A 57671-nucleotide genomic window follows, 5' to 3' on the forward strand; every position below is an offset into this window, starting at 1 on the left:
ATGACTGCGCCTCGGCCAGATCTCCCGCAATGGGAAAGCTGATGACGTACACCGTGCCGGTTTGCGCCATCCCTTCCACCAGCGCAGGAGACGCGGCGTCGTCGGTGAATAAGATCGGCAATCCACAGCCGGCCGCACGGTTATCCACAAGGAATTGCCGGCTGGCTTTCAACCGCCCGCAAAACACCACGGCGTCGGCGTTATTCACATCGTCCACCAGCTCGACTGTGGATAACTGCGCGGCTTCTTGCAGTTCATGCATCTGCTGGCGCCCGTGCAGGCTCGGGTCAGCGAACACAGCGAGCCGGTGCAGGCCTTCAGATTCAGCAACTTCGATAAGGCGCGTGGCCAGGAGTCGGTCAGACGCACAGATCCGGAACGTGGTGTCACCACTTCGGGTCAACGCTGCGCAGGTAGACGCGGGCAGGATCAGCGGAATCCCGGCCTGTGCATAACGTTCCACCGCTGCGGCGGCAGAGTCGGACGCGAAGTGCCCAATCACAGCATCCACCTTCGCGTCGATGAAATGTCTTGCCGCCGCACGGCCACCCTCCGCGCTCGCGCCGTCATCAAAGTAGAAGTGGCGCGCGCGGCGCACATGGGGAAACAGATGACTGGACAGGTACACGCTGCGCAAGAAACCGCGCGCGTGCAGTGTGGTGCCGACGTCGAGTGCCGCGCAGATACCCAGGCGCATCATGACAGGGTCACCTCGGCAAACCGCGAAGGGCGGAACGCGTCCATGACCGACCTGTACGCCGCATCCATCATCACGCCGGACATCAACCCGCCCAGCTCGAGCGCCAGCAATTCGGCAACATTGGGGGCCATCTTGAAGCCGATGCCGCAAAACCCTGAGGCCAGAAACACGTGGCTTTTGGCGCTGGTGCGACCGATCAGCGGGCGACCGTCTTCGGTATACGCATCCCAGCCAACCTGTGTGACCACCGGCAAACTGTGGTGCTGGTCATAGCCGAGACGACAGACACGGTCCATGACGTCTTGCTCGTTATCCAGCGGCGCCATGTTCAGCTGATCCGCATGTTCTGCGCGCTGGCGCCGGTGGCCGCCCACTTGCACAAGATTGCGTCCCAGCGGCAGCAGGTAGGTATTCAGATGGTGAGCAATGATCGGCATGCTCGGAGCCTGGTCGCAGCCGAAGCGCGTGAACGGAATCGTCCGCGCATGCACCGCATTGTGTGGCCTGGGTAACGGGCCGCTGGCGCCACAGGCATCGACGACCCACGTCGCTTCCAGGCACAGCTTGCCAGCATGAACCTGAATATAGCCGTCCAGTTCGACGCAACGGTCAACGGCCAGGTGATCGAGGTAGGTCGCTTTTTCACTGACGTAGCGGCACAGATTCGAAACTGCGACACGGGCGTCAACCGTCCCGCCACTGCGTTCGATGAGCAGGCATTCGCCGGCGCAAAACGGCGAGAAACGCCCGTTATCCAGCGCATCGACAGAGGCGTGCAGCTCAATGCTCTCGGACCCTTCGCTGTCCACCGCTTCCAGGTATTGCCCACATACTTCAGCGCTGGCGATGTAAGCGACGCCACTGCGATTCAATGCGCTTTCGTAGAGGGCGTGGACGATGCCTGGATTGCCGAAAAGTGATCCGCGGCGAGTCAAGGGACGCAGCGCGGGATCCAGCTCCAGACCGCGAACGATGCCGCCCGTGTCCCGCGTTGCGCCCTGGGCGCCAGCGATGCCTTTCTCCATCAGCGCCACATCAAGGCCGCTTTCAACCAGCGCCGCTGCGATCGAAGCGCCCATGATGCCGGCTCCGATCACGATCACATCAAATGAAGTTTTCATCGTCGTCGCGCGCCTCTCGGTCAGATTTCGTACTCGACCGCACTGACATACACCAGCTGTTGCAGGACTTCGTTTTCAGTGAAGCGGCAGTAGCGCAGGATCTGTTTCGCCAGGTCCGGGAACACCGGCGCGCCGATGGCACCGATGAGCGCCATGTACGGCAGAATCCGCTTGCCGAGGGTCTGGCGATCACGGGCGGCGTTGATGATGTCCGACAGCAATACCGCGAGCCCCTTCATGCTGAAGTGATCCACCGAAGTGGCTTCGAACCAGCGCGCTACCAAAATCTTGAGGGCCGCTGCGTCCGCCGCACTGACTTTCAGGCTGTCGCCTTCGACCCGCTCGCGCTCGGCCTGGGCGGCCAGCTTCACCAGCACTTCGTTGAAGGTTTGCTCACGCCAGGCGGAGAACTTCTCGACATCGAAATCATCGGTGTCCTGCTCCGGCGCGATCAGTGCCAGATAGAAGCGCGCGCTGTCGGTGCAGGCCTCTGCCACCAAGTCCCGCGCCCAGATAGCATAGTTGCGGCTGGTGGAAAGGTTCTTGCCGTTCAAGGTCAGGAACTGGTTGGTGTAGAAGGTCTGGCGCATGCGATAGCCGTGCATGGTCTGCAGTAGAGACGGGTAAACCATCATGTGACTGAAGGCGCAGTCGTAACCCATGAAATGCACCAGCCGGCCTTTGCCGGAGCGGCAGTATTCGTCGTACTCCCATGGCGCAAGCTTGTGTTCGTTCAAGTATTCGCGAAAGGCCGCCAGGTAACCGGACAGCCCCATGACCCAGGTGTGTATGCGCCGGCTGCCATCCGGCTTGAGATCCAGCCCGCCGTCCTGGGGTCGGGTAATGCCCCAATCCACCGGACCGATTTCGAATTCCTCCTCCAGGAAACGGCGGATGAAAGGCCGCAGCGGCGCATGTTCGAACGTGCTTTTGAGGTGGTTGCGGAAGTTCGACAGGGCCAGAAATTCGCGCTCTATTGGCCGCCAGATCATGGGGGCCGCGCATAACTTGCAGCGGAAGTTGGTCATCTTCGAGGCATTGGGGGTATGGGCGCATTCTTCGCACTGGCTGGCATCCGAGTCCGAGCCACAGTGATCGCAGTTACCCCGCCCGAAGGCTTCGTAGCCCCACTTGTCACAGTGTTCGCAATACGGTTCCTGGCTGACCTTTTTGTAAATGGCACCCGCCTTCACCGCGTACTCATACATCTCCTCCACGGCGTTCTTGAAGTAGCTGTTGCCGTACGGGCGCATCCAGAAATCCACCTGGATGCCCATCTTCTTCAGCGTGTCGTTGATTTTGTCGGTGTTCTCCAGCGCCAGCGTTTGAGGCGCACGGTCCAGTTCGATACCTCGACGCAGCATGTAGGACTGATAGTCATCGGAGTATGAGACGAGGGTGCAATCGTGGCCGCGTTGGCGTTGAGCGCGGGTGTAGATGTCTGCGGCGAGAAAAGGGCCTGCCATATGACCAATGTGCAAATCACCATTAGGCGTCGGCGGCGTGATCGTAACGAGTAACTTACCCATCATGACGCCCTCTGATCGGACACGTCATGAACCGTCGCCCGCTGCAGAGCAAACTCATTGGCGGCCATCGCCTGCTGGGCATCTTCATCGAGAAAGCGGTTGGCGGAATCGCGATCCCACCACACGACGTAGAAATGGAAGTCTTCGTCCGTGTCGTTGAACACATAGTGATCGGTGTGTTTGGGAATGGCGGCGATGTCACCCATTGTGAACGGGTACGTCTGATCTCCCACAACCAGCTGGGCGGTGCCTTTGATGCCGATAAAGAATTCCTGGTCTATCTGCGTGTGCGACAAGGATTTGGTGTGGGGTCGCACGACGCACCAGCCACTACCAATAGGCGTCGGATAGCCGTTCCACGGCAGTAACCTCGCGCCATCCAGGTCATATTCATGAACCAGTTTGTCCCACTTCATAGGGCGAAAAATATCGAAATCAGTCATGAGGTTTTCCTTCAGCCAGAGCATCCTGCTCGCTGTTTTGTCGGCGCCAGACTGAGCTGACGGGCACGTGCCTGTTAAGGAATAAACTGAAGAAAAGTGCGCGAGGGGGCAAACTAGAAATCCGCAATCAGCGGTTAAGTTTGACTTAACAGTGCTTGGCTTAATTATCTTACTAATCAGTAAGTTGACCGGTTTTACCGGCGTGGGTGTATCACCTACGGACACTGAAGCAGGACTTAACTGCCCTGATAAATAACCAACACTTCATGGCACCGCAGAAATTGAAGGTGTACGCACCGACCTCTTCCCGGCTAAAGCCAGCCCTACTGACACGCCGCCTACTCTCTGTAGACCCGCTTTACCCGGGAAAACGTCAGTGGTCACAACGCAGAATCGAGGGTGGATGAACGCGAACTATCGCGTGGTGAATTCACGCTGACTGGCGTTGGCCTGGGACACCAGCCAGTCACGAAACTGTTTGCTGGATTTGGGAAGGATGGCCGTCTCGTCATACACCAGGTAATAGGCAATCGGCGTGTCGATCGTCGCGCGAAACGGCACGACCAGACGGCCGGACGCCAGCTCTTCCCGAATCAGCGAACGACGCACCAGCGCAATGCCCATTCCCGCCAGCGCTGCCTCAATGACCCCGTTGGAATCCACGAACACCGAGCCTTTGTGCACCGCAGCCTCGCCGTCTTCGATACCCACTGCACGGAGCCATAACGCCCAGTCTTCGCGGTGTTCGTCGTGCAAGAGGTTGTAGCTTTTCAGGTCAATGGGCGACGACAGATACCGGGAATCCGGCAGCAATGAAGGGCTGCAGACAGGCTGCAGTCGGTCGTTGATCAGCATCTCCACTTCCAGACCGGGGTAACGCCCCAGGCCATGGCGTACGGCGAAGTCGACACCGTCGCCGAGCAAATCAACCAGCCGATTGGTGGTGCTGATCAGCACCTCGATGCCGGGGCAGATGGCCTGGAAATCAGGCAAGCGGGGCAACAGCCATTGCATCGCAAAGCCGCTGGTGCAGCTGACAGTGATTGTATTGGGGCCGTTGTCGCTCATCAGACGTTGGGTGGCGTCGGATATCTGCCCGAGCGCGGGACGAATGGCCCGCAGATAGATCTTGCCCTCGGCAGTCAGCTCCAGGCGCTTGGTGTTGCGGATGAACAGCGTGACGCCAACGGCTTTTTCGAGCTTGGCGATCTGTTGACTGATGGCCGCAGGGGTTACGAACAGCTCACCGGCCGCGCCTTTCATGCTGGCGTGGCGCCCCGTCGCTTCAAAACATAACAGCGCGTGCAGGGGCGGGAATTTCATGCCTGACCTCGGTTAAGAAAATCTAATGTGCTTAAGAAAAGCTCGCTTGAGCACCACCCCAGACACTGCTCAAATCATCACACCCTGACTCGACGAGCGTCAATCAACAACTTTTCGGTCAGCGGATCGGCGATACGGATCACGAAAGGAAGCGCAATGAAAGTCTCCGACTATGTTCGACTGATAGTTCTGGCTGCCATCTGGGGAGCCAGTTTTCTGTTCATGCGGGTTGCTGCCCCGATATTGGGCGCGTTGCCGACCGCCTTCTTTCGCGTGTTGCTCGGCGCCATTGGCTTGATGGTGATTCTGGCCATTTTAAGAACCCGGCATGAGTTCAACGGCAAGTTCAAATCCACCTTGATCCTCGGCATCATCAATTCCGGCATTCCGTTTTTGATGTACAGCATGGCGGCCCTGCTATTACCCGCGGGTTATTCCGCCATCTTGAATGCGACCACTCCATTGATGGGCGTATTAATAGGTTCTGTGTTTTTCAGTGATTCACTGACGACCAAGAAAGCCATAGGCGTGTTTCTCGGCTTGCTGGGGATAACCTTGCTCACCACCACAGGCCCGGTGACGTTCACCACATCGGTGGTCATGGGCGCATTCGCTTGCCTGGTCGCGACCAGTTGCTACGGCGCCGCAGGCTTCCTGACCCGTCAGTGGATCGGCGACCGAGGCGGCCTGGATGCCAAGCTCGTGGCGTTCGGCAGCCAGATCGGGGCAACGCTGTTTCTGCTGCCCTTCTTCGCCGTCTCCGCGACCGTCAACCCGCCAGCCACCTGGGGCGACTCGACCGTGTGGCTGTCGTTGGCAGCGGTTGGTTTCGTGTGCACGGCGTGTGCTTACATTCTGTACTTCCGACTGATCGCTGATATCGGTCCGGTCCGCTCGCTGACCGTTACCTTCCTGATTCCGCCCTTTGGCGTCCTTTGGGGGGTGATGTTCCTCGGTGAAAAGGTTTCCGCCGGGCACCTTTATGGCGGCGGCCTCATCTGTCTGGCGGTCTGGTTCGTGTTGAGCCAAAGCAAGCCGAAGCCGGCACCTGTTCCTGAGGACCGCGCCGCCACAACCTGATAGCAACGTTATCCACACCTGAGTTCGGCGCCGGGTAAACACCCGGCAAGGCTCGGGTGCGCCTGAAATATCCAGCGTCGGGTGATAAGAACGCTTGGGGGATTCATCCGATGGCAACTCCAAGACGCTTTTCCGACACTTGGCGCACTGGCAGCACTCTCACGGCGAGGTATGCAGAATGAGCAGAGCGATCCCGTTGATAGCCCTCCGCACGTTCGTTGAGGTGTGCAAGGCCGGGAGCATGAAACGTGCGGCGGATCAGCTGTGCGTCTCACCGGCCGCCATCAGTCAGCAGATTAAAGGGCTGGAGGACCAGATCGGCAGGCGCCTGTTCGAGCGAGATGCCAAGGGCATCCAGCTCACCCCTTCCGGACGCAGCCTGTTCGACGAACTCGCCTGCACCTTTGACGTCATCGAAAAAGCCTGGTCGCGCGCCGCACTCAAGGCGCCACGTCAGACGCGGCTGGTGATCAGCACAACGTCCACGATTGCCAGCTCCTGGCTGATCCCGGCCCTGGGCGGGTTCAAGGAGCGCTGCCCCAATGTCGAGATCTCGATTCAGATCTGTAACGGTCTTTCGGAGCTCAAACACGGCCATGTGGATATCTGCATCCAGCGTGAAATGGCCGCCAGTTGTGAAAACCACGCCACGCATTTGTGGTCGTCCTATCTGATTCCCGTGTGCAGTCCGCATCTGCTCAGCACTCAGCGCAACATCGAGAGCCCGCAGGATTGCCTGACGTTCCCGCTGCTACAGGACACCGAGCGCAATTACTGGAAGGTCTGGATGAACGCGTTCGGCGTGAGCAATCGCAAGATGATTCAGGGCTCCAGTTATAGCGACGAGTCCCTGTTGATAAGTGCCGCCTGCGCCGGCCAGGGCATCGCACTGGTGAATAGCGTGTTCGCGTCCGAGGCCCTGCAAAGCAAGAGGCTGGTGCAAGTCACCAATGCCACGGCAGAGCTCAAGTTCGACTATTTCGTGTACTGCGCGAAAGAACGGCGCGAAGAGTGGGCGATTGCGGAGTTCATGAAGTGGGCTGTGCAGCAGGCGGGCAAGACCGCGAAGGGGCATATGCGGGAGATTGAAAGCGCGAGCCAGGTGGCTTGATTCAGATCGGGCTAGCCTTAGAAAACATCTTTCAATCAATTATGGGGCTTATGCCGATCGAGTCCTGTGATGGGACGTCAGCTACAGCATTGCCCATGCGGCGCTGGCTTCCGCTGCGAAAGCACCTTGAACGTTCGTTACGGACATCATAGAGCAGCTGTGTGGCCTGCTCGGCAGTCACAGTTCCTTCTGTTCGTGCCTGCTCGATCCGGGTGAGTAGCGCGTCGCACTCATCTTCGAGTCTGGGCCGGTCGACCTTATGCAGATCGTTTATGGATTGCTTGAGAGCATCGAGCATAAGGATCACCTGGATCGCGCTTGACCTTGGTGTCACTGAGAGTTTCAGACGTGAAGCATTGCAGCAATCATTACTGCCCGGCTTGACCTGAGAACTGCTCAACGGCGACCACAACACTCTTGGCACCTTGTTGAATGTCCTTGATCACCTCATCCGCCTCACTCGCCAAATCCAGCGCCGCCCCGGCCTGCTGCCTGCTTTTTCCGATCATGGTCACAGCGCTGGACGCCAAAACCTGATTGTTTTTCACGACCTCGAAGATTTCCGCCGTCGCTTTAGTGGTTCGAAGGGCCAGGTTTCTGACCTCGTCGGCGACCACAGCAAAACCCCGTCCCTGTTCCCCGGCTCGGGCGGCTTCGATTGCTGCGTTCAAGGCCAACAGATTGGTCTGGTCAGCGATGCTGCCGATGGTTTTGACGATGGTGCCGATTTCCTGGCTCTGGGCATCCAGTGCCTCAATGCCATGGGCAGCATCTTCCATCAACGCCGATAGCGTATTGAGGGTCGTGACAGTGTTCTGAATGACTTCGCGGCCTTGCTGTGCGCTGGCATTGGTTCGAACCGACGTGCCGTGGGCCATGCCGGCTGCTTCGGAGACAGCGCGCTCGCGGGTGACCTGGTCAGTAATAACGGTGGCTAATTTGGCGATCTTGTACAGCTTGCCATTGGCATCCACGATTGGATTGTAGGATGCCTCCAGCCATACCTCGTTGCCATGTTTATCCACTCGGCAAAACCTTCCCGCGACATAGGATGCCTGTCTAAGGGTGTGCCAGAACTGATCATATTCTTCTGACTGAGCGTCGGATGGCACGCAAAAGATTCGGTGGTGCTTGCCCAGGATTTGGGGAAGCGTATAGCCCATAGCGTCCAGAAAATTCTGATTGGCTGTCAACACCAACCCATCCAGAGAAAACTCGATAACGGCCGTGGAGCGCATCAGAGCCCCCACCAGCGCTTCATTCTCCCTTGAGGCTTCGATGGTCCTCGTCAGCACGCTTGAGTATAAAACGATGCGTTCGACCCGCCCGCTGTCACCTGCGAAGGGTATGACCATTGCCCGTAGCCAGACGTGTCGACCTTCACGGCTGCACAGGCGCAACGTGCCGCTGTAATGCTTGCCTTGGGCAACTGCATCAAGCGCCCGACGCTGATGTACGTCACCGCTCAGTTCAACGGGACTGAATTCACGCAGGGCACGACCGGACAATTCAGCCTGGGTGAATCCCAGCTCTGTTTCAAACAGAGCATTCACCTCCAGGATGACGCCTCCCGCATCCAACGTGACGGACACGGTTTCGAGATCCAGAGTCGCCTTGACCTGCTCAAGAGCCCCCAGCCGTTTTTCCAATTGCTGGATCTTATCTTTTAACCGGGTATTGAACATGGGGGGCCGCTCGCATTGACTTGAGAAGCTATCGACGCGGCGAGGGAAACCTTGAGAAGCATGGTCAGCAGTCTGATGGCTGGTGCAGGTCAGGCACTGAGTCCAATCTGTAGGCCCTCCTTTGCCTACACATTAACAACCTGCGAATGCTCTTATTCCCAAGAGCCGCCGCAGTACACTGTGGATAACTTATTCCACGGTCACGGACTTCGCCAAGTTACGAGGCTGATCCACGTCTGTCCCCTTCAGCACTGCCACGTAGTACGAAAGCAACTGCAGCGGGATGGTGTACAGAATCGGCGTCAGGGCGTCGAGGATATGGGGCATGGAAACCACATGGGTGCCCTCCCCGTTGACCAGCCCGGCCTGTTCGTCGGCGAAGACGATCAGCTCGCCGCCCCGTGCGCGCACTTCCTGCAGGTTGGATTTCAGCTTCTCCAGCAACTCGTTGTTAGGTGCGACGGTGACGACGGGCATGTCGCTGTCCACCAGTGCCAACGGGCCGTGTTTCAGTTCGCCGGCCGGATAGGCTTCGGCGTGGATGTAGGAGATCTCCTTGAGCTTCAAGGCCCCTTCCATCGCCACCGGGAATTGCGCGCCACGGCCCAGGAACAGGGTGTGATTCTTCTCGGCGAACAGTTCGGCGATTTTCTCCACCGTCGTGTCCATCGCCAGTGCTTCACCCAAGCGGGTCGGCAGGCGGCGCAGTTCTTCAACCAGTTCTGCTTCCACGCCAGCTTCCAGCGTGCCTTTGACCTGACCCAGTGAAAGCGTCAGCAACATCAGCGCGACCAACTGCGTGGTGAACGCCTTGGTCGACGCGACACCTATTTCCGGGCCGGCCTGAGTGAGCAGGGTCAGATCGGATTCACGCACCAGCGAACTGATGCCAACGTTGCAGATCGCCAGGCTGGCAAGGAAACCCAGCTCCTTGGCATTGCGCAGCGCGGCCAGGGTGTCGGCCGTCTCGCCGGACTGGGAGATCGAAACGAACAGCGTGTCCGGCTGGACCACGACTTTGCGGTAGCGGAATTCGCTGGCGACTTCGACCTGGCAGGGAATGCCAGCCAAGCCTTCAAGCCAGTAACGCGCAACCATGCCGGCGTGATAGCTGGTGCCGCAGGCGACGATCTGTACGTTGCGTACTTTCGCGAACAGCTCCGCCGCTTGCGGCCCGAATGCCTGCACCAGCACCTGCTGCTGACCAAGGCGCCCTTCCAGGGTGCGCTGCACGACTTTGGGCTGCTCGTGGATTTCCTTGAGCATGAAGTGGCGATACTCACCCTTGTCCGCCGCTTCTGCGCCCTCGTGGTACTGAACGATCTCACGCTCGACAGGCAGGCCAGATGCGTCCCAGATCTGCACGCTGTCGCGACGGATCTCGGCGATGTCACCCTCTTCCAGGTACATGAAGCGGTCCGTTACCTGACGCAATGCCAGTTGATCGGAGGCAAGGAAGTTTTCCCCAAGGCCCAGACCCACAACCAACGGGCTGCCACTGCGGGCAGCAATCAGGCGATCCGGTTGTTGTGCGCTGATGACCGCAAGCCCATAAGCGCCGTGCAATTCCTTGACCGTAGCCTTCAAGGCAGCGGCCAGATCGGGCGTGTCCTGCAGTTTGTGGTGCAGCAGATGGACGATGACTTCGGTGTCCGTGTCAGACGTGAACACGTAACCCAGCCCCTTTAAACGCTCCCGAAGCGGCTCATGGTTTTCGATAATGCCGTTGTGCACCACCGCCAATTGCTCGTTGGAGAAATGTGGATGAGCGTTACGCTCCAACGGTGCACCATGTGTTGCCCAACGGGTGTGGGCAATACCAAGGCGGCCTGTGACCGGCTCGCCCGCGAGTGCCCGCTCCAGTTCGTTCACCTTGCCGACTCGACGACGACGCTCAAGGACACCGGCGTTGTTGAATAACGCTACGCCGGCGCTGTCGTAGCCCCGGTATTCCAGGCGCTTGAGGCCCTCCAGCAGGATGGCAGTAACATTCCGTTCAGCAACAGCACCGACAATTCCACACATGGTCTTCTCCTAGGAAACAGCAGCGCAAATCAAGGTTACGCCGCGGGCCTGAATTTGTTCGCGCGCCTCTTGAGGCAGGCGGTCATCGGTAATAAGGGTATGGACGCTGCTCCACGGCAGCTCCAGATTGGGAATCTTGCGACCGACCTTATCGGCCTCGACCATCACGATCACTTCCCGGGCGACCTCGGCCATCACCCGGCTGAGGCCGAGCAGCTCGTTGAACGTGGTCGTGCCTCGGGTCAGATCAATACCGTCGGCGCCGATGAACAACTGATCGAAGTCGTAGGAACGCAGCACCTGCTCCGCCACCTGGCCCTGAAACGATTCTGAATGCGGGTCCCACGTCCCGCCCGTCATGAGCAAGACCGGTTCGTGCTCCAGTTCACCCAGCGCGTTGGCGACATGCAGGGAATTTGTCATCACCACAAGGCCCGGCTGCAAGCCCAGCTCCGGAATCATCGCAGCCGTTGTGCTGCCGCTGTCGATGATGATCCGTGCATGTTCCCGGATGCGGGCAACAGCAGCGCGGGCGATGGCCTGCTTGAACCTGGAAACGGGCTGGCCGGGCTCGCCAATCAATTCCTGAGGCATGGGGATGGCACCGCCGTAACGACGAAGCAGCAACCCATTGCTTTCGAGTGCAGCGAGATCCTTACGGACCGTCACCTCCGAGGTCTCAAAGCGCTTGGCCAACTCGTCCACGCTTACCTCGCCCTGCTCATTGAGCAAAGCAAGAATATTGTGGCGGCGTTGAGGCGTATTACGTTTCGACATGGTGATCTTAAGTTTCGATTCGAAAGTTAACGATCGCAATGAAAGCTCATCGAAAGATATACGTCAAGAGGGAGAGTGGGAATTGAGAGGATGGTCAGTAGGTTAAGCCGAAGAATTCCGACTCGTAGACAAGCATCGGCTGCTTGTCTGGCAAGCAACCGATTGAGCCTGTGGATAACTTAGTCTTTCTTGATCTTCACCGGACGCTTCCAGCCTTCGATGTTGCGTTGACGGGCGCGAGCGACCGCAAGCTGTTCAGCTGGCACATCCTGATTGATGGTGGAACCCGCACCCGTGCTAGCGCCCGACGCGATATGCACAGGGGCGACCAGCGAGTTGTTCGAGCCGATGAATACGTCTTCGCCCATTACCGTCTTGTGTTTGTTCGCGCCATCGTAGTTGCACGTAATGGTGCCTGCGCCAATGTTGGTGCGCGCGCCGATGACCGCATCACCCAGGTACGTCAGATGACCCGCCTTGGCACCCTCGCCCAGATGGGCGTTCTTCAATTCGACGAAGTTACCCACATGAGCGCGGGCTTCGAGAACACTGCCCGGGCGCAGACGAGCGAAAGGCCCCGCATCCGCGCCTTCGCCAACGATCGCGCCTTCAAGGTGACTGTTTGCCTTGATGATCGCGCCCTTGCGCAAGGTGCTGTCCTTGATCACGCAGTTCGGCCCGATCGAGACGTCGTCTTCGATGACCACTCGCCCCTCAAGGATTACGTTTACATCAATCATCACGTCGCGGCCCGTGGTGACGTCGCCACGAACGTCGAAACGCGCTGGATCGCGCAGCGTGACGCCCAACGCCATGAGTCGGTGGGCTTCGCGCTGCTGGTAATGGCGCTCGAGTTCGGCAAGCTGTTTGCGGTCATTGGCGCCCTGCACTTCCATGGCATCGTCAGGCTGGGCAGTGGCGACCACCAAGCCATCGCTGACGGCCATCTCGATAACATCCGTCAGGTAATACTCCCCCTGGGCGTTTTTATTGGAGAGGCGGCCAAGCCAGTCGGCAAGGCACTTGCCCGGTACGGCGAGGATTCCGGTATTACCTTCCTTGATAGCCTTCTGCGCCTCAGTTGCATCCTTGTGCTCGACGATGGCGGTGACGCGGTGCTGGGTGTCACGAACGATCCGACCGTAACCGGTCGGGTCTTCCAGCGTGACCGTCAGCAAACCCAACTGCTGATCATTTACCAGCGCGAGGAGTCGGTGCAGGGTCTCTACTTGTATGAGCGGGACGTCGCCATAAAGAATGAGCACGGTCTCGGCCGTCAACGCAGGTAACGCTTGAGCAACGGCATGGCCAGTGCCCAATTGTTTGTCTTGAAGCACGAAATTCAGATCATCGCCCGCCAGTTGCTCTCGGACCCGCTCTGCGCCATGGCCGATAACCACATGAATGCCTTGGGGCGAAAGCTGGCGTGCGCTGTGGATAACATGGCCGAGCATCGATTTACCGGCCACAGGGTGCAACACCTTGGGCAGAGCGGAACGCATGCGAGTGCCCTGACCCGCGGCGAGAATGACGATATCGAGAGACATGAAGGGATTCCAGACGAGCAGCCACATTAGCCAGGCTGATGATTCAGGCGAGAAAGCCGAAAAAAGAAAAAGGGTAGCCGAGGCTACCCTTTTACTCAATCGCGCAACGAGTCGCCGGGGTTAGCCGCCGAACTTCTTGCGAATTTGCTGGACGGTGCGCAGCTGAGCTGCGGCCTCCGCCAGACGTGCAGCAGCAGCTCCGTAATCGAAATCTGCGCCTTTTTCATTCAGAGCACGCTCGGCAGCCTTAACGGCTTCCTGAGCTGAGGCTTCGTCCAGATCAGCAGCACGTTGCACGGTATCGGCAAGCACTTTGACCATGTTCGGTTGAACCTCAAGGAAACCACCGGAGATGTAAAACACCTCGGCTTCGCCACCCTGCTTGATCAGGCGGATCGGACCCGGCTTCAGATCAGTGATCAACGGTGCGTGACCTGGAGCAATACCGATATCACCCAGGTTACCGTGTGCAATCACCATCTCGACCAGACCGGAGAAAATCTCTCCTTCCGCGCTGACGATATCGCAATGGACTGTCATAGCCATTTGCCTGCCTCAACCTGATTAGCGCCCGTTGCCGGGCGCCTGGATTACAGTTTCTTGGCTTTCTCGATCGCTTCTTCGATGCCGCCGACCATGTAGAACGCCTGTTCAGGCAAATGGTCGTAGTCACCGGCGAGGATGCCTTTGAAGCCAGCAATAGTGTCTTTCAGGGAAACGTATTTACCCGAGGCACCGGTGAAGACTTCAGCCACGAAGAACGGCTGCGACAGGAAGCGCTGAATCTTACGAGCGCGGGATACCAACTGCTTGTCGGTTTCCGACAGCTCGTCCATACCCAGGATCGCGATGATGTCTTTCAGCTCTTTGTAACGCTGCAGAACGTACTGAACGCCGCGAGCGGTGTCGTAGTGGTCCTGACCGATAACGTTCGGGTCCAGCTGGCGCGAAGTCGAATCCAGTGGATCGACCGCTGGGTAGATACCCAGGGAAGCGATGTCACGGGACAGAACGACGGTGGCGTCCAGGTGAGCAAACGTTGTGGCTGGCGATGGGTCGGTCAAGTCATCCGCCGGTACGTATACCGCCTGGATCGACGTGATCGAGCCTTCCTTGGTCGAAGTGATGCGCTCTTGCAGCACGCCCATCTCTTCAGCCAGCGTCGGCTGGTAACCTACTGCAGAAGGCATACGGCCCAGCAGTGCGGAAACTTCAGTACCGGCCAGTGTGTAACGGTAGATGTTGTCGACGAACAACAGAACGTCGTTACCTTCGTCACGGAACTTCTCAGCCATGGTCAGGCCAGTCAAGGCGACGCGCAGACGGTTACCCGGCGGCTCGTTCATCTGACCGTAGACCAGCGCTACTTTGTCCAGAACGTTGGAGTCCTTCATCTCGTGGTAGAAGTCGTTACCCTCACGGGTACGCTCGCCCACACCGGCGAACACGGAATAACCGCTGTGCTCGATGGCGATGTTACGGATCAGTTCCATCATGTTTACGGTCTTGCCGACACCGGCACCACCGAACAGACCGACTTTACCGCCCTTGGCAAACGGGCAAACCAGGTCGATGACCTTGATACCGGTTTCCAGGAGGTCGTTGCCGCCAGCCTGATCAGCGAACGAAGGCGCAGGACGGTGAATGCCCCAGCGCTCTTCGGTTTCGATCGGGCCCGCTTCATCGATCGGGTTGCCCAGTACGTCCATGATCCGGCCCAGTGTCGCTTTACCGACCGGTACGGAGATGGCTGCGCCGCTGTCGATAACGTCCAGACCGCGCTTCAAGCCTTCGGTGGAACCCATCGCAATGGTACGAACTACGCCGTCGCCCAGCTGCTGCTGAACTTCCAGAGTAGTTTCCGCGCCTTGTACTTTCAGCGCGTTGTAGATGCTCGGTACGCTGTCGCGTGGAAATTCCACGTCGATCACGGCGCCGATGATTTGAACGATACGTCCGCTACTCATTAGCTGGATCCTCTGAATATTTGAACCGTTAAACCGCGGCAGCGCCGCCGACGATTTCCGAGATCTCTTGGGTGATCGCTGCCTGACGCGCCTTGTTGTAGATCAGCTGCAAATCGCTGATCAAATCACCGGCGTTGTCAGTGGCGTTCTTCATCGCGATCATCCGCGCAGCCTGTTCAGCCGCGTTGTTCTCGACCACCGCCTGATAGACCTGCGACTCCACGTAACGGACCATCAAGCCGTCCAGCAGCTCTTTGGCGTCGGGTTCGTACAGGTAATCCCAGTGGTGCTTGAGTTCTTGATCCTGGGTCGCGACCAACGGAATTAACTGCTCGACCGTTGGTTGCTGAGTCATGGTGTTGATAAATTTGTTGGACACCACGGACAGGCGATCAATACGGCCCTCCAGGTAGGCATCCAGCATCACCTTGACGCTGCCGATCAAATCGTTGATCGACGGCTCTTCGCCCAAGTGGCTGATCGCAGCGACGACGTTACCGCCGAAGTTGCGGAAAAACGCCGCACCTTTGCTGCCGACCACGCACAGATCGATCTCTACGCCGTTTTCACGGTTCTTCGCCATGTCCTTGACCAAAGCCTTGAACAGGTTGGTATTCAAGCCACCACACAAACCACGGTCACTGCTCACCACGACGTAACCGACGCGCTTTACTTCGCGTTCGATCATGAAGGGATGACGGTATTCCGGGTTAGCGTTGGCGAGATGACCAATCACCTGGCGGATGCGCTCCGCGTAAGGACGGCTAGCAGCCATGCGCATTTGAGCCTTGCGCATTTTACTGACCGCCACTTTTTCCATGGCGCTGGTGATCTTTTGCGTGCTTTTGATGCTCGCAATCTTGCTGCGAATCTCTTTTGCGCCTGCCATGTAACACCTATCAGGTTAGCAAGCGGGAGCCTCGCGGCTCCCGCTGCGGCTTACCAGGTTTGGGTGGCCTTGAACTTCTCGATGCCGGCTTTCAGGCCAGAATCGATTTCGTCATTGAAGTCACCCTTCACGTTGATCTTCGCCATCAAATCGGCGTGATCTCGGTTGAAGTAAGCAATCAGCGCTTGTTCAAAGCTGCCAACCTTGGCGATTTCGACGTCAGTCAGGAACCCACGCTCAGCGGCATACAGCGACAGCGACATGTCAGCAATCGACATTGGCGCATATTGCTTCTGCTTCATCAGCTCGGTAACGCGCTGACCATGCTCAAGTTGCTTACGGGTCGCTTCGTCCAGGTCAGAGGCGAACTGGGCAAATGCTGCCAGTTCACGGTACTGAGCCAGAGCGGTACGGATACCACCGGAGAGCTTCTTGATGATCTTGGTCTGAGCAGCACCACCCACACGAGATACCGAAACACCGGCGTTCACTGCCGGGCGGATGCCGGAGTTGAACATGGCCGATTCCAGGAAGATCTGACCGTCAGTGATGGAAATCACGTTGGTCGGAACGAACGCGGAAACGTCGCCAGCCTGGGTTTCGATGATCGGCAATGCGGTCAGGGAACCGGTTTTGCCGGTCACTGCGCCATTGGTGAACTTCTCTACGTACTCTTCCGAAACGCGGGATGCGCGCTCCAGGAGACGGGAGTGGAGATAGAACACGTCGCCTGGGTAAGCTTCACGGCCTGGTGGACGACGCAGCAGCAGGGAAATCTGGCGATAAGCCACAGCCTGCTTGGACAGATCGTCATAAACGATCAGTGCATCTTCACCACGGTCGCGGAAGTATTCGCCCATGGTGCAACCGGCGTACGGAGCCAGGAATTGCAGCGCAGGAGATTCCGAAGCACTGGCCGCCACGATGATCGTGTTGGCCAGTGCGCCGTTTTCTTCCAGCTTGCGAACAACGTTGGCGATGGTCGATTGTTTCTGACCGATTGCAACGTAGACGCAGAAAATACCGCTGTTCTTCTGGTTGATGATCGCGTCGATCGCCAGAGCGGTTTTACCGATCTGACGGTCACCGATGATCAGCTCACGCTGGCCACGGCCGACAGGGATCATCGCATCGACAGCCTTGTAGCCAGTCTGTACAGGCTGGTCTACCGACTTACGCCAGATCACGCCTGGAGCAACTTTCTCGACCGCGTCGGTCTCGGTGTTGTTCAGCGGACCTTTGCCGTCGACAGGGTTGCCCAATGCGTCGACTACGCGACCCAGGAGTTCCTTACCAACCGGAACTTCCAGGATGCGGCCGGTGCACTTGGCACTCATGCCTTCAGCCAGGGAGGTGTAAGCGCCCAGTACGACAGCACCCACGGAGTCCTGCTCCAGGTTCAGTGCCATACCGTAAACGCCGCCCGGGAACTCGATCATTTCGCCGTACATAGCGTCGGCGAGACCGTGAATCCGCACGATACCGTCAGACACGCTGACGACAGTGCCTTCGTTTCGGGCTTGGGAGGCTACATCGAGGTTCTCGATGCGGCCCTTGATGATTTCACTTATTTCGGAAGGATTGAGTTGCTGCATTGCTCTGCTGCCCCTTCAAACTCAAGATTTCAATGCTTCGGCTAGTTGCGCGAGTTTGCCGCGAACTGAGCCATCGATAACCAGGTCGCCGGCGCGGATGATGACACCACCTATCAGGGCAGCATCCTCCGCAGCGTGCAGGCGCACTTCCCGGCCGAGCCGTGCACTGAGAACCTTGGCGAGTTTGTCTTGCTGTTCTTGGTTCAATGCAAAAGCACTGGTCACATCCACATCTACCGATTTTTCCTGCTCGGCCTTGTACAGCTCGAACAGTTCGGAGATCTCCGGCAGAAGCTGAAGACGGTCGTTTTCAGCAACGACGTGAATGAAATTCTGTGCCTTGGCATCGAACTTGTCGCCGCACACTTCAATAAAAGTGGCGGCCTTGTCTGCGCTCGTCAGTCGCGGGGCCTTGAGCATGCGCTGCATCGTGTCGTCTTGCGACACTGCAGCAGCCAGGCCGAGCATGACTGACCAATTGGCCAGTTGCTGGTGCGCCTGTGCATGCTCGAAGGCTGCCTTAGCGTAAGGTCGGGCCAACGTGGTCAGTTCTGCCATGATCGCCCTCGCTTAAATTTCAGCAGCCAGTTTGTTTACCAGCTCCGCGTGCGCGTTTTGATCGATTGTGGCACCCAGGATCTTCTCTGCGCCGTTGACTGCCAGGCTACCCAATTGGGCGCGCAGCGCGTCTTTGACGCCATTCAGTTCCTGTTCGATCTCGGCCTGAGCCTGAGCCTTGATGCGGTCAGCTTCAACGCGAGCCTGTTCACGGGCTTCGTCGACAATCTGGGTACCGCGTTTCTTGGCTTGCTCAATGATCTCAGCCGCCTGAGCCTTAGCTTCGCGCAGTTGCTGACCCACTTTATCTTGGGCCAGCTCCAGGTCGCGAGCTGCTCGTGTAGCAGCGTCCAGTCCATCCGCAATCTTCTTCTGACGTTCGTGCAAAGCCGCGATGACCGGAGGCCACACGAACTTCATGCAGAACAGCACAAAAATGAAGAACGCAACGGACTGGCCAATCAGGGTTGCATTAATGTTCACGCCAACACCTCGCTCGTTCGTTGTCCATCACACCAATCAACTCGAAAATTCGAGTGATCAGCCAGCGAGTTGACCAACGAAGGGGTTCGCAAAAGTGAAGAACAGAGCGATACCAACACCGATCATGGTCACGGCGTCGAGCAGACCAGCCACGATGAACATTTTAACTTGCAGCATTGGAACCATTTCCGGTTGACGCGCAGCGCCTTCCAGGAATTTACCGCCCAGCAGGCCGAAACCGATTGCAGTACCCAGTGCGCCCAGGCCGATCAGCAGTGCAACAGCGATAGCAGTTAGACCAACTACAGTTTCCATCTTTCCTCCCGACTTTTACGTCGTATTGGTTAGGTTTTCTTAGATTAAAGCGGTAAAGCAAAATCGTTTCTTACATCAAAGCCCTCGCGGGCACCCCCTCACCGAAGCGAGGGGATCATCAGACTCGCCAGGCGGGTCTCAATGGTTATCTTCGTGAGCCATCGACAGGTAGACGATGGTCAGCATCATGAAGATGAACGCTTGCAGGGTGATGATCAGGATGTGGAACACTGCCCACGCCCATTGCAGGACCACGCCCAGACCGCTGAGCCACAGCAGACCGCTGCCGAACATGACCGCGATCAGAATGAACACGAGTTCACCCGCGTACATGTTGCCGAACAGTCGCAGAGCCAGGGAGATCGGCTTGGCCACCAGAGTCACGAATTCAAGCAGGAAGTTCACCGGAATCAACAGCGCCTGCAGGAAAATGTTCTTGCTGCCGAACGGGTGCAGGGTCAATTCGCCGATGAAGCCGCCGATACCCTTGATCTTGATGCTGTAGAAAATGATCAGGGCGAATACGGACAGTGCCATGCCCAGCGTCGCGTTCGGATCGGTGGTCGATACGGCGCGGAAAGGAATGTGGTGATCACCGGTGATCATGATCGCCAACTGCGGGATCCAGTCAACAGGAATCAGGTCGACAGCGTTCATGAGGAACACCCAGGCGAAAATGGTCAGTGCCAGAGGTGCGATCACGGCGCTACGGCCATGGAAGCTGTCCCGGACGCTGCCGTCAACGAACTCGACGAGCACTTCAACGAAGTTCTGCAGCGCGCCCGGCTGACCGGAAGTCGCCTTTTTTGCGGCCATGCGGAAGATGAGGACGAAAATCAGACCCAGTGCGACCGACCAGCCGAGGGTATCGACGTGGAAAGCCCAAAAGCCCATTTCTTTTGCTTCTGCTGCGGAATGCGCGAAGCCCCAACTGCCGTCAGGCAAATGACCGAAGGTCAAGTTCTGCAAGTGGTGCTGGATATAGCCCGAAGCTGTTTGCTCTGCCATGGTTGCCTCAAACGCCCTAAGGTCTCGAAAGTCTTGTTCTCAATAGCAGGGGCGCAAACCAACTGACCAGCTGGGTCAGTATGAACACGCCAAAAACCGCCAGCGGAGCCAGCGGCTTTACTCCTGCAAACGTCAGTGCAAAGAGCACTGCCGTAAAAATCAACTTGCCTGCCTCGCCGGCGTAGAACGACCGAACGATGGCCTGCGCTGCTCTGGCCCCGGAGTACCGGAATGCCTTATGAGCAAAATACACATTCGGCAGCCAGGCTATCAGGCCACCGCAAAGCCCCGAATACCCGGCTACGACGCCGTGCCACTGCCAAAGCACCAGCGCTGCCCCCAGGAGGACAATCAACTGAGCCAGCAAGATCGGGAAAACAGCCAGGCGATGGAATGGCAAGCGGTTTGGCGTGCGTGTCTCCATCACATGGGCTCCTCGTGAGCCGGCCGCCAAAATCAACAACTTGGCATAAATTGTGCCGACAAAATGCGCGCAGAGTATAGGGGCGGTTCAGCCCCTATTCAACTGCCAGGTAGTGATTTCCGACTACGCGCTACTCATGATTTGTTTCAGCGAATGTGAGCGAGCACACCCTGTAGCTCATCCAGCGAGTTATAACGGATAACCAACTGACCTTTGCCCTTCTGTCCGTGGCGGATTTGCACTGCGGAGCCCAGCCGCTCGGCCAGGCGCTGTTCGAGACGTGTGATGTCAGGATCGGCCTTAACTGGCTCTGCAGCCTCCTGTTTCCCGCTGAGCCACTGGCGAACCAGTGCTTCAGTCTGGCGCACGGTCAGACCGCGTGCGACAACATGTCGCGCCCCCTCAACCTGCTGGTCTTCAGGAAGTCCCAGCAACGCACGGGCATGGCCCATCTCCAGATCTCCATGGGAGAGCATGGTCTTGATCACTTCCGGCAATGCGATCAGTCGCAGCAGGTTCGCGACGCTGACTCGCGATTTGCCGACCGCTTCAGCCACTTGCTGTTGGGTCAGCTGAAATTCCTGCTGCAGACGCTGCAGGGCAATCGCTTCCTCGATCGGATTCAAATCTTCGCGCTGGATGTTCTCGATCAGTGCCATGGCAATGGCCGCTTCATCCGGCACATCACGCACCATGGCAGGAATCGTTTCGATTCCTGCCTGCTGGCTGGCGCGCCAGCGGCGTTCACCGGCAATGATTTCGAACCGGTTGTCGGCAATCGGGCGTACCACGATCGGTTGCATTACCCCTTGGGCCTTGATCGAGTTCGCAAGCTCTTCCAGTGCCAAGGGATCCATATCACGACGCGGCTGATATTTGCCTCGTTGAATCAGGTCAAGCGGGATGTGCTGAAGCTCGCGCTCGCTGGCCTTCACTGCCTGTTCTTCCAGTGCGGTGACGGTTGGGCTGCTCAGCAGTGCGTCCAGCCCACGTCCGAGCCCACGTTTCTTGACGGCCATGGAATTTCCTTAAGTGGGCTGAGCCGCGGTGCGACTGCCGCGACGTTGGCGACGGACCATCTCGCCCGCGAGCGCCAGGTAAGCCAGCGCGCCGCGAGACGTCTTGTCGTAGGCCAATGCTGGCATACCGAAGCTAGGCGCCTCGGCGAGACGAATATTGCGCGGAATAACGGTGTCGTACAGCTGCTCGCCGAAGTGCTCTTTGAGCTGTGCCGAAACGTCGTTGATCAAGCTGAGGCGCGGGTCGTACATGGTCCGCAGTAAACCCTCGATCTTGAGCTGAGGATTGAGCAACTCACCGATACGTTTGATGTTATCCACAAGATCGCTCAGACCTTCGAGCGCAAAGTACTCGCACTGCATGGGGATAATCACGCCATCGGCCGCAACCAGAGCGTTGAGCGTCAGCATTGAAAGCGACGGAGGGCAATCGATGAGGATGTAATCGTAATTTTCGCGGATGGGCGCCAGTGCTGAGCGCAGACGCGACTCCTTCATCTGCATTTCCAGCAGGACCACCTCGGCAGCCGTCAGATCGCGGTTTGCCGGCAGTAATTGATATCCGCCGTGCTCGGAAAAGTGCATGGCCTGATTCAGATCGCACTCGCCAATCAGCAAATCGTAGACCGAATGCTCAAGTGCGTGCTTATCCACACCGCTGCCCATGGTGGCATTGCCTTGCGGATCGAGATCGATCAACAACACCCGACGCTTGGTAGCCACCAGCGAGGCCGCGAGGTTGATGCAGGTTGTGGTTTTACCCACACCCCCTTTTTGGTTCGCTATCGCGAATACCTTAGCCATTATTGCGTGTGTTCCCTGTCATGCCGTGCGGCGCAGTATCAGCAGATGCCGTTGACCTTGGCAACCGGGTACGGCCAAGGCTTGCGCGCTTTCCAGATGAAAATCTGCGGGCAATGCTACCAGTTCATCCGCTGGATGCAGACCCTTCATTGCCAGCCAGCGCGTTTCGCCGTCGCCCAAGTGTCGAGTCCACTGGGTAAAGTCTTCCAGACTGCTGAAGGCGCGAGAGATGATGCCGTTGAACGGCAGCGCGGGCTGGAATGCTTCGGCACGGCTGTGGATAACTTCCAGGTTGGCGAGTGCGAGCTCCAGTTTCACCTGGGTCAGAAACCGGGTCTTCTTGCCGTTGCTGTCGAGCACAGTGACTTTCATGTCCGGAAACAGTATCGCCAGCGGGATGCCGGGCATGCCGCCGCCGCTGCCGACATCCAGCTGACGCTCACCTTCGATGAAACGCACCACGCTCAAGCTGTCCAGGAGATGGCGAGACACCATCTCATCCGGATCACGAACAGCGGTCAGGTTGTAGGCCCTGTTCCACTTGATCAGCAAAGCCAGGTACGCCAGCAACTGGCTATGTTGGCTCTCGCTCAACTCGACGCCTAGCTCTTGAGCGCCAAGGGTCAGTTCTTCTGCATGCTGCGGGGTAACCATCGAACTCAAGCGCTTTGCTCCAACTGACGGCCCGCGCCGCGTTTTTTCAAATGAATCATCAACAGAGAAATCGCCGCGGGTGTGACGCCTGGGATCCGTGAGGCCTGGCCCAGCGTCTCCGGACGACTTATCCCCAGCTTGCTCTGGATTTCTTTGGACAGACCGGAGATCCCGGTGTAATCGATGTCAGCAGGGAGTCGCGTGTTTTCGCTGGCACGCAGACGAGAGATTTCATCCTGCTGACGGTCGATGTAGCCAGCGTACTTGGTCTTGATTTCGACCTGTTCAGCAACCTGCGGGTCAGGCGAGCCGTGGCCGGTCAGCGCAACCAGACTGGCATAGTCCACTTCCGGACGGCTCAGCAGATTCAGCAGATTGTATTCGTGGGTCAACGGGGTGCCGAAGTGAGCCGAGACCGCATCGCCCTGCTCGGTACCCGGACGAATCCAGGTGGATTTCAGGCGCTGTTCCTCCAGCTCGATGCCTTCACGCTTGGCACAGAACGCCGCCCAGCGGGCGTCGTCAACCAATCCGAGGGCCCGACCCTGTTCGGTCAAACGCAAGTCCGCGTTGTCTTCGCGCAAAATCAAACGGTACTCGGCGCGTGAGGTGAACATCCGGTACGGCTCTTGAGTACCCAGGGTAATCAGGTCATCCACCAGCACGCCGATGTATGCCTCATCGCGACGCGGACACCAGCTGTCCTTTCCTTGAGCCCGAAGCGCCGCGTTGGTCCCGGCAAGTAAACCTTGGGCACCGGCCTCTTCGTAACCGGTCGTGCCGTTGATCTGTCCTGCGAAAAACAACCCACCAATGACCTTGGTTTCCAGGCTGTACTTCAGGTCGCGTGGATCGAAATAGTCATACTCGATGGCATAACCAGGCCGGACAATGTGGGCATTTTCCATCCCGCGAATGGACCGAACGATCTGCAGCTGTACGTCGAACGGCAGCGAGGTCGATATACCGTTTGGATAAAGCTCATGGGTCGTCAAACCTTCCGGTTCGATAAAAACCTGATGGCTTTCCTTGTCGGCAAAACGATGGATCTTGTCCTCGATCGATGGGCAATAACGCGGGCCTACCCCTTCGATTTCTCCGGCAGCAGAGTACATCGGTGACCGATCAAGGTTCGCTGCAATGATTTCATGGGTCCGGGCGTTGGTGTGGGTAATCCAGCAACTGACCTGGCTCGGGTGCTGAGCCTTGGAGCCCATGAACGACATCACCGGGATCGGCGTATCGCCCGGCTGTTCTGTCATCACCGAGAAATCCACAGATCGGCCATCGATGCGCGGAGGAGTGCCCGTTTTCAGGCGACCCACTCTCAGCGGTAGTTCACGGAGCCTGCGTGCGAGCGCAATGGACGGCGGATCACCGGCGCGACCGCCCGAATAGTTCTGAAGGCCGATGTGGATAAGTCCGCCCAGAAAGGTACCTGTGGTGAGAACCACGGAGTCGGCCAGAAAACGCAGGCCCATCTGAGTCACTACGCCGCGCACCTGGTCCTGCTCGACGATCAGGTCGTCGCATGCCTGCTGGAATACCCACAGGTTGGGCTGGTTTTCAATGATCTCTCTGACAGCCGCCTTGTAAAGCACTCGATCTGCCTGGGCACGCGTCGCCCGGACGGCCGGGCCTTTGCGGCTGTTCAACACGCGAAACTGGATACCGCTTTTGTCAGTGGCCGTTGCCATCGCACCGCCAAGTGCATCGATCTCTTTGACCAGATGACTTTTGCCGATGCCACCAATGGCCGGGTTGCAACTCATTTGGCCGAGGGTTTCCACGTTGTGCGTAAGCAGCAGGGTGGTGACACCCATACGTGCAGACGCCAGTGCTGCCTCGGTACCGGCATGACCGCCGCCGATGACGATCACTTGAAAACGGGAAGGGAAATCCACCACGCACCTCGTGCCTGTTGATTGGGGGGAATAGGAATGGCGGCAAGTATAGGGACTTACCCCCCCTTAAGAAACCCGTTGCGCAAAATCTAACCAGCTGTGGATGAATGAGGGTTATAGAAATTAAAAAGAAAGATATTTATAAGATCTTTGTTTTTATGTTTATTTTTACTGAGCCCGCTTTCTGTGGATAAATCTCTGAAAGCCTTTCAGTACGTGATGTACAGAGAATCAAAAGCCTGTGGCCATGTGGTCAAGAGGCCTTTGGATAACCTGTCTAAGCCTGTGGATCAAATGGACAGTTGTCCACAGGTGTGATTATCCTCAGATAAGAAGCGTGTTTATCAACCGAGCTCAGTCGCGGTTATGCACAGGGCTTATTCGAAAATTCGGGTGCTGAACGGTCAAATTCGAGGCGCACTTATCCGCCAATACGTTGATCGGAAGTCAGAAAAAGTCGGATGAGTGAATCGAGATGGGGCAGATCCGGAGAGATTGACCTGCCTGGGGATAGATCGCGGTGTTATTTGCCGATGCAAAAGCTGGAGAAAATTCGTCCTAACAGATCGTCCGAGCTGAATGCTCCGGTAATTTCGCCCAAGGACTGCTGCGCTTGGCGCAGGTCTTCTGCAAGTAGCTCTCCGGCGCCGGCCAAGGTCAGCTGCGAGCGTCCATGCTCGAGAGAGGTGCTTGCCTTGTGCAACGCTTCAAGGTGGCGCCGTCGTGCACTGAAGCTTCCTTCAGCTGTTTGCTGATACCCCATGCACGCTTTCAGATGCTCGCGCAGAAGCTCCACACCCTCACCACCGGCCTTGGCGCTGAGGCTGATGGTCACGTGGCCATCGACGCTGGTCACCAGTTCCACCGGCTCCTCACTCAGGTCCACCTTGTTACGAATCAGCGTGACATGGGATGGGTCAGGTCTTTGATCGAGAAACTCTGGCCACAACGCGAAGGGATCGCCCGCCTCTGGAGCTGTCGCATCCACCACCAGCAAAATGCGGTCTGCCTGGCCTATCGCCTGAAGCGCGCGTTGAACCCCTATTTTTTCCACTTGATCGTCCGTGTCGCGCAGACCAGCGGTGTCCACTACATGGAGGGGCATCCCATCAATGTGGATATGTTCGCGCAGGACATCCCGGGTTGTGCCGGCGATCTCAGTCACGATCGCCGCTTCTTTGCCCGCGAGGGCATTCAGCAAGCTGGATTTGCCGGCATTGGGCCTGCCCGCAATCACCACATTCATGCCATCCCTGAGCAACGCGCCCTGATTGGCTTCGTGTAGCACTGTGGATAACTGGTTGCGTACGTTATCCAGCATGGTCAGGACGTGGCCATCCGCGAGAAAGTCGATTTCTTCCTCAGGAAAGTCGATTGCCGCTTCAACGTAAATGCGCAGGCTGATCAGTTTCTCCGTGAGCTCATGCACTCGCCGGGAAAATGCACCCTGCAGCGACCTCAGGGCGTTACGCGCGGCCTGAGCAGAACTCGCCTCAATGAGGTCGGCGATCGCCTCGGCCTGGGCAAGGTCAAGCTTGTCATTGAGAAAAGCGCGTTCGCTGAATTCACCCGGCCGTGCCAGGCGGCATCCCAGTTGCACACAACGTTGAAGCAACATGTCCAGAACCACAGGCCCACCATGTCCTTGAAGCTCGAGCACGTCTTCCCCGGTGAACGAATGAGGGCCGGAAAAGTAGAGCCCGATCCCTTCGTCGATCACTGCGCCGTTTTCTTCTTTGAAAGCGCCGTAGTGCGCATAACGAGGTTGTGGCAGTTTGCCGAGAATCGCCTCGGCACACTTGCCGGCCTGGGGGCCGGAAATACGAACGATGCCGACGCCTCCACGTCCGGGAGCCGTAGCAATGGCCGCAATGGTTTCAAAAAGCACGTTCATGGGCCGACTCCTGGGCAACCGACGGATAGCAAAACGCCCCACGAGGGGGCGTTTTGAGTGACTTGTTAACAGGGTAGATCAGGCTTCAGCTTTCTTGGCTTTCGCTTCGATGCTGCGGGTGATGTACCACTGTTGAGTGATGGACAGGGTGTTGTTCACAACCCAGTACAGCACCAGACCAGCCGGGAACCACAGGAAGAAGAACGTGAAGATGATTGGCATCAGCTTCATGACCTTGGCCTGCATCGGATCCGGAGGTGTCGGGTTCAAACGCTGCTGGATAAACATGGTTGCGCCCATGATGATCGGCAGAATAAAGAACGGATCTTTGATCGACAGGTCAGTTATCCACAGCAGCCACGGTGCCTGACGCATTTCGACGCTTTCAAGCAGTACCCAGTACAGCGACAGGAACACCGGCATCTGGACCAGAATCGGCAAGCACCCACCCAACGGGTTGATCTTCTCTTTCTTGTACAGCTCCATCATCGATTGAGACAGCTTCTGACGATCGTCGCCATGCTGTTCTTTCAACGCGGCGAGGCGCGGAGCGACTGCACGCATGCGTGCCATGGATTTGTAACTGGCGGCCGACAGAGGGAAGAAAAGCCCTTTGATCAACATGGTCAGGAAGATGATTGACCAGCCCCAGTTACCGACGATGCTGTGGATATGTTGCAGCAGCCAGAAAATAGGCTGAGCAATGAACCACAGAATCCCGTAATCCACCGTCAGTTCAAGACCTGGGGACAACTCTTTCAGGACTGCCTGACTCTTTGGACCGGCGTAAAGCGTCGCAGTCGTCTCGGCTTTCGCGCCAGGTGCGACTGTCAATGCCGGGCCAGTGAAACCAATAATGTAATTGCCGGCACTGTCTTTACGGGTGGTGACGGTATTGCTGTCAGCCTTGTTCGGGATCCAGGCGGTCACAAAGTAATGCTGCAACCAGGCGACCCATCCGCCCTGAACAGTATCCTTTACCGATCCTTTGTCGATGTCCTTCATGGAAACCTTTTTGTAGGGTTCCGAAGGTGTCCACATGGCAGCGCCCAGATAAGTGGCGGTGCCCGTAGCGGTAGTCGAGGATGGATCGGCGCTCGCATCACGTTTCAGCTGGGCGAACAGGTTACCGTTCCACGGCTGCGCGCTTTGGTTGTCGATCACGTAAGAAACGGTGAGGTCATACAGACCGCGTTTGAACGTGAAGCGCTTGATGTAATTAACACCGGCATCGCTGAATTTCAGGTCGACGACCAGATCGTTCTGGCCATCAGTCAGCTGATAACTTTTTTGCGTGGCCGAGTAAACCGGCCGACCCGCTGCACGGGCATCAGGACCGTTCGCGCCAGTCAGACCGCTCTGAGCAAGGAAAATCCTCTCGCCGCCGTTATCGAACAGTTGGAAAGGAATCTCCGGGTGATCCTGACGGCGTGGATAAAGTGGCAAACGAAGCTGCACCACATCGCCGCCCACTGGATCAATGTCCAGGTTGAGGACGTCTGTCTTCACCTGGATCAGGTCTTTGCTGGTGGCCACCGGCATTTCCGCCGGCGCAGCTACTTCGCCGGTAGCGCTAGGAACGTCTGCATTGGCAGTCGCTGAACCTTGCGGAGCATCAGGAATAGCGGATGTATTGGTGTTGGCAGCAACATTCTGAGTCGGCAAGGCAGCCTGACCGTAGTCCTGGTTCCATTTCAGGACACCGACATAGGTCACGATTGCCAGGGCGACGATCAGGATCGTGCGTTTAATATCCATGATTACTCGGCCATCGAAGAGGAACGGGAGGTGGGAGCAGGTGGAACCGGGTCATAACCACCGGGATTCCACGGATGACACCGACCTAAGCGACGTAAGGTCAGCCAGCCACCGCGCACCAGACCATAATTTTCAATGGCCTCGTACGCGTAGCAGGAGCAACTGGGGTAGAAACGACAGTGACTGGCCATCAGAGGACTGATGGCATAGCGGTAAAACTGGATCGGAACGAGCGCCAGTTTACGCATCAGGACTGTCTACCCCCGCAGTTTCGGTTTTAAGTTCGGGATCGGGCCGGCTGCGCGCCAGACGTTTCCAGAGCTTGCCGAAATGCTGAATCAATTCGGGGTTTTCAATGTCACCCAAGCCTTTGCGTGCGACGACGACGATATCCCATCCGACCAGGTTGTCCTGGTGAAGGCGAAACGACTCACGCATCAGGCGTTTCAAGCGGTTGCGCTCGACGGAGAGCTTCACGCTCTTCTTCCCGATCACCAACCCGAGACGGGGATGATCAAGGTCGTTGTTGCGCACAAGGAGCAGGAGATTTTTTCCCGGAACCTTACCGGTGGGGGAGTCAAAGACTGCCTTGAAATGCCGGGGTGTCAGCAAACGCTTTTCCCGACTGAAGTCCTGACTCACCACCTGTGCCGATTAATCAAACTGCCAGACGCTTACGGCCTTTGGCGCGACGACGCGACAGAACTGCGCGACCGTTTTTAGTGGCCATACGAGCACGGAAACCGTGGGTGCGAGCGCGCTTGATAGTGCTGGGTTGGAAAGTACGTTTCATGGCGTGTTACCTGGTTCGTCCACAACGGGCCGGAATGGCCCCCGTTTTAAGAGACCGGGGATTCTAGAGAAAGCGGGCTCGCAGGTCAATTTCCAACCAACGTTTCTTGCATTTAGTTCCTGAGTGGACTTCATCGACAGCGCTCCATCAGTCGGTGCATCCTTGTCTCGTAGATATAGAAATAAAGAAGGAAGGTATTTAAAGCTTTTTTGTAAAGCTTATAAAAGCTTAAGGAGAAGATTTCTGTGGATAAAGTGCTGTAGGCCACGCACTGCATGATGTACAGACGAACGAAAGTCTGTCCACAAGCGGTGCTGCGGCTGTGCTGCAGCTGACGACAAGCTGTGTATAAATGCGTTACTTATCAACAGGCGCCTTATCCACAGGTTTCAGACCTGTGTTATGCAAAGGGCTGAAGCGCGGTTATCCACAGACCTTAACTATCCACCGGCTGTCGTCTTTTTCAGCGCTGTAGTGTCGGTTTGATGCGCTGGCGCCCTACCTTCATGTGGATAAGTCGGCTTCGGGTGGTTACAATGGCCGCTTGTTTTTGCCGCGCCGGCTTCAGAATCTAGGGGATATTTGTGTCAGTGGAACTTTGGCAGCAATGCGTTGAGCTTTTGCGCGATGAGCTGCCTGCCCAGCAATTCAACACCTGGATCCGTCCGTTACAGGTTGAAGCCGAAGGCGACGAATTGCGCGTGTATGCGCCCAACCGGTTTGTGCTGGACTGGGTCAATGAGAAGTACCTGGGTCGATTGCTCGAGCTGCTGGGCGAGCACGGTCAGGGAATTGCCCCGTCGCTGTCCTTATTAATAGGCAGCAAGCGTAGCTCTGCCCCACGTGCGGCACCGAATGCACCGCTCGCCGCAGCGACGGCCGCATCTCAGGCTGCAGAGATGGCTGCCTCCAGTGAAGCGCCGGTCGTAGCCCGCGCGCCGCAGTCAGTAGCGACGCCAGCCCCCATGATTCAGAATTCATTGAATGTCGAGGACGAGCCTTCCCGGGCGAGCTTTGACCCAATGGCTGGCGCCAGTTCCCAGCAAGCCCCTGCGCGTGCCGAGCAGCGTAATGTTCAGGTTGAGGGTGCGCTGAAACACACCAGCTACCTGAACAGGACCTTCACATTCGAAAACTTTGTCGAAGGTAAATCCAACCAACTGGCGCGCGCGGCCGCCTGGCAGGTAGCGGATAATCCCAAGCATGGCTACAACCCTCTCTTCCTTTATGGCGGTGTGGGTCTGGGTAAAACTCACCTCATGCACGCTGTAGGTAACCACCTGCTCAAGAAGAACCCGAACGCCAAGGTCGTGTATTTACACTCCGAGCGGTTCGTGGCGGACATGGTCAAGGCGCTGCAGCTCAACGCTATCAACGAGTTCAAGCGCTTCTATCGCTCCGTTGATGCACTGCTGATCGATGACATTCAATTCTTTGCCCGCAAAGAGCGTTCTCAGGAAGAGTTTTTCCACACCTTCAACGCCCTTCTCGAAGGGGGTCAGCAGGTTATTCTTACGAGCGACCGCTATCCTAAAGAAATTGAAGGCCTCGAAGAGCGCCTGAAGTCACGTTTCGGTTGGGGCTTGACCGTCGCCGTGGAGCCCCCGGAGCTGGAAACACGGGTGGCGATTTTGATGAAGAAGGCAGATCAGGCGAAAGTCGATCTCCCTCACGACGCCGCTTTTTTTATCGCGCAACGTATCCGTTCCAATGTGCGTGAGCTTGAGGGTGCGCTCAAGCGCGTCATCGCTCACTCGCACTTCATGGGCCGGGACATCACGATCGAGCTGATCCGTGAATCCTTGAAGGACTTGCTAGCGTTGCAGGACAAGCTGGTGAGTGTGGATAACATCCAGCGGACCGTCGCTGAGTACTACAAGATAAAAATCTCCGACCTGCTGTCCAAACGCCGTTCCAGGTCCGTCGCGCGTCCGCGGCAAGTAGCGATGGCGCTGTCCAAGGAACTGACCAATCACAGCCTTCCCGAAATCGGTGATGTGTTTGGCGGTCGCGATCACACAACTGTGTTGCATGCGTGCCGGAAGATCAACGAATTGAAAGAATCCGATGCGGACATCCGCGAGGACTACAAGAACCTGCTGCGGACTTTGACAACGTGATGCCGACGCAGCTTATCAAGGCAAGGGACTAGACCATGCATTTCACCATTCAACGCGAAGCCCTGTTGAAACCCCTGCAACTGGTCGCGGGCGTTGTCGAACGCCGTCAGACCTTGCCGGTTCTCTCGAACGTGCTCCTGGTCGTTGAGGGCCAGCAGTTGTCTCTGACCGGTACAGACCTGGAAGTCGAGCTGGTCGGCCGCGTGCAGCTGGAAGAGCCCGCAGAGCCGGGCGAAATTACCGTTCCTGCGCGCAAGCTGATGGACATCTGCAAAAGCATTCCCAACGATGCGCTCATCGACATCAAACTGGACGAGCAGAAGCTGATCGTCAAAGCGGGTCGTAGCCGTTTCACGCTTTCCACCCTGCCTGCCAACGATTTCCCAACCGTCGAAGAGGGCCCGGGTTCGCTTACGTTCAGCCTTGTACAAAGCAAGCTGCGCCGCTTGATCGAGCGCACCAGTTTTGCAATGGCCCAACAGGACGTTCGCTACTACCTTAACGGCATGCTACTTGAGGTTCAGTCGGGGATTCTGCGCGCGGTCGCAACCGATGGGCATCGTCTTGCGATGTGCTCGATGGCTGCAGAGATCGAGCAGGCTGACCGTCACCAAGTGATCGTGCCGCGTAAGGGCATTCTGGAGCTCGCCCGACTACTGACCGAACAAGATGGTCTGGTCAGCGTCGTGTTGGGTCAGCATCACATTCGTGCGACCACGGGTGAGTTCACATTCACATCCAAACTGGTCGACGGGAAATTCCCGGACTATGAGCGAGTGCTACCTAAGGGCGGCGACAAGTTGGTCGTGGGTGATCGTCAGGCACTGCGTGAGGCTTTCAGCCGCACGGCGATTCTCTCGAATGAGAAGTATCGAGGTATCCGCCTTCAGTTGGCCAACGGCCAGTTGAAGATTCAAGCGAATAACCCGGAGCAAGAGGAAGCCGAAGAGGAAATCAGCGTCGACTACAACGGCAGTTCACTCGAGATCGGATTCAACGTGAGCTACCTGCTCGACGTATTGGGTGTCATGACTACGGAGCAAGTCCGTCTGATTCTCTCCGATTCCAACAGCAGTGCGTTGGTGCAGGAATCCGGCAATGACGACTCGGCCTATGTCGTTATGCCGATGCGCCTGTAACAGCAGTTGATCAATGTCTCTTAGCCGTGTCTCGGTCACCGGGGTGCGCAATCTGCACCCGGTGACCTTCTCTCCTTCTCCCCGCATTAACATCCTCTATGGCGCCAACGGCAGTGGGAAAACCAGTGTCCTTGAGGCCATCTACCTCCTCGGCTTGGCGCGCTCTTTCCGCAGCGCCCGGCTGCAGCCTGTCATTCAATACGAGCAACCTGCGTGCACGGTGTTTGGCCAAGTCGAACTTGCCGAAGGTGGCCATAGCAGTCTTGGCGTTTCCCGTGACCGTCAGGGCGACTTTCAGATTCGTATAGATGGCCAGAACGCGAAAAGCGCCGCGCAACTGGCGGAGACGTTGCCGCTGCAGCTGATTAATCCCGATAGCTTTCGGCTCCTCGAAGGTGCTCCCAAGATCAGACGTCAATTTCTGGATTGGGGAGTGTTCCACGTGGAACCTCGTTTTATGTCCACCTGGCAGCGGCTCCAGAAGGCCCTGAGGCAGCGGAACTCGTGGCTTCGGCATGGTACACTTGACGCCGCTTCGCAGGCCGCATGGGACCGTGAGTTGTGTCTGGCGAGCGATGAAATTGACGAGTTTCGGCGCGCTTATATCAAAGCGCTGAAACCTGTGTTCGAGCAAACGCTGAGTGAGCTTGTCCAGATCGATGGGTTGACGCTTAGTTACTATCGAGGATGGGACAAGGAAAAAAACCTGAGCGACGTTCTGGCATCTTCGCTCTACCGTGATCAGCAGATGGGTCATACGCAGGCGGGGCCGCAACGCGCAGATTTACGTCTACGACTTGGCGGACACAATGCGGCAGATATCCTCTCCCGCGGGCAGCAGAAACTCGTGGTCTGCGCCCTCCGTATTGCTCAGGGACACTTAGTCAGCACGGCCCGTCGTGGCCAATGTATTTACCTCGTCGACGATCTGCCATCGGAGCTCGATGAGAATCACCGCGGTGCGCTTTGTCGCCTGCTGGAAGAATTACGCTGCCAGGTATTTATCACCTGTGTAGATCATGAATTGTTGAGGGAAGGCTGGCAGACGGAAACGCCAGTTGCCTTGTTCCACGTGGAACAAGGCAATATCACCCAGACCCACGACCACCGGGAGTGAAGGCATGAGCGAAAACCAAACGTACGACTCGACCAGCATCAAAGTGCTGAAAGGGCTCGATGCCGTACGCAAGCGTCCTGGTATGTATATCGGCGACACAGATGATGGCAGCGGCCTCCACCACATGGTATTTGAGGTTGTGGACAACTCGATTGACGAGGCATTGGCTGGTCACTGTGACGACATCAGTATCATCATCCACCCGGATGAATCGATCACTGTTCGTGACAACGGTCGCGGCATTCCGGTCGATGTGCATAAAGAAGAAGGTGTTTCCGCCGCCGAAGTCATCATGACGGTGTTGCACGCTGGCGGTAAGTTTGACGATAACTCCTACAAAGTATCCGGCGGGCTGCACGGTGTGGGCGTTTCAGTCGTCAACGCGCTGTCCGAGGTTCTGAACCTCACTGTTCGCCGCAGTGGAAAAGTCTGGGAGCAAACCTACGTCCATGGTGTTCCACAAGAACCGATGCAAATCGTTGGTGAAAGTGATACCACGGGCACAGAGATCCACTTCAAGCCCTCCTCCGAAACCTTCAAGAACATTCACTTCAGCTGGGACATCCTCGCCAAGCGTATTCGTGAGCTGTCGTTCCTTAACTCCGGTGTGGGTATCGTTCTCAAGGACGAGCGCAGCGGCAAGGAAGAGCTGTTCAAATACGAAGGCGGTCTGCGCGCATTCGTTGAATACCTCAACACCAACAAGACGCCGGTGAATCAGGTCTTCCATTTCAACATCCAGCGTGAAGATGGCATCGGCGTCGAAATTGCCCTGCAGTGGAATGACAGCTTCAACGAGAACTTGTTGTGCTTCACCAACAACATTCCACAGCGCGACGGTGGCACCCACCTGGTCGGCTTCCGTTCTGCCCTGACCCGTAACCTGAACAACTACATTGAGCAGGAAGGTTTGGCGAAGAAGCACAAGGTCGCTACCACCGGTGATGATGCGCGTGAAGGCCTGACAGCGATTATTTCCGTGAAGGTACCTGATCCGAAGTTCAGCTCCCAAACGAAAGACAAGCTGGTGTCTTCAGAAGTGAAGACGGCAGTTGAGCAGGAGATGGGCAAGTACTTCTCTGACTTCCTGCTGGAGAACCCGAACGAAGCGAAAGCCGTTGTCGGCAAGATGATCGATGCAGCGCGTGCTCGTGAAGCTGCGCGTAAAGCACGTGAGATGACTCGTCGCAAAGGTGCGCTGGATATCGCAGGCCTGCCCGGCAAACTGGCCGATTGCCAAGAGAAAGACCCTGCCCTTTCCGAACTGTATCTAGTGGAAGGTGACTCTGCTGGTGGTTCCGCCAAGCAGGGACGTAACCGTAAAACTCAGGCCATCCTGCCACTCAAGGGCAAGATCCTGAACGTGGAAAAGGCGCGCTTCGACAAGATGATTTCGTCCCAGGAAGTGGGCACGTTGATCACTGCACTGGGCTGCGGTATTGGCCGCGACGAATACAACATCGAAAAGCTGCGCTACCACAACATCATCATCATGACTGATGCTGACGTTGACGGTTCGCACATCCGTACCCTGTTGCTCACCTTCTTCTTCCGCCAGTTGCCGGAGTTGGTTGAGCGTGGCTACATCTACATTGCTCAACCGCCCTTGTACAAGGTGAAGAAAGGCAAGCAAGAGCAGTACATCAAAGATGACGACGCCATGGAAGAGTACATGACCCAGTCGGCCCTTGAAGATGCGAGCCTGCACCTCAATGAATCGGCGCCTGGTATTTCCGGTGCAGCGCTGGAGAAACTGGTCCACGATTTCCGCATGGTGATGAAGACGCTGAAACGTCTGTCCCGTTTGTACCCACAAGAGCTGACCGAGCACTTCGTTTATCTGCCGGCCGTGCCAATGGAGCAACTGTCGGATCATGCGGCCATGCAAGAGTGGCTGGCGAAGTTCGATGAACGCCTGCGCGTGGGTGAGAAGTCCGGGTTGGTCTACAAGGCCAGCCTGCGTGAAGACCGCGAGCGTAACGTGTGGCTGCCAGAGGTCGAGCTGATCTCACATGGTCTGTCCAACTACGTCACGTTCAACCGCGATTTCTTCGGCAGCAACGATTACAAGACAGTCACTGCACTGGGTGCGCAGATCAGCACCCTGCTGGAAGAAGGCGCTTACGTTCAACGTGGCGAACGCAAGAAAGCCGTCACCGAGTTCAAAGAAGCATTGGCCTGGTTGATGGCAGAGAGCACCAAGCGTCATACCATCCAGCGCTATAAAGGTCTCGGCGAGATGAACCCGGATCAGCTGTGGGAAACCACGATGGACCCAAGTGTGCGACGCATGCTCAAGGTGACGATCGAAGACGCTATCGGCGCTGATCAGATCTTCAACACCCTGATGGGTGACGCAGTAGAGCCGCGCCGCGACTTTATCGAAGCCAACGCACTGGCAGTGTCGAACCTGGACTTCTAAGGTTTCAACCGCCAACAAAACAGCCCCAACGATGCGAATCGATTGGGGCTGTTTTCGTTTAGGCACTCAGCTCACTGTTTTAATCGGGCTGGTCGGCGATGTGGTCCGCCCTCTCCTGCTTAACTGTTTTCCCCATTCGATACCGCGCAATTCAATGAATCGATGGCTGACCGTAGATATACCGATAATGATGATTAACAGAGCGATGAGTAGAGCATTGTCAGCCACTCCGTTGTGGAAGGACAGCATCGGACCGGGCGCCGCGGTAGCGTAGGTGACGATGGTGTATCCGGTGACTTTTCCTACAAGAAGCAAGGCAAGGGTGGAGGCGAATAGAACCATCGCATGGGTCATGTAGATCGAGTAGGACAGCACGCCCAGCTTCTCGAACGGGCGAGCCTTGAGCAAGGTCGAAATCACTCCTCCCTCAAAGGAGAAAATCAACATAAGCGCGCAGAAGACCAACATCAGAATGATCTGCTTGTGATCGATGTCACTCACCAGCAAGCTCGCTGTGAGACAGATCCCAACAGTTTCCAAAACAGTGTGCACCCAGCGCGGAATGCTCTTGTTGTGGATAACCTGATAGAGGTGATAGGTGATCACTCCGGCAAAGAAGCAGGACAGTCCCTGCAATGCGGGCTCCATCAGATAGCCATATCCCAAGGACAAGCACGCCGTAGCCATCAACGAAATCATCAAAAATATTGGAGTGGAGATGCGTGGTGTACACAAAAGTATCCCCGCGAAGATCATGTAGACGTAGTACTCGACACTGATGCTCCATGCCGGAAAGTTGAACGACTGGGGATTGAATCCCGGCCACCAGGATTGCAGCAGCAGAAGGTTGGGGAGGATTTCCTGGGGCGCTCGCTGTCCGGTGAAGCTCGGCTGATTGAACGCTATGCCGGCACGCTCCGCGGCCAGCTTTACCACCTCCAATGCGATAGCGAACAGGAGCACAACGACGTGCAAGGGGTACAGCCGGAAGGTGCGTGTGATGAAGAACTGCTTGAACTGGTCTGTCGTGGCCAGGCGCTGGCGGTAGGTGTGGACCATGACAAAGCCGCTAAGCACGAAGAAAAAACTCACCAGGTAATGAGCGTTTCTGAAGAATGCCCATTCGCCGAAGCTCTGGGAAATATGGACATGATAGACCGCAACACTTAGTGCGCAGATACCCCTGAAGCCGTCCAGCACTTGAAATCTCTTCATCGCGAACTCCCTGTTGAATCCATGCCGGATGCGTTTAGAGCCTCCCTCGGTGCGCAAGTCATCATGCGGCACCTTTCCCGGTTCTGGTCCAATGGGTCTTCTTGTTGTCCAGGCGACTGCTTAATAATCCGGCCAGCCCGCGGCGCCAGGCCATGGCGGGCCTCTCGATAACATGCCAGGAGAATATGGCTGCCAGTAACACGAGCGGGAAGGCGATCAGCATCATGCTGAGAGGGCCGATACCTTTGAACAGATGGGCCAGGATTTCCTGAATCGGGAAGGCGTAGATATAAACGCCATATGAGTAATCGCCCAGCTGGTTGTAAGGGGCGATTACCGGGTGGGTTGCGAACCCCAGGTAGAAAATCAGATACGTCCAGGCCAGAACAAAACACTCAAAGAAATACGGCGTGCGCCATGTGCAGGCGGCTAGCACCGCGAAAGGCAGGAAGCCGATAAATCGATGCTCGATGTGCTGACGATAGCGGTAGAAGGACATGCCCAGAACAAACGGCAAGCTCCACGTGAAGAAAGATTCGGTGCCGTAGAAGTCATCGACCAAAGTGCTGTTCAGCATCAAGGCTTTGAACGAGACGTACAGCGCGGCATAAAACATGACAAAGCCGGCGAATTTCCGGCCTTCACTGAAAAAGCAGAATGTTCCAAGCGCGCCCACCAGGATGTAGAGGGAAACTTCATAAAAGAGCGTCCACAGCGACCCGTTAATGCCGGGCCAAGGGTTATTTTCGAACACGCCAGGCAACTGGAACCTCATGCTGAACAGGGTCAAGTTGTGGGTTAAATAATCGTATGTCTCATCCGAACGGAAATATTCCGGCGCACTCAGTGTCGTAAAAAAGGGCCCGACCAGAAACACGCTGAGCAACAGTACAAGGGTCAACCCAGGGTAAATGCGCAGAAAACGAGCGGTAAAAAAATCGGTTGTGTTGCCTGCGCGATCACGGCTAAGGGAGATAAAAAAACCGGAGACGCAGAAGAACGTGATCACTGCCAGTTCACCGAGTGACAAGCCAATCCATTTCGAGAGTGGTTCTACCGCATCATGGCCAAGTGCGAGAGGGTAACTGTGGGAAATCAGGACCGCCGTGGCAGCGAGCATTCTGATCAGGTTAAAGTTATTGCTTGTTCTGGACGTCAGGTCACCCAACGTATTCATGTTGCCTCCGCGAGAGATCAGGGTGATATCGGTTCGATCCATTCACCGCTGTGACGCTCACGCCGTCGGAGACGCGCGATATCGAGAGGGTTGAAAGTGGTTCTGAGCTTGAACGATACACTGGGGATGCTCCGCGTCTAATTGGCATCCCTAATCGCGACGCGGATTACCTGCACGCCCTGTCAGCCAATAATTTGGCCCTGAAACTCGAACGATAGTTTTTGTTAGGGGACTGTATCGCTGCGCCTTGTCTGTGCAATGACAGCGTGCAGAACCTACAAACCCGCCGATGGAACCGCTGCATCAGGACAGGTTTAAGACCAAGGAGCCTCAGTCATATGTCGATTCGCAAATACCAGAAAGTGCTGGCTATCCCTCGAGTGCTGCCTGCCACGTTGTTCATGTTCGTTGCGGGTCTGCCGCTGACCATCATGGGCCTCACGCTGAGCTTGCATGTGCTCAATGAAATGGGCGGCAGTTATTTTGATGCAGGCGTGGTGGGGACAGCGACCGCCCTTGGTTTCGCGGTGGGCTCTCCCCTGCTCGGCCGAATGATTGATCGTCACGGCCTGCGCCCAGTGGTGGCCGTGTGCGGGACACTGTCGACCCTCGCTTGGGTGTTGCTGCCGATGGTGAGCTACTGGCTCTATGTCTTTCTGGCTTTTGTTGCCGGTCTCTTTACCGTGCCAACGGGCTCGCTTGCCAGGCAGTTCATCGCCAGTCTGGTGCCGGAGGATCAGCGCCGGCCTGCGTACTCGCTCAACATGATGCTGATGGAGCTCTCATTCGTCATCGGGCCCGCCAGCGGCATTCTGCTCATCACCACGTATTCGGCGACGGCCACGCTGGCGGGCATCGGCCTGTGGCGCGCGCTCTCCTATGTCGTGCTCTATGTGTTGAACTGGCCGACGCGCAACGTCGACGAAGTCGCTGCAAATCCTGATCGCGTACGCCCCAAAATCCGTACCTGGATGAGCGGCCGTTTACTGGCCGTCATGTGTGTGAGTGCGGGGGCTTTGTTCGTGTTGTACGGCACCGAGCTGGCACTGATCGCCGTGCTGCGCGCCAGCGATCAACTTGCCTTCACCGGGTATGTCATCGCCGCGATGTCCATTGCGTCCATCGTGGGCGGGTATGTCCACGGTGTTGTCCACAGGTCGTGGTCACAGATGAAACTCGCTTTGGCAATGAGCCTGCTGCTGCTACCTGTGGTGTTCTTCGATGACGTCTGGTGGTGGCTGATGCTCGCGCTGTTGCCGACCAATCTGCTATGCACGCCGACGCTGGCTGCAGGTTCGGAAGCGGTTGCCAAGCTGGCGCCTTCCAGCGTAAGAGGTGAGGTGATGGGGTTGCACGATTCGGCTTACCGGATAGGTCAGACGCTGTCGGCGCCCATTGTGGGATTCGCTATCGACAGCGTTTCCCCCGCCATGGGGTTTGTCGCAGCAGCGTGTGGCGGGATTGTACTGGTCGGTATGGGGGCGCTATGCAATCTACAGATAACCGCGCCGGGGAGGACTGCCTGATCCACGCATCGGTCTTGGCTGCCAAGGCTCAAGACCGGTCTTTGCAGGGGATCGGAAGATGCTGGGGAAAAACTTATGCACGCTTTGGATGTTGTAAGCGTCGTAAGAAATAAGTATTTAAATTAACGAGTTAGCAGCGAATTTTCCGATTTTGGATTTATTCGTGCACAGGTTATCCACAATTCACGCCGGTGATTTCTCGGGTGCAGGCGCAGGCATTGCAGGCGATCCCAAATTACGCTGGGTTTGCTCATTCCAGGCCGAGACGCGATCGTTCAGCGCTGCGATTGCGCGTGGGCCGGTGCCCTCTGCGTACATCGGTTTGCCAATCACGACTTCGATGGTCCCCGGCTTTTTACCCCATCCCTCTTTAGGCCAATACCGGCCGGCATTGTGGGAAATGGGCAGGACAGGCAAGTCCGCATTAACGGCCAGCGCCGAACCGCTGCGCGAGAATTTTCCGATCTGGCCGTAGGGTACGCGCGTGCCTTCAGGGAAGATCAGCACCCAGACCCGGTCTTTGAGCAACTCATCGCCTTTCTTTGCCACGACCTTGAGCGCCGCTTTGGGGTTGTTGCGATCGATGGCGATGGGACGCAGCATCGCCATGGCCCACCCAAAGAACGGCACGTAGAGCAACTCACGCTTGAGCACTTGGCTTAAAGGCTGAAAGTGGGCCGAGAGAAAAAACGTTTCCCACGTGCTCTGGTGATTGGAGACGATCACGCACGGTGTCTCCGGAATATTCTCCTCGCCGGTGACGTTGACCTTGATGTTGAGGAACACGCGGGTCAGCCATAAAGCACAGCGGCACCAGTAGACATTGATGAAGCGATAGCGAAGACGGAACGGCAGGAAAGGTGCAATAAAGAAGCTCAGCGAACACCACAGCAGGGCAGTAGTGCCCAGCAGCAGGTAAAAGAAGAAAATCCTGATGGCCTGCACAATCGACATAGCTGCTTTTACCGTTACGGGGCAATTGCCCGAATTGAGCGAGCCGTTGAATAGCCGTTAGCGATTCAACGGGGCGCTGTTGTGAATAAGTTCTGCGGCAACCGCCGCCAGATCATCGAAAACCAACGTGCTTGCGGGTAATGCACCGCTGCGCGTCTTCTGACCTTTGCCGGTCAGGACCAGAACAGGTTGTGAGTCGACGGCCACCGCCGCCTCCAGGTCACCCTTGCTGTCGCCCACAAACCACACGCCGGCTAAATCGACGGCGTAATGGCTGGCAATTGTCTTCAGCATGCCCGGTCTTGGCTTGCGGCAATCGCAGCCGGCGTCCGGACCATGGGGACAATAAACGACCAGTCCGACCTCGCCGCCCTCCTCCGCCACGAGTTCACGCAAGCGTGCGTGCATGGCATCAAGGGTGACCAGATCGTAGTAACCGCGAGCGATGCCGGACTGATTGGTGGCCACAGCCACCGTCCAGCCGGCTTTACTCAGTTGCGCAATGGCCTCGATGGAGCCTGGAATCGGAACCCACTCGTCCACCGACTTGATGTAGGCGTCGGAGTCCTGGTTGATCACCCCGTCCCTATCGAGAATCAGCAACTTCACTGGCATGCGCTCCGCTGTCAGCTCAACAAAGAGATGTCGGCAACGCCGAGGAACAGATTGCGCAGACGGGCAAGCAAGGCGTAACGGTTGGCTCGCACACTGGCGTCTTCCGCGTTGACCATCACTGCTTCGAAAAACGCATCCACAGGCTCGCGAAGTGCCGCGAGACGCGTCAGCGCTTCGTTGTACTGACGGCTGGCGGACATCGGCGCTACGGCCTGATCTGCCTGCTGAATTGCCGAGTACAGCGAGAACTCGTTGGCGTTGTCGAAGTACTTCGGCTCGACGGTCTGGGCGATGCTGCCATCCGCCTTGCTCAGCAGATTGGAAACCCGCTTGTTCACGGCGGCCAGTGCTGCAGCCTCAGGCAATTTGCGGAAGGCCTGGACCGCCTGAACACGTTGATCGAAGTCCAGTGCCGAAGCGGGCTGCAAGGCGCGCACCGACAGGTAGACAGAAACGTCTACGCCTTCGTCTTCATAGCGCGCACGCAGACGATCGAAGATGAATTCGAGCACCTGCTCTGGCAGGCCAGCAGGTTTGATCTTCACACCAAACTGAGCAACGGCGAACTGCACGGTTTTGACCAGATCCAGGTCCAGCTTCTTCTCGATCAGGATGCGCAGGATGCCGAGCGCAGCCCGGCGCAAAGCGTACGGGTCTTTGCTCCCGGTCGGCAGCATGCCGATACCGAAGATACCCACGAGTGTGTCGAGCTTGTCGGCGATGGCGACAGCGGCGCCGGTCAACGTGCCTGGCAATTCAGCCCCAGCGCCGCGCGGCATGTATTGTTCGTTCAACGCCAGTGCGACGTCTTCGGGTTCGCCGTCGGCCAAGGCGTAGTAGTAGCCTGCAACGCCCTGCATCTCCGGGAACTCGCCAACCATCTCGGTCGCCAGGTCGCACTTGGACAGCAGGCCTGCCCGTGCGGCGCGCTGAGCATCGCCGCCAATGCGTGGCGCGATGAACGCAGCGAGCTTGGAAACGCGCTCGGCCTTGTCGAACACCGTGCCCAACTGGGCCTGGAACACCACGTTCTGCAGACGCTGGTTGAACGTCTCCAGCTTTTGCTTCTTGTCCTGCTTGAAGAAGAACTCGGCGTCGGTGAGACGCGGGCGAACCACTTTCTCGTTGCCGTGGACGATCTGGGAAGGGTCCTTGCTGTCGATGTTCGCGACAGTAATGAAGCGCGGCAGCAACTTGCCTTCGGCATCCAGCAGGCAGAAGTACTTCTGGTTGTCCTGCATCGTGGTGATGAGGGCTTCCTGCGGCACTTCAAGGAAACGCTCCTCGAACGAGCACACCAGCGGCACTGGCCATTCGACCAGCGCAGTCACTTCATCAAGCAATGCCGGCGGTACGATGGCGGTGCCTTCGTGTTGCGTGGCGAGCTCTTCGACGCGCTTGCTGATCAACTGACGACGCTCGTTGAAATCCGCAAGCACATGGGCCGCGCGCAAGTCGCTGGCGTAATTGGCCGGCGACGAGATGCGCACGCTGTCCGGATGATGGAAGCGATGGCCGCGGGACTCACGGCCGGACGTCTGGGCGAGAATGGTGCAGTCGACGACTTGATCGCCAAACAGCATCACCAGCCACTGGGTCGGACGCACGAACTCTTCCTTGCGCGCGCCCCAGCGCATGCGCTTCGGAATCGGCAGGTCGTTGAGCGAATCTTCGATGATGGTCGGCAGCAGACTCAACGTTGGCTTGCCAGGGATGCTCTGGCTGTAGCGCAGCTTCGGGCCGCTCTGATCGATTTCACTCAGGTCCACGCCGCACTTCTTGGCGAAGCCCAAGGCAGCCTGGGTCGGATTGCCCTCGGCATCGAACGCCGCCTGACGTGGCGGGCCATCCAAGTTGACGCTGCGATCCGGCTGCTCGGTGGCGAGCTGAGTAATGAGCACGGCCAGGCGACGTGGCGCGGCATAGACCTGTTTGGCGGTATAGGTCAAACCGGCAGCCTGCAGGCCTTTTTCGATACCGGCCATGAACGCATCGGCCAGAGTATTCAATGCTTTGGGTGGCAGTTCTTCGGTGCCCAGTTCGACCAGAAAATCTTGAGCACTCATTGCGCAGCCTCCAGCTTGGCCAACACTTCATCGCGGATATCGGGCGCGGCCATCGGGAAGCCGAGCTTGGCCCGGGCCATCAGGTACGCCTGGGCCACGGAGCGAGCCAGGGTGCGGACGCGCAGAATGTACTGCTGACGTGCCGTCACGGAAATCGCGCGACGGGCATCCAGCAAGTTAAAGGTGTGAGAGGCCTTGAGGACCATTTCATAGCTCGGCAGTGGCAGCTCGACTTCGATCAGGCGCACGGCTTCGCTTTCATAGAAATCGAACAGCTCGAACAGTTTGTCGACGTTGGCGTGCTCGAAGTTGTAGGTCGATTGCTCCACCTCGTTCTGATGGAACACGTCGCCGTAGGTGACTTTGCCAAACGGGCCGTCAGTCCAGACCAGGTCGTAGACCGACTCGACGCCCTGCAGGTACATCGCCAGACGCTCGAGGCCGTAGGTGATTTCGCCCGTGACCGGGTAGCATTCGATACCGCCGACTTGTTGGAAATAGGTGAACTGCGACACTTCCATGCCGTTCAGCCAGATCTCCCAACCCAGGCCCCAGGCGCCGAGGGTGGGTGACTCCCAGTTGTCTTCGACAAAGCGGACGTCGTGTACGAGCGGGTCAAGACCCACGTGCTTCAGCGAGCCAAGGTACAGCTCCTGAAAGTTGTCCGGGTTGGGCTTGAGGACAACCTGGAATTGATAGTAGTGCTGCAGGCGATTCGGGTTCTCGCCATAACGGCCATCGGTAGGACGACGGCTCGGTTGCACGTAGGCGGCGTTCCAGGTTTCCGGGCCGATGGCGCGCAGAAACGTAGCAGTGTGGAAAGTGCCGGCGCCCACTTCCATATCGTAGGGCTGAAGTACCACACAACCTTGCTCAGCCCAGTATTGCTGGAGGGCGAGGATCAAGTCTTGGAAGGTACGCACGGCTGGCGTAGGCTGGCTCACGAAATTCACCTGTACTGGGGGGCTGCGATTTAAAGAGCGGGAGTATACCCGATTCGGCCGCGCCTCCACCCTTGGGAGCCCTATGCCACGCTGCTTTTGGTGCAACGAAGATCCGCTTTACATGGACTACCACGATCAAGAGTGGGGTATGCCGTTGCGCGATGCGCAGATGCTGTTCGAGTTCCTGTTGCTCGAAGGGTTCCAGGCCGGACTGTCGTGGATCACCATCCTGAAAAAGCGTGAGCGCTACCGTCAAGTGATGTTCGGCTTCGACGTCCAGCGCATTGCAGTGATCACCGATGCTGAAATCGAAGCGCTGATGCTGGAGCCCGGCATTGTGCGCAACCGTCTCAAGCTCAATGCCGCGCGCAGGAACGCTCTGGCCTGGTTGCGGCTTGAGGATCCGGTCGCGTTTGTCTGGTCCTTTGTCGGCGGCAAGCCGAAGGTCAATCACTTCAAGGACCGCAGCGAAGTCCCGGCCATTACGCCAGAGGCCGAAGCGATGAGCAAAGCGTTGAAGAAATCCGGTTTCACCTTCGTCGGCCCTACTATCTGTTACGCCTACATGCAGGCCACCGGAATGGTGATGGACCATACGATTGACTGCGATCGATACGCTGAGCTGGTGGGTGATGTGAGTGAACGGCTCGCATGAATGGTTACAATGGCCGCCTCATGTATTCGGGAGTGATCTGTGGATAAGTTCAAAGGCGCCTTGATGGTTGGGGCATTGCGCCTGTTTGCCCTGTTGCCGTGGCGCGCAGTGCAATGGGTCGGCACCTGCATTGGCTGGCTGATGTGGAAATTGCCTAACCGTTCTCGCGACGTCGCGCGCATCAACCTGTCCAAGTGCTTCCCCGAACTGAGCCCTGAAGAACTCGAAGCACTGGTCGGCCGCAGCCTGATGGACATCGGCAAGACCCTGACCGAAAGCGCCTGCGCGTGGATCTGGCCGGCGCAGAAGTCGATCAATCTGGTTCGCGAGGTCGAAGGGCTTCAGGTCTTGAAAGACGCCCTGGCGTCGGGCAAGGGCGTCGTCGGCATCACCAGCCATCTGGGCAACTGGGAAGTGCTCAACCACTTCTATTGCAGTCAGTGCAAACCGATCATTTTCTACCGACCACCCAAGCTCAAGGCCGTGGACGATCTGCTGCGCAAGCAGCGCGTGCAGTTGGGTAACCGCGTTGCCGCGTCCACCAAGGAAGGCATTCTCAGCGTCATCAAGGAAGTGCGCAAAGGTGGCTCGGTCGGCATTCCCGCAGACCCGGAGCCGGCAGAATCAGCAGGCATATTCGTGCCCTTCTGCGGGACAATGGCGCTGACCAGCAAGTTCGTGCCGAACATGCTGGCGGGCGGCAAAGCGGTAGGCGTGTTCCTCCACGCGATGCGTCTGGAGGATGGCTCTGGCTACAAAGTGATTCTCGAAGCCGCGCCGGAGGACATGTACAGCGCTGATACGGCAACGTCGGCAGCGGCCATGAGCAAGGTGGTTGAAAAGTACGTGCGGGCCTATCCAAGCCAATACATGTGGACCATGAAGCGCTTCAAGAAACGCCCCGAAGGTGAGAAGCGCTGGTATTGATCAAACGCTGAGCCCCGCAGGCCCGCGATCAACTGTAGGAGCGCGCTTGCCCGCGATAAGTCGGTACATCCGACAGCGCTATGTCAGGCCTAGCATTTTTCGCGGGCAAGCGCGCTCCTACGTTAAAGGCGTCTGCCCAGAGTCAGAAAAAGCTCAAACCCACTTGGAACAGTCGCTCCACGTCGCGGATGTATTTTTTATCCACAAGGAACATGACCACGTGATCGCCTGATTCGATCACCGTGTTGTCATGGGCGATGATCACCTGGTCGGCGCGGGTGATGGCGCCGATGGTCGTGCCGGGCGGCAAGTTGATGTGCATGATGGCTTTGCCAATCACCTTGCTGGATCTGGCATCGCCATGGGCGACAATCTCGATGGCTTCCGCCGCGCCCCGACGCAATGAATGCACGCTGACGATATCGCCGCGCCGCACGTGGGCCAGCAACGTACCGATGGTGGCGAGCTGAGGGCTGACCGCGACATCAATCTCTCCCCCTTGCACCAAGTCGACATACGCCGGGTTGTTGATGATCGTCATCACCTTCTTCGCGCCGAGACGCTTGGCCAGCAACGACGACATGATGTTCGCCTCGTCGTCGTTGGTCAGTGCCAGGAACAGGTCGGCGTTGTCGATGTTCTCTTCCACAAGCAGGTCGCGATCGGAAGAGCTGCCTTGCAGGATCACCGTGTTGTTGAGCGTGTCAGAGAGGTGACGGCATCGGGCGGGATTCATTTCGATGATCTTGACCTGATAGCGGTTCTCGATGGCTTCCGCCAGCCGCTCGCCAATCTGACCGCCGCCAGCAATCACGATGCGCTTGTAGCTCTCATCCAGGCGACGCATCTCGCCCATCACGGCGCGAATATCCGCCTTGGCAGCGATGAAAAAGACCTCGTCGTCCGCCTCGATAACCGTATCGCCCTGAGGAATGATCGGACGGTCGCGACGGAAGATAGCTGCAACGCGGGTATCCACATTCGGCATGTGCGTGCGCAGTTGACGCAGTTGCTGTCCCACCAGAGGCCCGCCGTAGTACGCCTTGACCGCCACCATCTGGACCTTGCCGCCCGCGAAGTCGATGACTTGCAGCGCGCTGGGGTATTCGATGAGCCGCTTGATGTAATGCGTGACCACTTGCTCAGGGCTGATCAGCACGTCCACGGGAATGGCGCCGTTGGCGAACAGGCCTGAGCGGGTCAGGTACGCCGACTCGCGAACACGGGCAATCTTGGTCGGGGTCTGGAACAGCGTGTACGTGACCTGACAGGCGACCATGTTGGTCTCGTCGCTGCTGGTCACCGCGACCAGCATGTCGGCGTCGTCGGCACCGGCCTGACGCAGCACGGTGGGGAATGAACCGCGACCATGGACGGTGCGGATATCAAGGCGATCACCCAGGGCCCGCAAACGATCCTGATCGGTGTCCACGACGGTGATGTCATTGGCTTCGCTGGCCAAGTGCTCGGCCAGCGTACCGCCGACCTGCCCTGCGCCGAGAATGATGATCTTCAATCAGTCTCTCCTTGAAATGATGATCGGGTCAGATGCGTGGGCTGAAGACCTGCGGCGTTTTCGGACCGTAGGAGCCGGCTTGCTGGCGAACCTGCCAGATCAATCAGTAGCGAGATGACTGATCTGACCCATTCGCCAGCAAGCTGGCTCCCACAGGAGACAGGCATCAGACCGACGCCGCAATCTTGATCAGTTTGGCGTAGTAAAAGCCGTCATGCCCGCCTTCCTGGGCCAGCAACTGACGGCCGTGGGGCTGTTTCAGACCAGGCGGTGGATTGCCTTGCTGCCCGGCGATGTCCAGCTCCCGTGCGCCCGACGTACGCGCCAGAAATGCAGCGATGACTTCGGTGTTTTCAGTCGGCAGGGTCGAACACGTGGCGTACAGCAAGATGCCGCCGACCTGCAGCGTCGGCCACAGCGCGTCGAGCAATTCGCCCTGCAGCGCGGCGAGGGCGGGAATGTCATCCGCCTGGCGGGTCAGCTTGATGTCGGGGTGGCGACGAATCACGCCAGTCGCCGAGCAAGGCGCGTCGAGCAGGATGCGCTGGAACGGTTTGCCGTCCCACCATAGATCGGTGGCGCGGGCGTCGGCGGCGATAAGTTCGGCACTCAGGCCCAGGCGATCCAGGTTCTCCTTGACCCGCACCATGCGCTTGGCTTCAAGATCCACTGCAACCACGCCCGCCAGGCCCGGTTGTACTTCCAGCAGATGGCAGGTCTTGCCGCCCGGCGCGCAACAGGCGTCCAGCACACGCTGACCCGGCGCCAACTCCAGCAAGTCGGCGGCCAGTTGTGCTGCCTCATCCTGAACGCTGATCCAGCCCTCGGCGAACCCCGGCAATGAGCGAACATCGCCCGGTTCGGTGAGCACGATGCCGTCTTGGCTGAACGTGCTCGACGTTGCGGCGATGCCTGCGTCCAGCAACAGTTGGAGGTACTGCTCGCGGGTTTTGTGCCGACGATTGACCCGCAAAATCATCGGCGGGTGGGCGTTGTTCGCCGCACAAATCGCCTCCCAATGCTCAGGCCACGCAGCTTTCAGCGCTTTTTGCAGCCAGCGTGGATGAGCGGTGCGCACCACCGGATCGTGTTCCAGCTCCGTCAGCAATGCCTCGCCTTCCCGTTGGGCTCGACGCAGAACGGCATTGAGCAACGCCTTTGCCCACGGCTTTTTCAGCTTGTCGGCGCAGCCCACGGTTTCGCCGATAGCGGCGTGGGCAGGGATGCGTGAATAGAACAGCTGATACAGGCCCACCAGCAATAAAGCCTGCACGTCGTTATCGGCGGTTTTGAATGGTTTCTGGAGCAATTTGGTCGCCAGTGCGGACAACCTCGGCTCCCAGCGCGCAGTGCCAAAAGCCAAATCCTGGGTCAGGCCGCGGTCGCGGTCTTCAACCTTGTCCAGTTGGGTGGGCAAAGAGCTGTTCAGCGACGCCTTGCCACTCAGTACGGCAGCCAAGGCCTTGGCTGCGGCCAGACGCGGGTTCATTGCGTATCCACCGCTTGGCCGAGAACGGTGCCGACGGCGAACTTCTCGCGGCGGCTATTGAACAGGTCAGCGAAGCCCAGAGGTTTGCCGCCCGGGAGTTGCAGACGGGTCAGACGCAGTGCGCCACTCCCGCACGCGACCAGCAGGCCTTCTTTGCTCGCGTCGATGATGCTGCCGGGCGTGCCCTCCCCGTCGGCGATCTGCGCGGCCAGCACTTTCAGCGCTTCGCCGTTGAGCGTGGTGTGGCAAATCGGCCATGGGTTAAAGGCGCGTACCAGCCGCTCCAGCTCAACCGCCGGGCGGGTCCAGTCGATGCGCGCCTCATCTTTGTTCAGTTTGTGCGCATACGTGGCGAGGCTGTCGTTCTGCACTTCGCCCACCAGCGTGCCGTCAGCCAGCCCGGCGATGGCTTGAGTCACCGCAGTCGGGCCGAGCTCGGCAAGACGATCGTGCAGCGTGCCGCCAGTGTCGTCGGCCGTGATCGGGGTCGTCACCTTGAGCAGCATCGGGCCGGTGTCCAGGCCCGCTTCCATGCGCATCACCGTCACGCCGCTTTCGGCATCGCCCGCTTGCACGGCGCGCTGAATCGGCGCAGCACCGCGCCAGCGTGGCAGCAACGAGGCGTGACTGTTGATGCAGCCCAGACGCGGAATATCCAGCACGGTCTGCGGCAGGATCAGGCCATAGGCGACCACGACCAGCAGGTCCGGCTGCAACGCAGCCAGCTCGGCCTGGGCTTCGGGTGCGCGCAAGGTCGGCGGCTGCATGACAGGAATGTTGTGCTGGAGGGCCAGCTGCTTGACCGGGCTGGGCATCAGCTTCTGACCACGACCGGCCGGGCGATCTGGCTGGGTGTACACCGCAATGACGTCGTGGGGACTGTCGAGCAGGGCTTTCAAATGCTCGGCGGCGAATTCCGGGGTGCCGGCAAACACGATGCGCAGTGGCTCAGTCATGGGCTTCTCTTGAAGTAAGACTGTAGAAACGCGCTTGCCCGCGATGGCGTGGTGTCAGCCGGCAAATGCGGCAGAGGACAGGTCGCTATCGCGGGCACGCGGGCTCCTACGGTAGAAAGGAGGATGGCTGGATCAGGCGTTTTGCTTGTGAAGTTTTTCCAGCTTCTTCTTGATCCTGTCGCGCTTGAGATTGGACAGGTAATCAACGAAGAGCTTGCCATTCAGGTGGTCGCATTCGTGCTGGATGCACACGGCGAGCAGGCCCTCTGCGATGAATTCGTAGGGCTGGCCATCACGATCCAGCGCCTTGACCTTGACCCGTTGCGGGCGATCCACGTTCTCGTAGAAACCCGGAACAGACAGGCAGCCTTCCTGGTACTGATCCATCTCGTCGGTCAGCGGCTCGATCTCGGGGTTGATGAACACCCGCGGCTCGCTGCGATCTTCAGAGAGATCCATCACCACCACGCGCTTGTGTACGTTAACCTGCGACGCGGCCAGACCGATGCCAGGTGCTTCGTACATGGTTTCAAACATGTCGTCGACCAACTGGCGAATGCTGTCGTCCACTTCAGCCACCGGCTTGGCGATGGTGCGCAGGCGCGAATCGGGAAATTCGAGGATGTTTAGAATGGCCATATACGTAAGGGATGCACTGTAGGGTAAAGTCAAAATCGGCTGCTAGGCTTGGGACGTCACAAGCTGCAGCCCTAGTAAAACCGGAAGTCTCGCAAGACTCAGCGTTTCACGCGAAGCCAACATGATAAAGGGATTCACCGCATGAGGAAATCACTACTCGCCCTGCTGCTGTTGGCCGCGACCGGCCTTGTCCAGGCGCAAGTACAGCTCAGGGATGGCCATCCACAGAGTTACACCGTCGTCGCCGGTGACACACTCTGGGACATTTCCGGAAAATTTCTTAACCAGCCCTGGAAGTGGCCGCAGCTCTGGCGCGCCAATCCACAGGTTCACGACCCTGATCTGATCTACCCCGGTGACACGCTCAACCTGATTTACGTCGATGGTCAGCCACGCATCGTGGTCAATCGCGGCGAGTCCCGGGGCACCATCAAACTGTCCCCGCGTGTGCGCAGCACGCCGATTGCCGAGGCGATCCCGACCATTCCGCTGGGCGCAATCAATGCCTTTCTACTGAATAACCGAATCATCGATAACGCCAGCCAGTTTGAAGCCGCGCCCCATGTCGTGGCCGGCCCCGGCGAGCGGGTGCTCAGTGGGGCGGGTGATCGAATCTATGCGCGCGGACAGTTCGAGCCGAGCCATGTGTCGTACGGCATCTACCGCAAGGGCAAGACGTACGTCGATCCGGTCACTGGCGTGGTGCTGGGCATCAACGCCGATGACATCGGCAGCGGCGAAATCGTCGCCTCGGAAGGTGACGTGGCGACGTTGCAAATGCAGCGCTCCACCCAGGAAGTGCGCCTTGGCGACCGTCTGTTTGTCAGCGAAGAGCGCCGAATCAATTCCACCTTTGTCCCCAGCGAACCTCAGCAGCCGATTGACGGCAACATCATCGACGTACCGCGGGGCGTGACGCAGATCGGCGAATTCGACGTGGTCACCATCGATCGTGGCCGCCTTGATGGCTTGGCCGAAGGCAACGTGCTGGCCATCTACAAGACCGGTGAGACAGTGCGCGACCGGGTCAACGGTGATCAAGTGAAAATTCCCGACGAGCGTTCAGGGCTGTTGATGGTCTTCCGCACGTACGAGCGACTGAGCTACGGCATGGTGCTGCACGCAACCCGATCTCTGGCGGTGCAGGACAAAGTCCGCAATCCGTAATGCTATGTATCAGCTCTAAATCACTTTTCTCCACCGGCATGCTTCACTTATCAAATTGTTGTTAACAGACTTATCCACAGCTTGGTTCATTGATTAAGGTGGACCACGGATCAAGGAAGATCACATGCCGTTGTTCGAAAAGGCCGGGCAGTCGCCGGCCGAGCTGGAAGCACGCTTGCGTTTGCATCGGCTGCCGGAAGTCGGCCCGAAACGTTTTCGTACCCTCATCGATGCGTTCGGCAGCGCCTCTGCCGCGCTAAGTGCGCCGGCTTCAGCATGGCGATCTCTACGGCTGCCGGCGGCCAGTGCCGAGGCCCGTCGCAGTACAGACGTACGCGACGGCGCCAGTGCTGCACTGGCTTGGTTAGACCGTCCGGGCCAGCATTTGCTGATGTGGGACGACCCTGACTACCCTGCGCTACTGGCAGAAATTCCTGATCCGCCGCCACTGCTTTTCATCGCGGGAAACCGCGCGTTGCTCGATCGTCCGCAGTTGGGAATGGTGGGCAGTCGTCGCGCTTCAAAGCCTGGGCTCGACACCGCTGCGGCATTCGCTCGAAGCCTGGCAGGTGCCGGTTTTGTCATCACCAGCGGGTTGGCGCTGGGTATCGATGGCGCGGCACATCAAGGTGCGCTGGACGTAAAAGGCGGGACAATTGGCGTGCTGGGCACCGGCATCGAAAAACTTTATCCACAGCGGCATCGCCAACTTGCAGCGCGCATGATAGGCGACGGCGGCGCAGTGATTTCAGAGCTGCCCCTGGACGCAGGACCTCACGCCAGCAACTTTCCCCGGCGCAATCGAATCATCAGCGGTTTGTCCCTGGGCGTGCTGGTGGTCGAGGCCAGCGTCGCCAGCGGATCGCTGATTACGGCACGGCTTGCTGCCGAGCAGGGCCGTGAGGTCTACGCGATTCCCGGCTCGATCCATCATCCGGGAGCCAGGGGTTGTCACCAGCTGATCCGGGAAGGGGCGGTGCTGGTGGAAACCATCGACCATATTCTTGAAGCGCTACAGGGCTGGAAAAACATCGCGCCGAGCCATGACGTCGTTGACAAGCCGTCGACGCCGCTCCATCCGCTGCTAGCCCTCTTGCACGCAGCGCCGCAAACCGGCGAGGCGCTGGCCCATAACAGCGGTTGGCCGTTGCCGAAGGTTCTTGCGGCGCTGACTGAGCTCGAACTCGACAGCAGCGTGGCTTGTGAAGCCGGGCGATGGTTTGCCCGGGCACGCTGAGGTTAAACTGCCCGCCTGCTTAATTGGGGAGAACGGACGATGGTCAGCAGTTGGCGAGTGCAGCAAGCCGCACGAGAAATTCGGGCCGGGGCGGTAATTGCCTATCCAACCGAAGCGGTGTGGGGGTTGGGCTGTGACCCTTGGGATGCAGAGGCGGTGTATCGCTTGCTGGCAATCAAGGCGCGGCCTGTTGATAAGGGCTTGATCCTGATCGCAGACAACATCCGTCAGTTTGATTTCCTCTTCGAGGACTTCCCTGAGCTGTGGATTGATCGCATGGCCAGCACCTGGCCGGGACCGAATACCTGGCTGGTGCCCCATCAAGGCCTGTTGCCGGACTGGATCACCGGAAAGCACGACACCGTCGCCCTCCGGGTCAGCGATCACCCGACCGTACGGGAGCTGTGCGCCTTGACCGGCCCGCTGGTGTCGACTTCTGCCAACCCTACCGGTCGCCCTGCCGCCCGCTCGCGGTTGCGCGTTGAACAATATTTCCACGAGCAACTGGACATGGTGCTGAGTGGCAGTCTCGGTGGGCGCCGCAATCCGAGTGTGATCCGGGACCTGGTGACGGCTGAGGTGGTAAGGGCGGGCTAAGCATTCTCCTGCCTGCTTTTGAATGGTTTTGGTCTGACCGCGACTTGCCTAAGCGGTGGAACCTGTAGGAGCGCGCTTGCCCGCGAATCAGATATACCTGTTACGCATTGAGCGACTGACACAACGCATTCGCGGGCAAGCGCGCTCCTACAACATCAAATGCGGGATCAAGGCACCAGGATGATCGACCCGACTGTTCTGCGGCCTGACAGTTCGGTGTGCGCCTTTGCGGCATCCTTGAGGGCGAACTTCTGGATGTCGTCGACCTTCACTTTGCCGGTGGCAACCATTTCAAACACTTCATCCGCCATTGCCTGCAAGGCTTGCGGGGTGTTCGCGTAGGAGCCCAATGTCGGCCGCGTGACGTAGAGCGAGCCTTTTTGAGCGAGAACACCAAGGTTCACGCCGGTCACCGCGCCTGATGCATTGCCGAAGCTGACCAGCAGGCCTCGCAATTCCAGACAATTCAGAGACGTTTCCCACGTGTCTTTGCCCACGCCGTCGTAGACCACCGGGACCTTCTTGCCGTTGGTCAATTCCAGTACACGCTGAACGACGTCTTCCTTGCTGTAATCGATGACTTCCCACGCGCCGAGCGCCTTGGCGTGCGCAGCCTTCTCCGCCGAGCTGACCGTGCCGATGAGCTTGACGCCCAAGGCGTTGGCCCACTGGCAGGCGATCGATCCCACGCCGCCGGCAGCGGCATGGAACAGAATGGTTTCTTCAGGGCGGATTTCGTAGGTCTGGCGGAACAGGTACTGCACGGTCAGGCCCTTGAGCATAACGGCGGCGCCCTGCTCGAAGCTGATGCCGTCAGGCAGCTTGGCAATGTTCGCGGCCGGCGTTAGGTGGACGTCCCCGTATGCACCTAATGGGCCTGTGCCGTATACCACCCGATCGCCGACTTTGACGTGGGTGACTTCACTGCCAATCGCTTCAACCAGGCCCGCGCCTTCGTTACCCAACCCTGACGGTAACGACGGCGCCGGGTACAGGCCGCTGCGAAAGTAGGTCTCGATGAAGTTGACGCCAATCGCCTTGTTACGCACGAGCACGTCTTTCGGGCCTGGCGCCGGGGGTTCGAAGTCCACGTACTCGAGCACTTCCGGACCGCCATAAGCCTTGAACTGGATACGTTTTGCCATTTGCTTTCTCCGTCATGGATCGGACTTGCAGGGGATGACTGTCGATGCGAAAGGGCTCTATCGGACTCCTTCGTCGTCGCTTCGTCAACTGCGGCATCCGCCGAGCCGGTGATATGCTACGGGCCGAATTTCGCCGACGGGATTTGCTCAGCGAGGCGTGCTATCAATGCCAAGGCCGGTCGAATCCCGCTCCCGACGCACGTTTCAGTTTATGCAGGTACCGCCATGTCCTTTCGCACCGATGCCGTCAAAGCCTACTTGCTCGACCTTCAGGATCGCATTTGCGCCGCGCTGGAAACCGAAGATGGCAACACCCGTTTCGTCGAAGACGCCTGGGAACGGCCGGCTGGCGGTGGCGGACGCACCCGGGTCATCGAGAACGGCCACATCCTCGAAAAGGGCGGGGTCAATTTTTCCCACGTGTTCGGCGCAGGCCTCCCGCCCTCAGCCAGCGCCCACCGTCCAGAACTGGCAGGGCGTGGTTTCGAAGCCCTCGGCGTGTCGCTGGTGATGCACCCGCACAACCCTCACGTGCCAACTGCCCACGCCAATGTGCGGTTCTTTATCGCAGAGAAAGAAGGCGAAGAGCCGGTGTGGTGGTTCGGCGGCGGCTTTGACCTGACGCCCTATTACGGCGTCGAGGAAGACTGCGTTCATTGGCACCGCGTTGCCGAGCAGGCTTGCGCGCCTTTCGGCGCCGACGTTTATCCCCGCTACAAGGCGTGGTGCGATCGCTACTTCCATATCAAGCACCGCAATGAGCCCCGCGGCGTCGGTGGATTGTTTTTCGACGACCTCAACGAGTGGGATTTCGACACCAGCTTCGCGTTCATCCGCGCCATCGGCGATGCATTCGTCGAGGCTTATCTGCCCATCGTTCAGCGCCGCAAAGACACGCCGTACACGCCGCAGCAACGTGAGTTTCAGGAATTCCGCCGCGGGCGTTACGTGGAATTCAATCTGGTGTACGACCGCGGCACCTTGTTCGGGCTGCAATCGGGTGGCCGCACTGAATCGATCCTCATGTCGCTGCCGCCGCAAGTGCGCTGGGGCTATGACTGGAAAGCCGAGCCGGGCAGCGAGGAAGCCCGCCTGACCGAGTATTTTCTGCAGGATCGCGACTGGCTGGCTGAGGCGGCACAGTGATGACCGACCAGTACGTTGTTTTCGGCAACCCTATCGGCCACAGCAAATCCCCGCTGATCCATCGCCTGTTCGCCGAGCAAACCGGTCAGGCGCTGGACTACCAGACCTCGCTGGCGCCACTGGACGGCTTCACCGCTTACGCCAAGGCGTTTTTTGAGACAGGCCGGGGCGCCAACGTCACCGTCCCGTTCAAGGAAGAAGCGTACCGGATGGCCGATCAGCTGACGGAGCGCGGTCGTCGTGCCGGGGCGGTCAATACGCTGGCACTTCGAGCGGATGGCAGCCTGTTGGGTGACAACACGGACGGCGCAGGCCTGGTTCGGGACCTTAAGGTCAATCATGGCGTCACCCTCAAGGACAAACGCATCCTTGTGCTCGGCGCTGGCGGCGCAGTGCGTGGCGCGCTGGAACCCTTGCTGGCGGAAGATCCCTACGTGCTGGTGGTCGCCAATCGCACGGTGGGAAAGGCTGAACAACTGGCCCAGGAATTCGCCGACATTGGCCCGGTGCTGCCTGCAGGCTATGACTGGCTGGAGGAACCGGTGGACATCATCATCAACGCCACGTCGGCCAGTCTGTCAGGCGAGGTGCCACCGATTGCGCCCAGCCTCATTCAGCCGGGCGTGACCTTCTGCTACGACATGATGTACGCCAAAGAACCGACCGCGTTCTGTCGCTGGGCGTCTGAACACAGCGCCGGGCAATCCGTGGATGGTTTGGGAATGTTGGTCGAGCAGGCCGCCGAGGCGTTTTACCTGTGGCGTGGCGTGCGACCGGAATCAGCACCGGTACTGGCGGAACTGCGGCGGTTGATGGCGCAGACCTAGCGAATGTACCGACCTCATCGCGAGCAAGCTCACTCCTACAGACTGATATTGGCCCTGTAGGAGTGAGCTTGCTCGCGATGCTTCTTGTCGGCGCTTACAACTTGGCCTTCACCGCTGGCAGCGCATCCTTGTCGTCAACGGTTTTCACGCCGTCGAGCCATTTGTCCAGCACCGCCGGATTGGCTTTCAACCATGCTTTCACCGCCTCCGTGTTGCTGACCTTCTTGTCCACCACGGTCTGCATGATCGAGTTTTCCATGTCCTGGGTGAACACCAGGTTGGAAAGCAGCTTGGCCACATTCGGGCAGGCGTCGGCGTAACCTTTGCGGGTTACGGTGTAGACGCTGCCGGTCTCACCGAAGTACTTCTCGCCGCCTTTGAGGTAGTGCATGCCTTTGATCTGCACGTTCATCGGGTGCGGCGTCCAGCCGAGGAACACCACGAATTCCTTTTTCTTCACGTTGCGCTGCACTTCGGCCAGCATCGCCTGCTCGCTGGACTCCACCAACTTCCAGTCACCCAGTTCGAACTCGTTCTTTTTGATGATCTCCTGAATCGAGGCGTTGGCCGGAGCCCCCGAACCGATGCCGTAAATCTTCTTGTGGAATTTGTCGGCAAATTTGTTCAGGTCGGCGAAGTCGTGAATGCCCGCATCGTAGACATAATCCG

Annotated in this window: 54 protein-coding genes and 1 pseudogene (2 of these 55 only partly in view); 14 read left to right on the plus strand and 41 right to left on the minus strand. The window is 58.0% G+C overall.

Annotated elements, in window-relative coordinates; all coding sequences use genetic code 11:
- The 5 genes from EC919_RS11495 to gcvA all read right to left on the minus strand — a co-directional run.
- Positions 1–700, minus strand: partial view of an ABC transporter substrate-binding protein gene (locus EC919_RS11495; RefSeq protein WP_133773984.1) — the 5' portion only. 248 nt of this gene lie to the left of the window's left edge; only the first 700 of its 948 coding nucleotides appear in the window; its start codon is at positions 698–700; its stop codon lies off the left edge, out of view.
- Entirely contained in the window at positions 697–1821 is a 1125-nt protein-coding gene (locus EC919_RS11500; RefSeq protein ID WP_133773986.1) for an NAD(P)/FAD-dependent oxidoreductase, read from the minus strand. The genes EC919_RS11495 and EC919_RS11500 overlap by 4 nt, the downstream gene beginning before the upstream one ends.
- 20 nt (positions 1822–1841) lie before the next feature.
- Positions 1842–3350: a methionine--tRNA ligase gene (locus EC919_RS11505; RefSeq protein WP_166650528.1), complete on the minus strand. Its 1509-nt coding sequence runs from the start codon at positions 3348–3350 to the stop codon at positions 1842–1844.
- Positions 3350–3793, minus strand: coding sequence for a cupin domain-containing protein (locus EC919_RS11510; protein WP_133773990.1), 444 nt, complete (start codon positions 3791–3793; stop codon positions 3350–3352). The genes EC919_RS11505 and EC919_RS11510 overlap by 1 nt, the downstream gene beginning before the upstream one ends.
- A gap of 414 nt (positions 3794–4207) precedes the next feature.
- Positions 4208–5116 carry a transcriptional regulator GcvA gene (gene gcvA, locus EC919_RS11515; protein WP_133773992.1) on the minus strand — a complete coding sequence of 303 codons (909 nt, stop codon included), beginning with the start codon at positions 5114–5116 and terminating at the stop codon, positions 4208–4210.
- A 156-nt stretch (positions 5117–5272) separates the two neighbouring features.
- On the opposite strand from gcvA, the gene EC919_RS11520 reads away from it, so the two are divergent.
- Both EC919_RS11520 and EC919_RS11525 read left to right on the plus strand, forming a co-directional pair.
- Complete coding sequence (locus EC919_RS11520; RefSeq protein WP_133774221.1) at positions 5273–6196, plus strand: DMT family transporter; 924 nt, start codon at positions 5273–5275, stop codon at positions 6194–6196.
- A gap of 178 nt (positions 6197–6374) precedes the next feature.
- The gene (locus EC919_RS11525; protein WP_133773993.1) at positions 6375–7307 is read left to right on the plus strand and encodes a LysR substrate-binding domain-containing protein; all 933 of its coding nucleotides are present in this window, start codon (positions 6375–6377) and stop codon (positions 7305–7307) included.
- A gap of 31 nt (positions 7308–7338) precedes the next feature.
- Here EC919_RS11525 and EC919_RS11530 read toward each other — a convergent pair whose 3' ends face one another.
- The 24 genes and pseudogenes from EC919_RS11530 to rpmH form a co-directional block, all read right to left on the minus strand.
- Entirely contained in the window at positions 7339–7605 is a 267-nt protein-coding gene (locus EC919_RS11530; protein ID WP_133773995.1) for a hypothetical protein, read from the minus strand.
- Between the two features lie 70 nt (positions 7606–7675).
- Positions 7676–8185, minus strand: coding sequence for a methyl-accepting chemotaxis protein (locus tag EC919_RS27830; protein ID WP_432213810.1), 510 nt, complete (start codon positions 8183–8185; stop codon positions 7676–7678).
- A gap of 30 nt (positions 8186–8215) precedes the next feature.
- A pseudogene (locus tag EC919_RS27835) lies at positions 8216–8992 on the minus strand (PAS domain-containing protein); the annotation flags it as partial.
- Between the two features lie 189 nt (positions 8993–9181).
- Complete coding sequence (gene glmS, locus EC919_RS11540; RefSeq protein ID WP_133774000.1) at positions 9182–11017, minus strand: glutamine--fructose-6-phosphate transaminase (isomerizing); 1836 nt, start codon at positions 11015–11017, stop codon at positions 9182–9184.
- Between the two features lie 9 nt (positions 11018–11026).
- The gene (locus EC919_RS11545; RefSeq protein WP_122534377.1) at positions 11027–11794 is read right to left on the minus strand and encodes a DeoR/GlpR family DNA-binding transcription regulator; all 768 of its coding nucleotides are present in this window, start codon (positions 11792–11794) and stop codon (positions 11027–11029) included.
- Between the two features lie 179 nt (positions 11795–11973).
- Positions 11974–13341: a bifunctional UDP-N-acetylglucosamine diphosphorylase/glucosamine-1-phosphate N-acetyltransferase GlmU gene (gene glmU, locus EC919_RS11550; RefSeq protein ID WP_133774002.1), complete on the minus strand. Its 1368-nt coding sequence runs from the start codon at positions 13339–13341 to the stop codon at positions 11974–11976.
- Positions 13342–13461: 120 nt separating this feature from the next.
- Positions 13462–13887, minus strand: coding sequence for a F0F1 ATP synthase subunit epsilon (locus EC919_RS11555; RefSeq protein WP_133774003.1), 426 nt, complete (start codon positions 13885–13887; stop codon positions 13462–13464).
- A gap of 44 nt (positions 13888–13931) precedes the next feature.
- Positions 13932–15308 carry a F0F1 ATP synthase subunit beta gene (atpD, locus tag EC919_RS11560; protein ID WP_037016914.1) on the minus strand — a complete coding sequence of 459 codons (1377 nt, stop codon included), beginning with the start codon at positions 15306–15308 and terminating at the stop codon, positions 13932–13934.
- Between the two features lie 28 nt (positions 15309–15336).
- Positions 15337–16197 (minus strand): F0F1 ATP synthase subunit gamma, encoded by an 861-nt coding sequence (gene atpG, locus EC919_RS11565; RefSeq protein WP_037016916.1) that lies wholly within the window; start codon positions 16195–16197, stop codon positions 15337–15339.
- Between the two features lie 50 nt (positions 16198–16247).
- The gene (atpA, locus tag EC919_RS11570) at positions 16248–17792 is read right to left on the minus strand and encodes a F0F1 ATP synthase subunit alpha (RefSeq protein ID WP_065988057.1); all 1545 of its coding nucleotides are present in this window, start codon (positions 17790–17792) and stop codon (positions 16248–16250) included.
- 21 nt (positions 17793–17813) lie between these two features.
- Positions 17814–18350, minus strand: coding sequence for a F0F1 ATP synthase subunit delta (locus tag EC919_RS11575; RefSeq protein ID WP_133774005.1), 537 nt, complete (start codon positions 18348–18350; stop codon positions 17814–17816).
- Positions 18351–18362: 12 nt separating this feature from the next.
- A complete protein-coding gene (locus EC919_RS11580) occupies positions 18363–18833 on the minus strand; it encodes a F0F1 ATP synthase subunit B (RefSeq protein ID WP_065988056.1) in 471 nt (156 codons plus the stop codon).
- A gap of 57 nt (positions 18834–18890) precedes the next feature.
- Entirely contained in the window at positions 18891–19148 is a 258-nt protein-coding gene (gene atpE, locus EC919_RS11585) for a F0F1 ATP synthase subunit C (RefSeq protein WP_002555987.1), read from the minus strand.
- Between the two features lie 138 nt (positions 19149–19286).
- Positions 19287–20156, minus strand: coding sequence for a F0F1 ATP synthase subunit A (gene atpB / locus EC919_RS11590; RefSeq protein WP_133774007.1), 870 nt, complete (start codon positions 20154–20156; stop codon positions 19287–19289).
- 16 nt (positions 20157–20172) lie between these two features.
- Positions 20173–20580 (minus strand): F0F1 ATP synthase subunit I, encoded by a 408-nt coding sequence (locus EC919_RS11595; protein ID WP_133774009.1) that lies wholly within the window; start codon positions 20578–20580, stop codon positions 20173–20175.
- Between the two features lie 146 nt (positions 20581–20726).
- On the minus strand, positions 20727–21599 hold the full coding sequence (locus tag EC919_RS11600; protein WP_133774011.1) for a ParB/RepB/Spo0J family partition protein: 873 nt from the start codon (positions 21597–21599) through the stop codon (positions 20727–20729).
- A 9-nt stretch (positions 21600–21608) separates the two neighbouring features.
- Entirely contained in the window at positions 21609–22403 is a 795-nt protein-coding gene (locus tag EC919_RS11605; protein ID WP_133774014.1) for a ParA family protein, read from the minus strand.
- 18 nt (positions 22404–22421) lie between these two features.
- Positions 22422–23057 (minus strand): 16S rRNA (guanine(527)-N(7))-methyltransferase RsmG, encoded by a 636-nt coding sequence (gene rsmG, locus EC919_RS11610; protein ID WP_208294975.1) that lies wholly within the window; start codon positions 23055–23057, stop codon positions 22422–22424.
- A gap of 5 nt (positions 23058–23062) precedes the next feature.
- Positions 23063–24961: a tRNA uridine-5-carboxymethylaminomethyl(34) synthesis enzyme MnmG gene (mnmG, locus tag EC919_RS11615; protein WP_133774018.1), complete on the minus strand. Its 1899-nt coding sequence runs from the start codon at positions 24959–24961 to the stop codon at positions 23063–23065.
- Positions 24962–25484: 523 nt separating this feature from the next.
- The gene (gene mnmE / locus EC919_RS11620; protein ID WP_133774020.1) at positions 25485–26855 is read right to left on the minus strand and encodes a tRNA uridine-5-carboxymethylaminomethyl(34) synthesis GTPase MnmE; all 1371 of its coding nucleotides are present in this window, start codon (positions 26853–26855) and stop codon (positions 25485–25487) included.
- Between the two features lie 78 nt (positions 26856–26933).
- The gene (yidC, locus tag EC919_RS11625) at positions 26934–28613 is read right to left on the minus strand and encodes a membrane protein insertase YidC (RefSeq protein WP_133774022.1); all 1680 of its coding nucleotides are present in this window, start codon (positions 28611–28613) and stop codon (positions 26934–26936) included.
- Positions 28614–28615: 2 nt separating this feature from the next.
- A complete protein-coding gene (gene yidD / locus EC919_RS11630) occupies positions 28616–28861 on the minus strand; it encodes a membrane protein insertion efficiency factor YidD (protein ID WP_074886126.1) in 246 nt (81 codons plus the stop codon).
- A complete protein-coding gene (rnpA, locus tag EC919_RS11635) occupies positions 28854–29255 on the minus strand; it encodes a ribonuclease P protein component (RefSeq protein ID WP_122534378.1) in 402 nt (133 codons plus the stop codon). Before rnpA ends, yidD begins: the two co-directional genes overlap by 8 nt.
- 16 nt (positions 29256–29271) lie before the next feature.
- Positions 29272–29406: a 50S ribosomal protein L34 gene (rpmH, locus tag EC919_RS11640; protein WP_002551315.1), complete on the minus strand. Its 135-nt coding sequence runs from the start codon at positions 29404–29406 to the stop codon at positions 29272–29274.
- 584 nt (positions 29407–29990) lie between these two features.
- On the opposite strand from rpmH, the gene dnaA reads away from it, so the two are divergent.
- Genes dnaA through gyrB form a run of 4 tightly spaced genes read left to right on the plus strand, consistent with a single transcriptional unit; the run spans position 29991 to position 36204 of the window.
- Positions 29991–31526 (plus strand): chromosomal replication initiator protein DnaA, encoded by a 1536-nt coding sequence (gene dnaA, locus EC919_RS11645; protein ID WP_133774023.1) that lies wholly within the window; start codon positions 29991–29993, stop codon positions 31524–31526.
- Between the two features lie 35 nt (positions 31527–31561).
- The gene (dnaN, locus tag EC919_RS11650) at positions 31562–32665 is read left to right on the plus strand and encodes a DNA polymerase III subunit beta (RefSeq protein ID WP_133774025.1); all 1104 of its coding nucleotides are present in this window, start codon (positions 31562–31564) and stop codon (positions 32663–32665) included.
- A gap of 13 nt (positions 32666–32678) precedes the next feature.
- Positions 32679–33782, plus strand: coding sequence for a DNA replication/repair protein RecF (recF, locus tag EC919_RS11655; protein WP_133774027.1), 1104 nt, complete (start codon positions 32679–32681; stop codon positions 33780–33782).
- A 4-nt stretch (positions 33783–33786) separates the two neighbouring features.
- Complete coding sequence (gene gyrB / locus EC919_RS11660; protein WP_065988041.1) at positions 33787–36204, plus strand: DNA topoisomerase (ATP-hydrolyzing) subunit B; 2418 nt, start codon at positions 33787–33789, stop codon at positions 36202–36204.
- 66 nt (positions 36205–36270) lie between these two features.
- Here gyrB and EC919_RS11665 read toward each other — a convergent pair whose 3' ends face one another.
- Both EC919_RS11665 and EC919_RS11670 read right to left on the minus strand, forming a co-directional pair.
- Entirely contained in the window at positions 36271–37419 is a 1149-nt protein-coding gene (locus EC919_RS11665) for an acyltransferase family protein (RefSeq protein WP_133774029.1), read from the minus strand.
- Positions 37420–37480: 61 nt separating this feature from the next.
- A complete protein-coding gene (locus EC919_RS11670) occupies positions 37481–38596 on the minus strand; it encodes an acyltransferase family protein (RefSeq protein WP_166650529.1) in 1116 nt (371 codons plus the stop codon).
- 338 nt (positions 38597–38934) lie between these two features.
- On the opposite strand from EC919_RS11670, the gene EC919_RS11675 reads away from it, so the two are divergent.
- Entirely contained in the window at positions 38935–40122 is a 1188-nt protein-coding gene (locus EC919_RS11675) for an MFS transporter (protein ID WP_208294970.1), read from the plus strand.
- 183 nt (positions 40123–40305) lie between these two features.
- Here the strand turns inward: EC919_RS11675 and EC919_RS11680 are convergent, their stop codons facing one another.
- Genes EC919_RS11680 through glyQ form a run of 4 tightly spaced genes read right to left on the minus strand, consistent with a single transcriptional unit; the run spans position 40306 to position 44701 of the window.
- Positions 40306–41076 carry a lysophospholipid acyltransferase family protein gene (locus tag EC919_RS11680; protein ID WP_133774033.1) on the minus strand — a complete coding sequence of 257 codons (771 nt, stop codon included), beginning with the start codon at positions 41074–41076 and terminating at the stop codon, positions 40306–40308.
- A gap of 57 nt (positions 41077–41133) precedes the next feature.
- A complete protein-coding gene (gene gmhB, locus EC919_RS11685) occupies positions 41134–41691 on the minus strand; it encodes a D-glycero-beta-D-manno-heptose 1,7-bisphosphate 7-phosphatase (RefSeq protein WP_166650530.1) in 558 nt (185 codons plus the stop codon).
- An 11-nt stretch (positions 41692–41702) separates the two neighbouring features.
- Positions 41703–43757, minus strand: a complete 2055-nt coding sequence (gene glyS, locus EC919_RS11690; protein ID WP_133774035.1) for a glycine--tRNA ligase subunit beta — start codon at positions 43755–43757, stop codon at positions 41703–41705.
- Positions 43754–44701 (minus strand): glycine--tRNA ligase subunit alpha, encoded by a 948-nt coding sequence (gene glyQ / locus EC919_RS11695; protein WP_065988033.1) that lies wholly within the window; start codon positions 44699–44701, stop codon positions 43754–43756. Before glyQ ends, glyS begins: the two co-directional genes overlap by 4 nt.
- Before the next feature lie 82 nt (positions 44702–44783).
- On the opposite strand from glyQ, the gene EC919_RS11700 reads away from it, so the two are divergent.
- Together EC919_RS11700 and EC919_RS11705 are read left to right on the plus strand one after the other, a co-directional pair.
- Positions 44784–45356, plus strand: coding sequence for a DNA-3-methyladenine glycosylase I (locus EC919_RS11700; protein WP_133774037.1), 573 nt, complete (start codon positions 44784–44786; stop codon positions 45354–45356).
- Between the two features lie 39 nt (positions 45357–45395).
- Positions 45396–46283 (plus strand): lysophospholipid acyltransferase, encoded by an 888-nt coding sequence (locus tag EC919_RS11705; protein WP_133774039.1) that lies wholly within the window; start codon positions 45396–45398, stop codon positions 46281–46283.
- A 142-nt stretch (positions 46284–46425) separates the two neighbouring features.
- Here EC919_RS11705 and trkA read toward each other — a convergent pair whose 3' ends face one another.
- The 4 genes from trkA to def all read right to left on the minus strand — a co-directional run bounded on the left by trkA (position 46426) and on the right by def (position 50883).
- Positions 46426–47799, minus strand: coding sequence for a Trk system potassium transporter TrkA (gene trkA, locus EC919_RS11710; protein WP_133774041.1), 1374 nt, complete (start codon positions 47797–47799; stop codon positions 46426–46428).
- 166 nt (positions 47800–47965) lie between these two features.
- Positions 47966–49288, minus strand: a complete 1323-nt coding sequence (rsmB, locus tag EC919_RS11715; RefSeq protein WP_133774043.1) for a 16S rRNA (cytosine(967)-C(5))-methyltransferase RsmB — start codon at positions 49286–49288, stop codon at positions 47966–47968.
- Entirely contained in the window at positions 49285–50244 is a 960-nt protein-coding gene (gene fmt, locus EC919_RS11720) for a methionyl-tRNA formyltransferase (protein ID WP_133774045.1), read from the minus strand. The genes rsmB and fmt overlap by 4 nt, the downstream gene beginning before the upstream one ends.
- A 132-nt stretch (positions 50245–50376) precedes the next feature.
- Positions 50377–50883 carry a peptide deformylase gene (gene def, locus EC919_RS11725; protein ID WP_074886160.1) on the minus strand — a complete coding sequence of 169 codons (507 nt, stop codon included), beginning with the start codon at positions 50881–50883 and terminating at the stop codon, positions 50377–50379.
- A gap of 141 nt (positions 50884–51024) precedes the next feature.
- Between def and EC919_RS11730 the strand changes: the two genes are divergently transcribed.
- The 3 genes from EC919_RS11730 (at position 51025) to EC919_RS11740 (ending at position 53884) form a co-directional block, all read left to right on the plus strand.
- Positions 51025–52050 carry a LysM peptidoglycan-binding domain-containing protein gene (locus EC919_RS11730; protein WP_133774047.1) on the plus strand — a complete coding sequence of 342 codons (1026 nt, stop codon included), beginning with the start codon at positions 51025–51027 and terminating at the stop codon, positions 52048–52050.
- 124 nt (positions 52051–52174) lie between these two features.
- Entirely contained in the window at positions 52175–53287 is a 1113-nt protein-coding gene (dprA, locus tag EC919_RS11735; protein ID WP_133774049.1) for a DNA-processing protein DprA, read from the plus strand.
- Between the two features lie 39 nt (positions 53288–53326).
- Complete coding sequence (locus EC919_RS11740; protein ID WP_133774050.1) at positions 53327–53884, plus strand: L-threonylcarbamoyladenylate synthase; 558 nt, start codon at positions 53327–53329, stop codon at positions 53882–53884.
- A 167-nt stretch (positions 53885–54051) separates the two neighbouring features.
- Here EC919_RS11740 and EC919_RS11745 read toward each other — a convergent pair whose 3' ends face one another.
- Positions 54052–55029 carry an NADPH:quinone reductase gene (locus EC919_RS11745; protein ID WP_133774052.1) on the minus strand — a complete coding sequence of 326 codons (978 nt, stop codon included), beginning with the start codon at positions 55027–55029 and terminating at the stop codon, positions 54052–54054.
- Between the two features lie 225 nt (positions 55030–55254).
- Between EC919_RS11745 and hemF the strand changes: the two genes are divergently transcribed.
- A complete protein-coding gene (gene hemF, locus EC919_RS11750; RefSeq protein WP_133774054.1) occupies positions 55255–56175 on the plus strand; it encodes an oxygen-dependent coproporphyrinogen oxidase in 921 nt (306 codons plus the stop codon).
- Complete coding sequence (gene aroE, locus EC919_RS11755; RefSeq protein WP_133774056.1) at positions 56175–57002, plus strand: shikimate dehydrogenase; 828 nt, start codon at positions 56175–56177, stop codon at positions 57000–57002. The genes hemF and aroE overlap by 1 nt, the downstream gene beginning before the upstream one ends.
- A 94-nt stretch (positions 57003–57096) precedes the next feature.
- Here aroE and choX read toward each other — a convergent pair whose 3' ends face one another.
- A protein-coding gene (gene choX, locus EC919_RS11760) for a choline ABC transporter substrate-binding protein (RefSeq protein WP_133774058.1) crosses the window boundary here: on the minus strand, positions 57097–57671 show its 3' portion. 352 nt of this gene lie beyond the right edge of the window; 575 of the gene's 927 nt are visible here — the last part of the coding sequence; its start codon lies beyond the right edge, outside the window; it ends in the stop codon at positions 57097–57099.

Origin of the sequence: Pseudomonas graminis (assembly GCF_004364335.1) — a bacterium.
GTDB classification, from domain to species: Bacteria; Pseudomonadota; Gammaproteobacteria; order Pseudomonadales; family Pseudomonadaceae; genus Aquipseudomonas; species Aquipseudomonas graminis_D.

Excerpts from the sequence above, each read along its gene's own strand:
- EC919_RS11555 (WP_133774003.1), bottom strand. The coding sequence starts at position 13,887 with ATGGCTATGACAGTCCATTGCGATATCGTCAGCGCGGAAGGAGAGATT.
- gyrB (WP_065988041.1), top strand. The coding sequence starts at position 33,787 with ATGAGCGAAAACCAAACGTACGACTCGACCAGCATCAAAGTGCTGAAA.
- EC919_RS11745 (WP_133774052.1), bottom strand. The coding sequence starts at position 55,029 with ATGGCAAAACGTATCCAGTTCAAGGCTTATGGCGGTCCGGAAGTGCTC.
- hemF (WP_133774054.1), top strand. The coding sequence starts at position 55,255 with ATGTCCTTTCGCACCGATGCCGTCAAAGCCTACTTGCTCGACCTTCAG.
- yidC (WP_133774022.1), bottom strand. The coding sequence starts at position 28,613 with ATGGATATTAAACGCACGATCCTGATCGTCGCCCTGGCAATCGTGACC.
- atpB (WP_133774007.1), bottom strand. The coding sequence starts at position 20,156 with ATGGCAGAGCAAACAGCTTCGGGCTATATCCAGCACCACTTGCAGAAC.
- EC919_RS11605 (WP_133774014.1), bottom strand. The coding sequence starts at position 22,403 with ATGGCTAAGGTATTCGCGATAGCGAACCAAAAAGGGGGTGTGGGTAAA.
- EC919_RS11665 (WP_133774029.1), bottom strand. The coding sequence starts at position 37,419 with ATGAAGAGATTTCAAGTGCTGGACGGCTTCAGGGGTATCTGCGCACTA.
- EC919_RS11520 (WP_133774221.1), top strand. The coding sequence starts at position 5,273 with ATGAAAGTCTCCGACTATGTTCGACTGATAGTTCTGGCTGCCATCTGG.
- rpmH (WP_002551315.1), bottom strand. The coding sequence starts at position 29,406 with ATGAAACGTACTTTCCAACCCAGCACTATCAAGCGCGCTCGCACCCAC.
- gmhB (WP_166650530.1), bottom strand. The coding sequence starts at position 41,691 with ATGCCAGTGAAGTTGCTGATTCTCGATAGGGACGGGGTGATCAACCAG.
- EC919_RS11680 (WP_133774033.1), bottom strand. The coding sequence starts at position 41,076 with ATGTCGATTGTGCAGGCCATCAGGATTTTCTTCTTTTACCTGCTGCTG.
- glyS (WP_133774035.1), bottom strand. The coding sequence starts at position 43,757 with ATGAGTGCTCAAGATTTTCTGGTCGAACTGGGCACCGAAGAACTGCCA.
- mnmE (WP_133774020.1), bottom strand. The coding sequence starts at position 26,855 with ATGAACGTGCTTTTTGAAACCATTGCGGCCATTGCTACGGCTCCCGGA.
- EC919_RS11525 (WP_133773993.1), top strand. The coding sequence starts at position 6,375 with ATGAGCAGAGCGATCCCGTTGATAGCCCTCCGCACGTTCGTTGAGGTG.
- EC919_RS11575 (WP_133774005.1), bottom strand. The coding sequence starts at position 18,350 with ATGGCAGAACTGACCACGTTGGCCCGACCTTACGCTAAGGCAGCCTTC.
- glmS (WP_133774000.1), bottom strand. The coding sequence starts at position 11,017 with ATGTGTGGAATTGTCGGTGCTGTTGCTGAACGGAATGTTACTGCCATC.
- EC919_RS11730 (WP_133774047.1), top strand. The coding sequence starts at position 51,025 with ATGAGGAAATCACTACTCGCCCTGCTGCTGTTGGCCGCGACCGGCCTT.
- glmU (WP_133774002.1), bottom strand. The coding sequence starts at position 13,341 with ATGTCTCTCGATATCGTCATTCTCGCCGCGGGTCAGGGCACTCGCATG.
- EC919_RS27830 (WP_432213810.1), bottom strand. The coding sequence starts at position 8,185 with ATGGCCCACGGCACGTCGGTTCGAACCAATGCCAGCGCACAGCAAGGC.
- EC919_RS11740 (WP_133774050.1), top strand. The coding sequence starts at position 53,327 with ATGGTCAGCAGTTGGCGAGTGCAGCAAGCCGCACGAGAAATTCGGGCC.
- rsmB (WP_133774043.1), bottom strand. The coding sequence starts at position 49,288 with ATGAACCCGCGTCTGGCCGCAGCCAAGGCCTTGGCTGCCGTACTGAGT.
- yidD (WP_074886126.1), bottom strand. The coding sequence starts at position 28,861 with ATGCGTAAACTGGCGCTCGTTCCGATCCAGTTTTACCGCTATGCCATC.
- dprA (WP_133774049.1), top strand. The coding sequence starts at position 52,175 with ATGCCGTTGTTCGAAAAGGCCGGGCAGTCGCCGGCCGAGCTGGAAGCA.
- gcvA (WP_133773992.1), bottom strand. The coding sequence starts at position 5,116 with ATGAAATTCCCGCCCCTGCACGCGCTGTTATGTTTTGAAGCGACGGGG.
- atpG (WP_037016916.1), bottom strand. The coding sequence starts at position 16,197 with ATGGCAGGCGCAAAAGAGATTCGCAGCAAGATTGCGAGCATCAAAAGC.
- atpE (WP_002555987.1), bottom strand. The coding sequence starts at position 19,148 with ATGGAAACTGTAGTTGGTCTAACTGCTATCGCTGTTGCACTGCTGATC.
- EC919_RS11670 (WP_166650529.1), bottom strand. The coding sequence starts at position 38,596 with ATGAATACGTTGGGTGACCTGACGTCCAGAACAAGCAATAACTTTAAC.
- EC919_RS11510 (WP_133773990.1), bottom strand. The coding sequence starts at position 3,793 with ATGACTGATTTCGATATTTTTCGCCCTATGAAGTGGGACAAACTGGTT.
- aroE (WP_133774056.1), top strand. The coding sequence starts at position 56,175 with ATGACCGACCAGTACGTTGTTTTCGGCAACCCTATCGGCCACAGCAAA.
- dnaN (WP_133774025.1), top strand. The coding sequence starts at position 31,562 with ATGCATTTCACCATTCAACGCGAAGCCCTGTTGAAACCCCTGCAACTG.
- rsmG (WP_208294975.1), bottom strand. The coding sequence starts at position 23,057 with ATGGTTACCCCGCAGCATGCAGAAGAACTGACCCTTGGCGCTCAAGAG.
- EC919_RS11505 (WP_166650528.1), bottom strand. The coding sequence starts at position 3,350 with ATGGGTAAGTTACTCGTTACGATCACGCCGCCGACGCCTAATGGTGAT.
- EC919_RS11530 (WP_133773995.1), bottom strand. The coding sequence starts at position 7,605 with ATGCTCGATGCTCTCAAGCAATCCATAAACGATCTGCATAAGGTCGAC.
- EC919_RS11500 (WP_133773986.1), bottom strand. The coding sequence starts at position 1,821 with ATGAAAACTTCATTTGATGTGATCGTGATCGGAGCCGGCATCATGGGC.
- EC919_RS11545 (WP_122534377.1), bottom strand. The coding sequence starts at position 11,794 with ATGTCGAAACGTAATACGCCTCAACGCCGCCACAATATTCTTGCTTTG.
- atpA (WP_065988057.1), bottom strand. The coding sequence starts at position 17,792 with ATGCAGCAACTCAATCCTTCCGAAATAAGTGAAATCATCAAGGGCCGC.
- EC919_RS11700 (WP_133774037.1), top strand. The coding sequence starts at position 44,784 with ATGCCACGCTGCTTTTGGTGCAACGAAGATCCGCTTTACATGGACTAC.
- atpD (WP_037016914.1), bottom strand. The coding sequence starts at position 15,308 with ATGAGTAGCGGACGTATCGTTCAAATCATCGGCGCCGTGATCGACGTG.
- recF (WP_133774027.1), top strand. The coding sequence starts at position 32,679 with ATGTCTCTTAGCCGTGTCTCGGTCACCGGGGTGCGCAATCTGCACCCG.
- EC919_RS11675 (WP_208294970.1), top strand. The coding sequence starts at position 38,935 with ATGTCGATTCGCAAATACCAGAAAGTGCTGGCTATCCCTCGAGTGCTG.
- def (WP_074886160.1), bottom strand. The coding sequence starts at position 50,883 with ATGGCCATTCTAAACATCCTCGAATTTCCCGATTCGCGCCTGCGCACC.
- fmt (WP_133774045.1), bottom strand. The coding sequence starts at position 50,244 with ATGACTGAGCCACTGCGCATCGTGTTTGCCGGCACCCCGGAATTCGCC.
- EC919_RS11595 (WP_133774009.1), bottom strand. The coding sequence starts at position 20,580 with ATGGAGACACGCACGCCAAACCGCTTGCCATTCCATCGCCTGGCTGTT.
- EC919_RS11600 (WP_133774011.1), bottom strand. The coding sequence starts at position 21,599 with ATGGCCGTCAAGAAACGTGGGCTCGGACGTGGGCTGGACGCACTGCTG.